This is a genomic window from Streptomyces sp. NBC_00457, from assembly GCF_036014015.1.
Taxonomy (GTDB): domain Bacteria; phylum Actinomycetota; class Actinomycetes; order Streptomycetales; family Streptomycetaceae; genus Streptomyces.
In genome coordinates this window covers 10,416,886-10,473,014 of sequence record NZ_CP107905.1, presented here as the reverse complement: position 1 = coordinate 10,473,014, position 56,129 = coordinate 10,416,886, and the positions used below count along the sequence as shown (strand labels likewise).

Annotated in this window: 51 protein-coding genes and 11 pseudogenes (2 of these 62 only partly in view); 33 read left to right on the top strand and 29 right to left on the bottom strand. The window is 69.0% G+C overall.

Going from position 1 to position 56,129, the window contains the following annotated elements; translation table 11 throughout:
- The 3 genes in view from OG828_RS47830 to OG828_RS47820 are tightly spaced (at most 12 nt apart) and all read right to left on the bottom strand, a layout consistent with a single transcriptional unit that may run on beyond the window.
- On the bottom strand, positions 1–528 hold the 5' portion of the coding sequence (locus tag OG828_RS47830; protein WP_328371382.1) for an acetoacetate decarboxylase family protein. 279 nt of this gene lie to the left of the window's left edge; only the first 528 of its 807 coding nucleotides appear in the window; its start codon is at positions 526–528; its stop codon lies beyond the left edge, outside the window.
- Positions 529–540: 12 nt separating this feature from the next.
- Positions 541–1,755: an NAD(P)/FAD-dependent oxidoreductase gene (locus tag OG828_RS47825; RefSeq protein ID WP_328504746.1), complete on the bottom strand. Its 1,215-nt coding sequence runs from the start codon at positions 1,753–1,755 to the stop codon at positions 541–543.
- Between the two features lie 5 nt (positions 1,756–1,760).
- Complete coding sequence (locus OG828_RS47820) at positions 1,761–1,949, bottom strand: ferredoxin (RefSeq protein ID WP_266447280.1); 189 nt, start codon at positions 1,947–1,949, stop codon at positions 1,761–1,763.
- Positions 1,950–2,317: 368 nt separating this feature from the next.
- Here OG828_RS47820 and OG828_RS47815 point away from each other — a divergent pair, with 368 nt between their 5' ends.
- Together OG828_RS47815 and OG828_RS47810 are read left to right on the top strand one after the other, a co-directional pair.
- Entirely contained in the window at positions 2,318–3,673 is a 1,356-nt protein-coding gene (locus tag OG828_RS47815) for a glutamine synthetase family protein (RefSeq protein ID WP_328504745.1), read from the top strand.
- 21 nt (positions 3,674–3,694) lie between these two features.
- Positions 3,695–4,993 (top strand): cytochrome P450, encoded by a 1,299-nt coding sequence (locus OG828_RS47810; RefSeq protein ID WP_328371374.1) that lies wholly within the window; start codon positions 3,695–3,697, stop codon positions 4,991–4,993.
- A gap of 206 nt (positions 4,994–5,199) precedes the next feature.
- On the opposite strand, the gene OG828_RS47805 is transcribed toward OG828_RS47810, so the two are convergent.
- Positions 5,200–5,547, bottom strand: coding sequence for a transposase (locus OG828_RS47805; RefSeq protein ID WP_328505061.1), 348 nt, complete (start codon positions 5,545–5,547; stop codon positions 5,200–5,202).
- A 125-nt stretch (positions 5,548–5,672) separates the two neighbouring features.
- On the opposite strand from OG828_RS47805, the gene OG828_RS47800 reads away from it, so the two are divergent.
- Positions 5,673–6,452, top strand: coding sequence for a DUF1963 domain-containing protein (locus OG828_RS47800; RefSeq protein WP_328371371.1), 780 nt, complete (start codon positions 5,673–5,675; stop codon positions 6,450–6,452).
- A gap of 936 nt (positions 6,453–7,388) precedes the next feature.
- On the opposite strand, the gene OG828_RS47795 is transcribed toward OG828_RS47800, so the two are convergent.
- Both OG828_RS47795 and OG828_RS47790 read right to left on the bottom strand, forming a co-directional pair.
- Positions 7,389–7,958 (bottom strand): DinB family protein, encoded by a 570-nt coding sequence (locus tag OG828_RS47795; RefSeq protein WP_328504744.1) that lies wholly within the window; start codon positions 7,956–7,958, stop codon positions 7,389–7,391.
- Positions 7,959–8,148: 190 nt separating this feature from the next.
- Positions 8,149–9,174: a 6-phosphofructokinase gene (locus tag OG828_RS47790; protein ID WP_328442237.1), complete on the bottom strand. Its 1,026-nt coding sequence runs from the start codon at positions 9,172–9,174 to the stop codon at positions 8,149–8,151.
- Positions 9,175–9,377: 203 nt separating this feature from the next.
- On the opposite strand from OG828_RS47790, the gene pstS reads away from it, so the two are divergent.
- On the top strand, positions 9,378–10,523 hold the full coding sequence (pstS, locus tag OG828_RS47785; RefSeq protein WP_328504743.1) for a phosphate ABC transporter substrate-binding protein PstS: 1,146 nt from the start codon (positions 9,378–9,380) through the stop codon (positions 10,521–10,523).
- 93 nt (positions 10,524–10,616) lie between these two features.
- Here pstS and OG828_RS47780 read toward each other — a convergent pair whose 3' ends face one another.
- Positions 10,617–11,267 (bottom strand): response regulator transcription factor, encoded by a 651-nt coding sequence (locus tag OG828_RS47780; protein WP_328504742.1) that lies wholly within the window; start codon positions 11,265–11,267, stop codon positions 10,617–10,619.
- Positions 11,264–12,403 carry a sensor histidine kinase gene (locus OG828_RS47775; RefSeq protein ID WP_328504741.1) on the bottom strand — a complete coding sequence of 380 codons (1,140 nt, stop codon included), beginning with the start codon at positions 12,401–12,403 and terminating at the stop codon, positions 11,264–11,266. The genes OG828_RS47780 and OG828_RS47775 overlap by 4 nt, the downstream gene beginning before the upstream one ends.
- A gap of 240 nt (positions 12,404–12,643) precedes the next feature.
- On the opposite strand from OG828_RS47775, the gene OG828_RS47770 reads away from it, so the two are divergent.
- Together OG828_RS47770 and OG828_RS47765 are read left to right on the top strand one after the other, a co-directional pair.
- Positions 12,644–13,273 (top strand): hypothetical protein, encoded by a 630-nt coding sequence (locus OG828_RS47770; protein ID WP_328371360.1) that lies wholly within the window; start codon positions 12,644–12,646, stop codon positions 13,271–13,273.
- A gap of 1,160 nt (positions 13,274–14,433) precedes the next feature.
- Entirely contained in the window at positions 14,434–16,941 is a 2,508-nt protein-coding gene (locus tag OG828_RS47765) for a hypothetical protein (RefSeq protein ID WP_328504740.1), read from the top strand.
- Here the strand turns inward: OG828_RS47765 and OG828_RS47760 are convergent.
- The 3 genes and pseudogenes from OG828_RS47760 to OG828_RS47750 form a co-directional block, all read right to left on the bottom strand.
- Positions 16,925–17,860, bottom strand: a complete 936-nt coding sequence (locus OG828_RS47760) for a hypothetical protein (RefSeq protein ID WP_328504739.1) — start codon at positions 17,858–17,860, stop codon at positions 16,925–16,927. The genes OG828_RS47765 and OG828_RS47760 overlap by 17 nt on opposite strands.
- Before the next feature lie 88 nt (positions 17,861–17,948).
- Positions 17,949–18,413 (bottom strand): AfsR/SARP family transcriptional regulator, encoded by a 465-nt coding sequence (locus OG828_RS47755; protein WP_328504738.1) that lies wholly within the window; start codon positions 18,411–18,413, stop codon positions 17,949–17,951.
- 72 nt (positions 18,414–18,485) lie between these two features.
- Positions 18,486–18,719, bottom strand: a pseudogene (locus OG828_RS47750) (transposase); the annotation flags it as partial.
- A 2-nt stretch (positions 18,720–18,721) separates the two neighbouring features.
- Here OG828_RS47750 and OG828_RS47745 point away from each other — a divergent pair.
- The 3 genes and pseudogenes from OG828_RS47745 to OG828_RS47735 all read left to right on the top strand — a co-directional run.
- A pseudogene (locus OG828_RS47745) lies at positions 18,722–18,838 on the top strand (ATP-binding protein); the annotation flags it as partial.
- Between the two features lie 282 nt (positions 18,839–19,120).
- Positions 19,121–20,038, top strand: coding sequence for a hypothetical protein (locus tag OG828_RS47740; protein ID WP_328504737.1), 918 nt, complete (start codon positions 19,121–19,123; stop codon positions 20,036–20,038).
- A 112-nt stretch (positions 20,039–20,150) separates the two neighbouring features.
- Entirely contained in the window at positions 20,151–20,624 is a 474-nt protein-coding gene (locus OG828_RS47735; RefSeq protein ID WP_328504736.1) for a hypothetical protein, read from the top strand.
- A gap of 254 nt (positions 20,625–20,878) precedes the next feature.
- On the opposite strand, the gene OG828_RS49810 is transcribed toward OG828_RS47735, so the two are convergent.
- Complete coding sequence (locus OG828_RS49810; protein ID WP_443060321.1) at positions 20,879–21,193, bottom strand: WD40 repeat domain-containing protein; 315 nt, start codon at positions 21,191–21,193, stop codon at positions 20,879–20,881.
- A gap of 400 nt (positions 21,194–21,593) precedes the next feature.
- On the opposite strand from OG828_RS49810, the gene OG828_RS47730 reads away from it, so the two are divergent.
- The 7 genes from OG828_RS47730 (at position 21,594) to OG828_RS47700 (ending at position 28,661) form a co-directional block, all read left to right on the top strand.
- Positions 21,594–24,440, top strand: coding sequence for a helix-turn-helix transcriptional regulator (locus OG828_RS47730; RefSeq protein WP_328504735.1), 2,847 nt, complete (start codon positions 21,594–21,596; stop codon positions 24,438–24,440).
- 158 nt (positions 24,441–24,598) lie between these two features.
- Entirely contained in the window at positions 24,599–24,760 is a 162-nt protein-coding gene (locus tag OG828_RS47725) for a DUF6207 family protein (RefSeq protein ID WP_328505060.1), read from the top strand.
- Between the two features lie 4 nt (positions 24,761–24,764).
- Complete coding sequence (locus tag OG828_RS47720; RefSeq protein WP_328504734.1) at positions 24,765–25,325, top strand: RNA polymerase sigma factor; 561 nt, start codon at positions 24,765–24,767, stop codon at positions 25,323–25,325.
- Entirely contained in the window at positions 25,322–26,248 is a 927-nt protein-coding gene (locus OG828_RS47715) for a zf-HC2 domain-containing protein (RefSeq protein ID WP_328504733.1), read from the top strand. Before OG828_RS47720 ends, OG828_RS47715 begins: the two co-directional genes overlap by 4 nt.
- Positions 26,245–26,940, top strand: a complete 696-nt coding sequence (locus tag OG828_RS47710) for a hypothetical protein (protein ID WP_328504732.1) — start codon at positions 26,245–26,247, stop codon at positions 26,938–26,940. Before OG828_RS47715 ends, OG828_RS47710 begins: the two co-directional genes overlap by 4 nt.
- Positions 26,937–27,764, top strand: a complete 828-nt coding sequence (locus OG828_RS47705; protein ID WP_328504731.1) for a hypothetical protein — start codon at positions 26,937–26,939, stop codon at positions 27,762–27,764. The genes OG828_RS47710 and OG828_RS47705 overlap by 4 nt, the downstream gene beginning before the upstream one ends.
- 36 nt (positions 27,765–27,800) lie before the next feature.
- The gene (locus OG828_RS47700) at positions 27,801–28,661 is read left to right on the top strand and encodes an ABC transporter ATP-binding protein (protein WP_328504730.1); all 861 of its coding nucleotides are present in this window, start codon (positions 27,801–27,803) and stop codon (positions 28,659–28,661) included.
- Between the two features lie 461 nt (positions 28,662–29,122).
- On the opposite strand, the gene OG828_RS47695 is transcribed toward OG828_RS47700, so the two are convergent.
- Positions 29,123–29,326, bottom strand: a complete 204-nt coding sequence (locus OG828_RS47695) for a cold-shock protein (protein WP_114041062.1) — start codon at positions 29,324–29,326, stop codon at positions 29,123–29,125.
- Positions 29,327–29,635: 309 nt separating this feature from the next.
- On the opposite strand from OG828_RS47695, the pseudogene OG828_RS47690 reads away from it, so the two are divergent.
- Positions 29,636–29,797 (top strand): annotated as a pseudogene (locus OG828_RS47690) (SDR family NAD(P)-dependent oxidoreductase); the annotation flags it as partial.
- Positions 29,798–29,921: 124 nt separating this feature from the next.
- Here OG828_RS47690 and OG828_RS47685 read toward each other — a convergent pair.
- Genes OG828_RS47685 through OG828_RS47670 form a run of 4 tightly spaced genes read right to left on the bottom strand, consistent with a single transcriptional unit; the run spans position 29,922 to position 32,538 of the window.
- A complete protein-coding gene (locus OG828_RS47685) occupies positions 29,922–30,683 on the bottom strand; it encodes an isocitrate lyase/PEP mutase family protein (protein ID WP_328504729.1) in 762 nt (253 codons plus the stop codon).
- Positions 30,684–30,713: 30 nt separating this feature from the next.
- The gene (locus OG828_RS47680) at positions 30,714–31,202 is read right to left on the bottom strand and encodes an SDR family oxidoreductase (RefSeq protein ID WP_328505059.1); all 489 of its coding nucleotides are present in this window, start codon (positions 31,200–31,202) and stop codon (positions 30,714–30,716) included.
- A gap of 24 nt (positions 31,203–31,226) precedes the next feature.
- On the bottom strand, positions 31,227–31,799 hold the full coding sequence (locus tag OG828_RS47675; protein WP_328504728.1) for an SDR family NAD(P)-dependent oxidoreductase: 573 nt from the start codon (positions 31,797–31,799) through the stop codon (positions 31,227–31,229).
- Between the two features lie 16 nt (positions 31,800–31,815).
- Positions 31,816–32,538, bottom strand: coding sequence for an SDR family NAD(P)-dependent oxidoreductase (locus OG828_RS47670; RefSeq protein ID WP_328504727.1), 723 nt, complete (start codon positions 32,536–32,538; stop codon positions 31,816–31,818).
- A 163-nt stretch (positions 32,539–32,701) separates the two neighbouring features.
- Here OG828_RS47670 and OG828_RS47665 point away from each other — a divergent pair, with 163 nt between their 5' ends.
- The 4 genes and pseudogenes from OG828_RS47665 to OG828_RS47650 form a co-directional block, all read left to right on the top strand.
- Positions 32,702–33,688, top strand: coding sequence for a sigma-70 family RNA polymerase sigma factor (locus tag OG828_RS47665; protein ID WP_328504726.1), 987 nt, complete (start codon positions 32,702–32,704; stop codon positions 33,686–33,688).
- A 22-nt stretch (positions 33,689–33,710) separates the two neighbouring features.
- Positions 33,711–33,926, top strand: coding sequence for a transposase (locus OG828_RS49805; protein WP_443062483.1), 216 nt, complete (start codon positions 33,711–33,713; stop codon positions 33,924–33,926).
- A gap of 267 nt (positions 33,927–34,193) precedes the next feature.
- Positions 34,194–34,430 carry a hypothetical protein gene (locus tag OG828_RS47655; RefSeq protein WP_328442224.1) on the top strand — a complete coding sequence of 79 codons (237 nt, stop codon included), beginning with the start codon at positions 34,194–34,196 and terminating at the stop codon, positions 34,428–34,430.
- Positions 34,431–34,451: 21 nt separating this feature from the next.
- Positions 34,452–35,058, top strand: a pseudogene (locus OG828_RS47650) (IS5 family transposase); the annotation flags it as partial.
- Position 35,059: 1 nt separating this feature from the next.
- On the opposite strand, the gene OG828_RS47645 reads toward OG828_RS47650, so the two are convergent.
- Positions 35,060–35,854 carry a MerR family transcriptional regulator gene (locus OG828_RS47645; protein WP_328504725.1) on the bottom strand — a complete coding sequence of 265 codons (795 nt, stop codon included), beginning with the start codon at positions 35,852–35,854 and terminating at the stop codon, positions 35,060–35,062.
- Positions 35,855–35,932: 78 nt separating this feature from the next.
- On the opposite strand from OG828_RS47645, the gene OG828_RS47640 reads away from it, so the two are divergent.
- On the top strand, positions 35,933–36,295 hold the full coding sequence (locus OG828_RS47640) for a nuclear transport factor 2 family protein (protein WP_328504724.1): 363 nt from the start codon (positions 35,933–35,935) through the stop codon (positions 36,293–36,295).
- A 38-nt stretch (positions 36,296–36,333) separates the two neighbouring features.
- Entirely contained in the window at positions 36,334–37,122 is a 789-nt protein-coding gene (locus OG828_RS47635) for an SDR family oxidoreductase (RefSeq protein WP_328371320.1), read from the top strand.
- 381 nt (positions 37,123–37,503) lie between these two features.
- Here OG828_RS47635 and OG828_RS47630 read toward each other — a convergent pair whose 3' ends face one another.
- Complete coding sequence (locus tag OG828_RS47630) at positions 37,504–38,394, bottom strand: NAD(P)-dependent oxidoreductase (RefSeq protein WP_328505058.1); 891 nt, start codon at positions 38,392–38,394, stop codon at positions 37,504–37,506.
- A 178-nt stretch (positions 38,395–38,572) separates the two neighbouring features.
- Between OG828_RS47630 and OG828_RS47625 the strand changes: the two genes are divergently transcribed.
- Positions 38,573–38,902 (top strand): winged helix-turn-helix transcriptional regulator, encoded by a 330-nt coding sequence (locus tag OG828_RS47625; RefSeq protein WP_328371316.1) that lies wholly within the window; start codon positions 38,573–38,575, stop codon positions 38,900–38,902.
- 116 nt (positions 38,903–39,018) lie between these two features.
- Positions 39,019–39,785, top strand: a pseudogene (locus OG828_RS47620) (transposase).
- A gap of 146 nt (positions 39,786–39,931) precedes the next feature.
- On the opposite strand, the gene OG828_RS47615 reads toward OG828_RS47620, so the two are convergent.
- The 6 genes and pseudogenes from OG828_RS47615 to OG828_RS47590 form a co-directional block, all read right to left on the bottom strand.
- Positions 39,932–40,822: a DUF1963 domain-containing protein gene (locus OG828_RS47615; protein WP_328442221.1), complete on the bottom strand. Its 891-nt coding sequence runs from the start codon at positions 40,820–40,822 to the stop codon at positions 39,932–39,934.
- Positions 40,823–40,927: 105 nt separating this feature from the next.
- Positions 40,928–41,170, bottom strand: a complete 243-nt coding sequence (locus tag OG828_RS47610; RefSeq protein WP_443062482.1) for a fibronectin type III domain-containing protein — start codon at positions 41,168–41,170, stop codon at positions 40,928–40,930.
- Between the two features lie 237 nt (positions 41,171–41,407).
- Positions 41,408–42,088 (bottom strand): GDSL-type esterase/lipase family protein, encoded by a 681-nt coding sequence (locus OG828_RS47605; RefSeq protein ID WP_328504723.1) that lies wholly within the window; start codon positions 42,086–42,088, stop codon positions 41,408–41,410.
- On the bottom strand, positions 42,085–42,423 hold the full coding sequence (locus tag OG828_RS47600; protein ID WP_328504722.1) for a hypothetical protein: 339 nt from the start codon (positions 42,421–42,423) through the stop codon (positions 42,085–42,087). The genes OG828_RS47605 and OG828_RS47600 overlap by 4 nt, the downstream gene beginning before the upstream one ends.
- A pseudogene (locus OG828_RS47595) lies at positions 42,369–43,089 on the bottom strand (NPP1 family protein). The gene OG828_RS47600 and the pseudogene OG828_RS47595 overlap by 55 nt, the downstream one beginning before the upstream one ends.
- A 353-nt stretch (positions 43,090–43,442) precedes the next feature.
- Positions 43,443–44,189, bottom strand: a complete 747-nt coding sequence (locus OG828_RS47590; RefSeq protein WP_328504721.1) for a phosphotransferase family protein — start codon at positions 44,187–44,189, stop codon at positions 43,443–43,445.
- Positions 44,190–44,380: 191 nt separating this feature from the next.
- On the opposite strand from OG828_RS47590, the pseudogene OG828_RS47585 reads away from it, so the two are divergent.
- Together OG828_RS47585 and OG828_RS47580 are read left to right on the top strand one after the other, a co-directional pair.
- Positions 44,381–44,570: pseudogene (locus tag OG828_RS47585) on the top strand (IS5/IS1182 family transposase); the annotation flags it as partial.
- A 97-nt stretch (positions 44,571–44,667) separates the two neighbouring features.
- Positions 44,668–45,666: an RNA polymerase subunit sigma-70 gene (locus tag OG828_RS47580; protein WP_328504720.1), complete on the top strand. Its 999-nt coding sequence runs from the start codon at positions 44,668–44,670 to the stop codon at positions 45,664–45,666.
- Between the two features lie 154 nt (positions 45,667–45,820).
- Here OG828_RS47580 and OG828_RS47575 read toward each other — a convergent pair.
- The 3 genes and pseudogenes from OG828_RS47575 to OG828_RS47570 form a co-directional block, all read right to left on the bottom strand.
- Positions 45,821–45,958: pseudogene (locus OG828_RS47575) on the bottom strand (ATP-binding protein); the annotation flags it as partial.
- Between the two features lie 240 nt (positions 45,959–46,198).
- Positions 46,199–46,429 (bottom strand): annotated as a pseudogene (locus OG828_RS49800) (Mu transposase domain-containing protein); the annotation flags it as partial.
- A 436-nt stretch (positions 46,430–46,865) separates the two neighbouring features.
- Complete coding sequence (locus tag OG828_RS47570; protein ID WP_328371296.1) at positions 46,866–47,033, bottom strand: hypothetical protein; 168 nt, start codon at positions 47,031–47,033, stop codon at positions 46,866–46,868.
- A 597-nt stretch (positions 47,034–47,630) separates the two neighbouring features.
- Between OG828_RS47570 and OG828_RS47560 the strand changes: the two genes are divergently transcribed.
- The 3 genes and pseudogenes from OG828_RS47560 to OG828_RS49795 form a co-directional block, all read left to right on the top strand.
- The gene (locus OG828_RS47560) at positions 47,631–48,869 is read left to right on the top strand and encodes an IS256 family transposase (protein ID WP_328500641.1); all 1,239 of its coding nucleotides are present in this window, start codon (positions 47,631–47,633) and stop codon (positions 48,867–48,869) included.
- Between the two features lie 45 nt (positions 48,870–48,914).
- Positions 48,915–49,499 (top strand): annotated as a pseudogene (locus tag OG828_RS47555) (class I SAM-dependent methyltransferase); the annotation flags it as partial.
- 795 nt (positions 49,500–50,294) lie between these two features.
- Positions 50,295–50,669: pseudogene (locus OG828_RS49795) on the top strand (DUF6069 family protein); the annotation flags it as partial.
- A gap of 294 nt (positions 50,670–50,963) precedes the next feature.
- Here OG828_RS49795 and OG828_RS47550 read toward each other — a convergent pair.
- Positions 50,964–52,679 carry an MFS transporter gene (locus OG828_RS47550; RefSeq protein ID WP_328504719.1) on the bottom strand — a complete coding sequence of 572 codons (1,716 nt, stop codon included), beginning with the start codon at positions 52,677–52,679 and terminating at the stop codon, positions 50,964–50,966.
- A gap of 324 nt (positions 52,680–53,003) precedes the next feature.
- Between OG828_RS47550 and OG828_RS47545 the strand changes: the two genes are divergently transcribed.
- The 3 genes from OG828_RS47545 to OG828_RS47535 form a co-directional block, all read left to right on the top strand.
- Complete coding sequence (locus tag OG828_RS47545) at positions 53,004–53,561, top strand: RBBP9/YdeN family alpha/beta hydrolase (protein WP_328371289.1); 558 nt, start codon at positions 53,004–53,006, stop codon at positions 53,559–53,561.
- Positions 53,562–54,033: 472 nt separating this feature from the next.
- Positions 54,034–55,878: a hypothetical protein gene (locus OG828_RS47540; protein WP_328504718.1), complete on the top strand. Its 1,845-nt coding sequence runs from the start codon at positions 54,034–54,036 to the stop codon at positions 55,876–55,878.
- A 5-nt stretch (positions 55,879–55,883) separates the two neighbouring features.
- Positions 55,884–56,129, top strand: partial view of a hypothetical protein gene (locus OG828_RS47535; RefSeq protein WP_328504717.1) — the start only. Its footprint extends 1,812 nt past the window's final position; 246 of the gene's 2,058 nt are visible here — the first part of the coding sequence; it begins with the start codon at positions 55,884–55,886; the stop codon falls past the right edge of the window.

Sequence of the window (56,129 nt, the reverse complement as noted above, 5' to 3'; positions counted from 1 at the left end):
GTTGGTTTCGGACGGCTCGCGCAGGGTCACCACCGTCTGGGCCAGGCGTCGGTCGGCGGCGGCGAGGGTCGCGCCGAAGCGGGCCCCGGCCTTGATGCGCGGGGCCGGACCGTAGGGGTGCGGACGCGTCTGGTGGATCGAACCGAGCTTCTTCGGGTAGCCCTGGTGCAGCCCGCGGGCGATCGCGAAGTCCTTGTCGACCCAGATATGGACGCAGCGCGAGTACGTCTGCCCCTCGTACGAGCAGCGGACGACCGCGAAGGCCTCCTTGTACTGGGAGCGCACCGGGTCCAGCAGCTCCTCCTTCGTACCGGAGCAGGACTGCCAGTCGGCCCAGATCAGCGCGACCGCGCCCGGGTCCTCCTCGGCGAGTTCCAGCGGAGCGGGCAGCAACTCCCGTACGCGCGCGGGATCGGTGCGGTACTCGATCGTGAGCAGGTCCCCGGAGTAGTGCCAGGGCGGCGAGGGGATCAGGGACGACGAACCGGTCGCCGTCTTGGGGTGGAAGTAACCACGGACGCTGGCCATGACGTTCGTTCCTTACGCGGTGAGGACGGGCTGCTTGAGCAGCTGGGCGCGGTAGCGGGCGGCGCCGGTGGCGACGGCGTGGCCGCCGAGGGCGACGACGCCGACGAGCTGCCCGCCCTCGGTGTGGTAGCCGACGAGCATGTCGCCATCCGGATCGCCGTCCAGGACGCGGATGTCGGCGAGGCCGAGCACGGGGGAACCGAAGGACTGCAACCGGAAGTCGTGCTGGTCGCTCCAGAAGGTGGGCAGCGGCGCGAACGGCGCCAACTCGGCTTGCACACCCGTGAGATGAGCCACCAGCGCCTTGGCCGCGTGCTTCGCCGTGTCGCTGGGGATCGACCAGTGCTCGACCCGGCGCGGTACGCCGTCGTAGCGGGCGTTGGGGAAGCGGGCGACGTCGCCGACCGCGACGACGTACGGCAGTCCGCCGACCCGGAGCTGCTCGTCCGTGAGCACGCCGTCGGTCAGGTCGAGACCGTTGCCGTCGAGCCACTCGGTGTTGGCGACGGAGCCGACCGACTCCACGACCACATCGGCCGGGAGCACCGTCCCGTCGCTCAGTACGACCCCGGTGACGTGCTCCTCGCCCTCGAATCCGCAGACGCCCGCACCGAGAGCGAAGCGCACGCCGCGCTCCTCGTGCCGCTCCAGCAGCGCGCGGGCCGGCAGCTCGCCGAGCGGTCCGACCATGGGCAGCGGCAGCGGGTCGACCACGGTGACGTCCGTGACGCCGAGGCCGACCGCGGTGGCGGCCACCTCGCAGCCGATGAACCCGGCACCGATGACGACGACCCGGGCGCCCGGCCGGGTCAGCTCGGCCCGCAGGGCCTGAGCGTCACCGAGAGTCCGTACGGTGTGACGGCCGACCGCGGGGCCCTCGCAGCGCAGGCGCCGGGGACGCATGCCCGTGGCGACGACCAGTCCGTCGAAGGGCAGTTCCTCGCCGCTGTCGAGCACGACGACCCGCTCGGCGAGGCGGGCGCTCGTGACGCTCGTACCGAGCCGCCACTCCACGTCGGCCGTGCTCGCCTTGGGAGTGAAGGCCAGGGACTCGAAGGGCGCCTTCCCGGCCAGCACTTCCTTGGAAAGAGGCGGCCGGTTGTACGGCATGTGGGGCTCGTCACCGATCACGGTGATCGCGCCGGTCCACCCGGCGCCGCGGAGTTGTTCGGCCGCGCGCAGGCCGCCCATGGAGGCCCCGGCGACGATGATGCGCTGCGTCGTCATGCCGCTCAGTCCTCGATCCGGATGGCCTGCAGCGGACAGACGTCGGCGGCTTCCTCGACCTCGTCGCGCAGCGTGTCGTCCGGGTCGCTGACGTAGGCCAGCCGTCCGTTGTCGTCCAGCTGGAAGACATCGGGGGCCGCGAAGACGCACTGTCCGTGGTCCTGGCACTTGTTCATGTCGACGACGACCTTCATGGCCGGTCCTCCTGGAAGGTGAGTGCGCCGGGGCGGGCGGGAGAGAGGGGGAAGCCGCGGGATGGGAGGGCCCGGCCTGTGGCCGGGCCCCTGGCCAAAGGGGTACGGGAGAACCGAACCCCTGACTCGTTTGGCTTCAAACAACATAGGAAGCCGCCGCGCCCTGGTCAATACCTATCCAGATGGATAAATTCTTTGGTGCACCCCCTTGCGGGAAGGTGGCCACCTCCATACCGTTTGGCTTCAAATGATTGACCGGGGCTTCACGACCGCGGCATCGCCCGGCGCCCCGGCTCCAGTCTTCGCTCCGCCACCCTCCCCCCGGGCCCGAGGCCCGAGAGGTGCCCGAATCCGCCGAGGAGACATCGGTGAGCGCTCACGACACCCCATCCGTCCGCCGGCACCAGGACCGGCTCGCCGCCGAGGGCATCGACGTGGTCCGGGTGACCTATCCCGACCTCATCGGCACCGACCGGGCCCGCGACGTACTGCTCGACCACCTGCCGTCGGCCTGCGAGCACGGCCTGGCCTTCTGCCGCGCCGTCTACCACACCACCCCACGCGGCGACGTCGTCGCGATCCAGGGCGGCATCGAGGCCGGCCTGCCCGACATCTCCGTGCGACCGGATCTGAGCACCCTCGCACGGGTGCCCTGGGAGCCCGGCGTGGCGTGGTGTCTCGGTGACACGACCGACCCCGCGACCGGCGGCCCGTCCGCGGAGTCGCCGCGCGATCTGCTGCGCTCGGTGCTGGCCCGGTGTACGGACGCGGGTCTGAGCCCGATCCTCGGCCCGGAGCTGGAGTACTTCCTCCTCGAAGAGGACGCCACCGCGCCGAACGGCTGGCGGCGCAGCCCCGCCGTCACCGGGTCCGTCTACACCGCCGGCCTGCGCGCCGACCCCGACAACCACCTGCTGCGTACCCTGCGGCAGCTGCGCGACCTCGACATCGGCGTCATCACCGGCAACCACGAGTTCGACGGCGGCCAGTACGAGATCAACCTGACCCACTCCCACGCCCTGGACGCCGCCGACCGCGCGTTCCGCTTCAAGGCCGCTGTCAAGGAACTGGCACGCAAGGAAGGCAAGCTGGCCACCTTCATGGCCAAGCCCTTCAACGACTCCGGCGGCTCCGGCTTCCACCTGCACTTCTCCTGCGTCGACGCCGAAGGCCGCAACGTCTTCGACGCCCCAGCCGGCGCCTTCGGTCTCGCCGACAACGCCCGGCACGCCCTCGCCGGCCTCCTCACGCACGCCCCGGCGCTCGCCGCGCTGCTCAACCCGACCGTCAACTCGTACAAGCGCTTCGGGCCCGACACCCTCGCGCCCTGGCTCATCAACTGGGGCCTGGACAACCGAAGCGCCATGGTCCGCATCCCGCCCGAGCGCGGCTCCGGCGCCCGCCTCGAAGTACGGCTCGGCGACGCCAGCGCCAACCCGTACCTCGCAATCGCGGCTCTCACCGCCGCCGCCCTGCTCGGCGTCCAGGAGGGCAAGGAGCCCCCCGCACCGCTGGAGGGCTACGGCTACGACCTGGAGAAGTCCAAGGTCCTGCCGATGAACTTGACCGCCGCGCTCGACGCCCTCGAAGCCGACGAGGCGCTCGTCGAACTGCTGGGCAAGGACTTCACCGCGTCCTTCCTCGCCTACAAGCGCGACGAGGCCGAACGCTTCCAACGACACGTCACCGACTGGGAGTTCGCCGAGTACTCCTACCACCTCTGAGCGCCCCTCCAGGAGCACACCATGACGAGCACCCTGAAGACCACCGACACACACCACGCCCCCGACGACCCGATGCCGCTGGACGAGGTCGACCTCGCCGACAACGACAAGTTCCTCGACGGCGTCACCCCCTGGCGCATGCTCCACACCCTGCGCCACCAGGACCCGGTCCACTGGCAGCCGGAACCCGAGCCCAACCACGGCTTCTGGGCCGTCACCCGGCACGAGGACATCGCCCGCGTGGGACGCGACCCGCAGACCTTCACCTCCACCAAGTTCGTCAACCTCGAAGAACTCGACGACGACCAGATCAAGAAGCGCGCCTCCATCCTGGAACTGGACGGCGTACGCCACCGCGCGATGCGCAGCCTGCTGCAGCGCCAGTTCGGCCAGGGCGTCATCAACGAGTACGCCGACTTCCTGCGCGGCCTGACCGCCAGGACGCTGGACACGGCCCTCGCCAAGGGCACGTTCGACTTCGTCGCCGACGTCTCCGCCGACTTCCCCATCAACGTCCTCGCCCGCCTCCTCGACGTCCCCCCGGGGGACAACCAGCAGCTCATCGACTGGGGCAACCGGATCATCGGCAACACGGACCCTGACTACGCCGATGTCCTCCTCCACAGCCAGGAGAGCGAGCAGTACAAGGACCTGCCCTTCCGCAGCCCGGCCTCGCTCGAGGTCTTCGAGTACGGACGGGAGTTGGCCCGCCGGCGGCGGGGCGGCACCGGCACCGACCTGATCTCCAGGCTCGTCAACCAGACCCCGCGCGACGGCGTCCCGCTCTCCGCGCAGGACTTCGACAACTACTTCCTGCTGCTGGTCGTGGCCGGCAACGAGACCACCCGCCACACCATCTCGCACTCCGTGCTGGCCCTCATCCAGCACCCCGAACAGTTGGCCAGGCTCCAGGAAGACCCCTCCCTCATCCCCGTCGCCGTCGAGGAGTTCCTGCGCTGGGCCACGCCCGTCTACCACTTCCGCCGCACCGCGACACGAGACGTCGAACTCGGCGGCAAGCAGGTGAAGGAGGGCGACAAGGTCGTCATGTGGTACGCCTCCGGCAACCGCGACGAAGAGGTCTTCGGCAACCCGTACGACTTCGACGTCACCCGCCAGAACAACGACCACCTCACCTTCGGCAAGGGCGGCCCCCACCTGTGCCTGGGCAACCTGCTCGCCCGCACCGAGATCCGCATCATGTTCGAGGAACTGATCCCACGCCTCGCCGGCATCCGCCTCGCCGGCGACGTCCCCCGGGTCCGCTCCAACTTCGTCAACGGCATCAAGAAGCTGCCGGTCGAGGTCACCCTCGCCTGACGGCCCGTACAGAGGGCTGTGGCCACCCCCGGCCGGAACGCTGGGTGGCCACAGCTCTGTGTGTTTGAAGGATCTCGTCCGGGGCCACACCCTCGTCGACCCATCGCATCAAGGCGATCATCGCGGCTGCTGAAGGTGAAGGACCCGCGGGAGGCCGGTTGCCCGGAGCAGTTCAACACGGACGGCTCGCACGACCTGAAAGAAGGTCACGCGCTTCGAGAGCTACCGCGGTTTTCCCTCTCGCGCCCGCTTTCTCGTTCTCCTTCACGAAGAAGGCGGGCGCTTTTTCTCAGGACCTCGATCGTTTGCTGCTGCTCGCGGTTCTCCCGCCGTAGCCGCTTGAGCTCCTCGCGCTCGGCACTGCTCAATTCGCCGGGAGTGTCCTCGCCCTGCTCCGCCTTCGCCTTGCGGCACCAGCTGCGCAGGGACGCGGAGCTGATGCCGAGTTCCCGGGCGACCGCCGTGACCGTCTTGCCCGAGGAGTCGACGAGCACGATCGCGTCCGCTTGAACTCTTCGGTGTACCGCTTCGTGTACTTGCTTCCCACCTGGCACTGCTTCCTCTCGAACCTCAGATCCCAGTCTCCTGGTGTGCACGATCAAGGGGAAGGTTCACCGCCGTCCACCCTGGAGCGGCGACAGCCAAAGAGCTGTCAGTGGCCCGTGGCAAGATCCCAGGCATGACCTTCATCCACGAACGGCTCGTTCACGAGATGGCCAACGAGCACGGCGTCCCCGGCGCTGTCGCACAGGAGCTGATGGAGCGCTCCCGCCCGTGCGTCTATCTGGTCCTGCGCGAGGAATTGCCCCCCGCCCAGCGGGAGGGCGCTCGGCCGGCCGCCCGCACGGGCGGGCTCCCCTCGTTGCCGCACTCAGTGGGCTGGCCCGAGGGGAAGAAGCCTCTCGTGCTGACCATCGACTGCGCGGCCCTGCCCCACGATGCTCTGGACATCGAACTGCCCGCCGACGGGCACTTGTTGTTCTTCACCTCCATCGAGTACGAGCCGGAGTCGTCCGTGGTACTCCATGTCCCCGCCGGAGTTCAGACCACGGAGCGTGCCGCGGCGTATGAACTCGACGGTGAGCAAAGGCAGGTGAAGGTCTATGAACCACGCACGCTGTATCCCGTGACCGGACTGACCCTCCACGAGGACTGGCGAGACGCCCCGGAGACTCGCTCATTTGCGGACAGCGACGGACAAGAGGAAGTACTGGACCGTTTCGAGAACGCCGTCCTGGACAGGGCCTCCAGCGGAGCCCGGCACCGAATCTGCGTTCAGATCGGCGGGTTCTCCGACCCTTGGGACATGGCACCGGACGACGGTGACCTCGTGCTCCTCGCGCAAATAGCTGGGGAGGCGATCGACAACGATGTCCCCACTATGAACCTGATCGTGGGCACCCCGAAGGACATCGCTGCCCAACGGTATTCCGAGCTCCAGTACGAACAGCAGACCTGACTCGGTGTCGGCGAACCTCCACGCCTTCACCTCGCCGACGCTGACCAATCGCGTGTTGCTCATCTGACTCTGGAGCAGGCCACTTCAGCGAGGACGGCGGGGGACACGAAGATGACTGCCAGCTTCTACGTCTCCACCGGAGCACCTGCAGCTTCGTGACACGTGACGTGCGCATGTGAGGTCGCTCCGCAAAGAGCGGCTCGAGACGAGAACCCATGTCCGATACCCCGGACACCGGACAACCTGAAACCCCGGCCATAACTTCGTTTCGTACCGTCGGCCCGCCCCAACCGCCAGCGTTGGGACGAGCTCGGCGAGGGCGACGTCGACAGGGAAGTCCACCTCATCACCTCGTGGGCTCGGGCGAGAGCGAGGACGAGGTCGATCCACGCCCGCTCGGCCTCGGGGGGCGTGCTCGGCCCGGTCTCTCACGTCGAGGAGAGCCGACCGTTCGCGCAGCGTCTCCTCCCAGTCGCCCTTGACGCCACTGCGGGTCCGGCATACGGGACCCGATGACGCCGGCCATACCCGATCCCGGGCCTCCGGTCCGCGCGCCTACCGCTTCCGCACCAGACCGTGAACCAAGCGGCGAAGCCCCCGTCGCACGCGGGACGGACGCGATCGAAGTGGGCGACGGTCCTCCCCACCCACGTGACCCGCGTCGCCAGGGTTTCGCCCCCAGTGAGCGTCAGGCGACAGGACCGGTGCCTTGCGTTCCGCCTGTGCCCGAATCTCAACGTGCGCTTCGTGAGCAGTGATGCGGAACGCCTCCTCATAGGAAGCCAAGGCCGCGCTCATCGCCCCGCCCGTGAGACCCCGACGGCGCATACGCAAGGCCAGCCACGCGAAGAACCCCAGAACTGCGGCAAGGCCGGCGATCAGAGCCAGGAACGGTAAGAACGCATCCACGGCCGCGACTCTACTGGCCCGCCCTCGTCACTGGCCCACCCTTCCGTCGACACACTCCCGCAACAGGTCGGCGTGACCGCAGTGGCGGGCATACTCCTCGATCCGGTGCACCATCAGCTCCCGGACCGATGTGCCGTCCTTCCCCAGACGCTCCCCCAGATCCGGGTGCTCGGCCAGCGCGGCGTCGGTCGCGGCCTGCTCGCGCGCCAGATCGGCGTACGCGGCCTCGACCAGGGCCTGGTCGGCGACGGCTCCGTGGAAGTCCGCGTCGCGCTCGCCGTACAGCTTCGGCAGCGGATCCCCGTCGCTGATCCAGTTGCGCCAGTCCCGTTCCACCTCGGCGAGATGCCGGAGCAGGCCGAGCAGCGACATCGTGGACGGCGGAACCGAACGACGGGCCAGCTGCTCCGCGTCCAGACCCTCGCACTTCATCGCCAGCGTCATGCGATAGCCCGTCAGGAAGTCCAGCAGCGTCGCCAACTCCCCATCCGGACTGGCTCCTTCGCTGTTACGGGGGTCGTCGTCCGGGTCAGCCCACATGTCGGGATAGATGGTTGCCTGGCTCCAGCGCGCGGGTTGGTCATCCATGCGTGCCATCTTCGCCGGTGAGGGTTCGAACTCGCCAGTGCAATTGGGCTTGAAGTGATCTTGGCGGGAATGTTCCACGCCTCCGGTAAACCCGCGCTGACCTGAACAGCAGGGCCGACTCGGTCCGGTCACGCACGCAGTTCCGCACCACGCGGCGCACTGGCAGGTCCCACGGCGATGTGGCGAGCGCCGCGGCCGGTCAGCCGAAGAACACCTCGAACTCGTCGTACAGTGACGAGTCGACCCTCTTGGGTTTCGCTGTGGCGTCGGCGAGGGGGAGGCGGACGATGCTGGTGCTCCGCAGGGCGACCATGACGCCGAAGTCGCCGTCCTTGACCGCGTCGATGGCGTGCAGCCCGAAGCGAGTGGCCAGCCACCGGTCGAAGGCGCTCGGGGTGCCGCCGCGTTGGATGTGGCCCAGGACTGTGGTGCGGGCGTCCTTGCCGGTGCGGTCCGAGATCTCCCGGGTCAGCCATTCGCCGATGCCGGACAGCCGCACATGGCCGTACTCGTCCAGCGTCTGATCCTTGAGGATCATCTGTCCCTCTTTGGGGACTGCCCCTTCGGCGACCACGACGATGGGCGCGTAGTTGATCTTGAATCGGCTCTTCACCTGTTCGCAGACGTCATCGATGTCGAAGGGCCGCTCCGGGATGAGGATCACGTTGGCGCCGCCCGCGATGCCGGCGTGCAGGGCGATCCACCCGGAGTGCCGCCCCATCACCTCCACCACCAGGGTGCGCATGTGCGACTCGGCGGTGGTGTGCAGCCGGTCGATGGCCTCGGTCGCGATACCTACGGCGGTGTCGAAGCCGAAGGTGTAGTCGGTGCCGGACACGTCGTTGTCGATGGTCTTCGGCACGCCGACCAGATGGATGCCCTGTCGGCTCAGCTCGGTGGCAGCACCTAGCGTGTCCTCACCGCCGATCACCACGAGCGCGTCCACGTCGTGCTCGGCGAGGGTGTCCCGCACGCGCCGCAAGCCGTCCTCGCGCTTGAAAGGGTTGGTTCGGGAGGAGCCGAGGATGGTTCCGCCACGGGGGAGGATTCCCCTCACACCGGCGATGTCCAGCGGCATGACATTGCCCTGGAGCAAACCGAGCCAGCCGTCCCGCACGCCGACGAAGTCGAAGGCGTATTCCTGGACGCCTTTGCGGACGACGCTGCGGATCACGGCATTGAGGCCAGGACAGTCGCCGCCACCGGTCAGAACTCCGACCCTCATGGGCTTCCTCCCATCCGCTGATCGCCCCGCCTCACCGCAGACCGCCCCCTTCCAGCCTCCCTCCATTCGATCCGCAGTGGCCACTCGACGTGCGCAAGGGCCGGACTCCTGCGTGATTACCCAAAGAGACTGTCTCACTACGGATGGTTATCATCAGGACTGCGCCGACCCTGGCGGCGGTCCACAGAATGGAGCACCGAAAAGTGAAGCTTCAGCGGAAGAGCGGGCTGCGCATGCCGGCGGTCGGCTCGGCGGTTATCTGTGGCGCTCTGCTCCTGGCGGCCTGCGGCTCGGGCGGCGGTTCCCGGCCCGCTGGCAGTACGCCCCTGGCTGCCTCGCCCGCCGTCACGACGGGTGCCGGCGGGGTCAAGTGCGGCAAGGCGGCCGCTGTGTCGGCTTCCGGCTCGACTGCGCAGGAGTTCGCGATGCAGTTCTGGATCAAGAACTACATGCGCGCCTGCCCCAACACCCGGATCAGCTACGAAGGCAACGGCTCGGGTGCCGGACAGACTGATTTCCTGAAGGGCAGGACCGCCTTCGCGGGTTCCGACTCCGCGCTGAGCGCCACCCAGATCACCGAGTCCAAGAGCGTCTGCTCCGGCGGTCGAGCCGTCCACCTGCCGATGCTCGGCGGCCCGATCGCGATCGCCTACAACCTGCCAGGGGTCAGCAAGCTGGTCCTGGATGCCCCCACTCTCGCCAAGGTCTTCGACGCGCAGATCACGAAGTGGAACGACCCCGCGATCGCGAAGCTCAACCCCGGTGCCAAGCTGCCGTCGACACCGATCCAGGCGTCCCACCGGTCCGATTCCTCCGGCACGACGGACAACTTCACGTCCTACCTGAGCGCCGCCGCACCGAGTGCGTGGTCGTACGGGCACGACAAGGTGTGGATGGCCAAGGGCGGCCAGTCCGCCAAGGGTTCCTCGGGCCTCGCCGAACACGTGAAGAAGACCGTGGGTGCGATCGGCTACGTCGAGCTGTCGTATGCGATCGCCCGCAGCATTCCCACGGTCGCGATCGACACCGGCGCCCCCGCTCCGGTCGCCGCCAGTGTCCTTACGGCCTCCAAGGCGCTCGCCGATGCCGAAATCGCCGGTGCCGACGACGACCTCGTGCTCAAGCTCGACTATGCGACCAAGGCCGCGGGCGCCTACCCGATCGACCTGGTCACGTACGAGATCGTCTGCGACAAGGGCAACAAACCGGCGACGTGGTCCACCACCAAGGCATTCCTCACGTACATCGCCGGCCCCGAGGGCCAGGAGGACCTGAGCTTCCAGGGCTACGCGACGCTCCCGGCCACCATCGTGAACAAGGTCCGCAGCAAGATCAACAGCCTGTCCTAGGGTGATGGAGCCAGGCCGGCAGGGCTTTGCGCCGGACGAGAGTCTCGCCCCAGGAGGCTGGTGGCTCGCGGGGAACTGGTTTCGCGGTGGGCTTCACAGCAGGCCCAGCTCGTGGGCGCGCAGGGCGGCCTGGGTGCGGTCGCGGAGGGCGAGGCGGCTGAGGATGCGGGAGATGTGGTTCTTGACGGTGCCCTCGCTGAGAAACAGCTGCGTGGCGATCTCCCGGTTGGTCCGGCCGCGCGCCACGAGCCGCAGGATGTCGATCTCGCGCGGGCTGAGGGCGACCACCGGGGCCGGGACGGGGGCAGGTGGCGGCAGGGCGGCGGCGAGGCGGCCGGCCACCGAGGAGTCGAGCTGGGTGACTCCGGCGTGTGCCAGGCGGATCGCGTGGGCGAGTTCGTCGGCCGGCAGGTCCTTGAGGAGATAGCCGCTGGCGCCCGCCCGCAGCGCCTGGACCACGTACTCCTCGTCGTCGAACGTCGTGAGCATCACGACCCGGCACTCCGGCGCCCGGCCGCGCAGCACGGCGACGGCCTCGACGCCGTCCAGCTCCGGCATGCGTACGTCCATCAGCACGACGTCGGGCCGTAGTTCCACCGCCTTCTCGATGGCCTCCCGCCCGTTCACCGCCGTGCCGACGACCGTGATGCCGGGCCGGATGGAGAGCAGCGACGCGATGCCGTCGCGGATGAGCTGCTGGTCGTCCACCACCAGCACCCGCACCGTCGTCGGCTCCTCGCTCACCGCTCGCCTCCACCCCGGGGAACGACGACCGTGAGCCGGGTGCCCTGGCCCGGGCTGCTGTCGATGTCCACGCTGCCTGCCACGAGGTGCACCCGTTCCTTCATGCCGGTCAGGCCGAATCCGGCGGTGGCCGTGTCCGGCGTGAAGCCGCAGCCGTCGTCGGCCAACGCCAGCCGCGCGCCGTGTTCGGTCAACCGGACGGCCACCGACACCCGCGAGGCTCCCGCGTGGCGCAGCGCGTTGGTCAGCCCCTCCTGCGCGGCCCGGTACAACGCGGTCAGTTCCGCCGCGCTGTATCCGTCCTCGTCGCCGCTCACCTCGACGGTGACGCACGGTCCCGTACCGCTGTCGCGCGCCCAGCCCTCGAGTGCGGCTGACAGTGACGGGCGTGCGGCCTCGTCGCGCAGCGCGCGCACGGACTGCCGTACGTCGCCCAGCGCGAGCTTGGCCGAGTGCCTGGCCTCGGTCATCGCCCGTCCGGCGGCGTCCGGGTCCAGGGTGCGGAACTCCGAGGCGATCTCCAACTGCACCGAGATGGCCGTGAGATGGTGGCCGAGGCTGTCGTGGATGTCCCGGGCCAGCCGGTTGCGCTCGGTCGCGGCGGACAGTTCCGCGACCCGCGCGGCGTACTCCTGCAGTTCACGCCGGGTCCGCTGTTCGCCGACGGCGACAGCCGCCATCGAGATCGCCAGCACCAGGCCGATGCCGAGCATGAGCAGGTCGGACACGTACTCCATGTCGCGGTACCAGCCGGGGGCGGTCAGCAGATAGCCGGTGAGCAGTCCGGCCACGCACAGCGCCGCCAGCGCGAGCGCGACCGTGCGGCCGAACGCGAAGTAGGCCGTGAACGGCAGCAGCACGAACAGCACTTGGGACAGTTCCGAGGCGTCCAGGGCGACCACGGCGGCCGTCAGGCCGAACCGGGCGAGCAGGAGCGGCACCCTGGCCTCGCTCCACCGGCGCCCCACCGCTTCCACTGCGAACAGGGCCGCGAGCCCCGCCACGAAGCCGGCCGTGCGCCAGGACACCAGCACTGGACCGTTGCCCAGATCCGCCGCCAGGTAGTAGAGACCGCCGGCGAGCACCGCGCCGTACAGCAGCGGCGACACCCACGGGACCGGAACATACGCCGCCATGCACACCCCCCACCCGCCCGATGCTGCCGCCAGGCTAGGCCGGGTCCATGCGCGGGGCGACACGGACGGGAAGGCTCCGGTCAGGTATGGCCGTTCGGCACATGCCGAACGGCACCGGTGCCGCCCGTGCGCTGGTGACTTCCAGCGGCCGCTTTCGCCGCTGTGCACCTCCCTCCGCCGACCCGTCACTCCCTAGCGTTGCGGCCCTGACCTGCCCCTCGACGAACCGGAGTGGTCCACATGTCCTCGCCGATCAGCACTGCACCGGTCTCCACCCGGCTCACCCGCCTCGGCGCCCTCTGCGGGGCGCTGTCCGGCCTGCTCATCGCCCTGCCCTCACTGGTCGAGGCGTTCACCGGGGAAACCGCCGCGACCAGCTTGCTTCTCGCCCTCTCCCCCGCGTTCTCCCTGCCGTTCCTCAGCGCGCTCCACCAGCGGCAGAGCCAGGCGACTGGCCGATTCGGCGAGACCGCCTACGTCGTGAACCTCATCGGCCTCGGCCTGTTCGGCGGGGCCGCGTTCACCTCGAACCTCGTGCTGTTCTACCTCGACGACGCGGTCATCGACGCGGAACTAACAGGCCCCACTATTCCCGCACTCCTCGGCTCGGCCGTTGTCTTCGCCGTGGGATGCGCCCTGTTCGGGGCGGCGACGATCCGCGCCCGCAGGTTCCCCAAGGTGCCGTCATGGGCGTACGCCGTCGCAGTACCGCTGCTCGCGTTTCTGACCGCGCTGCCCGAGTCGGTGTTCACGAGCGCGCTGCACATCGTCGTCGGTGCCACGTTGATATGGCTCTCGACGGCGCTGTGGCAGTCTTCCCCGACGACGGACCGGGCCGGCGTTCCGCGAAGTGATGCTCGCGCTGCCTGACGGCTCCGCGCAGAACCACTTCGAAACCCGCGCGGGCTGATGGATGCCCGCTTCGACCGGCTCAACATGCTCCAAGGTCACGCTGCTGCCCAGCAGCGAGATGTATGCCCAGGCCTACCGGGTGAAGTGGGGGCTGGGCGCGAGGTGGCGGGTCAGGCTCGCCGAGGTCGACGCGAAGCGTGCAGGACTACGGCACCCACGCCAGGCCGGTCATCGCGCTCAGTCCCGTCATCGCATCTCCCCGCAGCCGGGAACACCTCCGACGTTAGACCTGTACCTAAGTGATCGGACTCGGAAATCCTTCGAGGATTGACATCGGGGCCCGATTCCACCTCAGTCCGTTCATGGTCTGGGGTGGCGAAGTGGAGCTGGCAGGCACAGTCGAAGGTTCCTCAGGGTGCCGGTGAACCCGTCATCGGCACCCACCGTTCCTGGGTTGTCCGCGTGGAGGCGGTCGGTTGGCCCAGCTGGGGCTTCTCGCCGGCGTGCAGATTTAAGATCAGCGCCAGAGCCCAGAACACACTGACACCCGATCTCCGCCTCACCTACACGGGGAAGATCCGGGTTACGGGGTTCGGCGCGTGAGGCGCGTCGCGCCGGCTCGTTTGGCGCGGACGAAGGTCAAGGTCAGGTCGATGCCCTCGATCTCACCGAGCCACTGTTCCTCCTCAGCATCCCCGTCGGCATGGCCGTGCGAGTCGGCGCGAAGACCTGGTCGAGGCCGAGCGACACCCCAGCCACCTCGACGTGCACGGCGCATCACCCGCACCGGCGGACTGATCGCCCTGGTCTACGGCATCACCCGCGGCGGTGAGTGAAACACGCAGCCTCGGCGGCTCCACCAGCCCAAACCGCCATACAGGTTGACGCCTTGACCGAGCCTCACGTGAGCCGTCAGCCGACCGCGACGAAGACCGAGAAGCCGGGCCGACCTTGCCGGTGATGCGGATTTGTGGAAGTTGACAAGTCCGCCTGGCCGGCGGCCGGCAGATCTGCGCGGAATCACGAAGACGCCGCCACGCCCGGTGCACCAATCTGGTGCACCGGGCGGAGCCGTCCGTGCCTTCGAGCGCAGGAAACCGGCGAAGGGTGTGCGCATGTTCGAGATGACAAGGCGACACAGACCCTCAACGAGATGGCGTCGGCAATGGCGGTTGCTGATGGTGTTGTTGATCGCCGCCGTGGTGCCGATGTCCGGTCCGCTCGCGGTGGCCTCCTCTGGTGCGCCTGCCTCGGCGGATACCGGGACCTTGCGGATCTCCGCAGTGTTCGACGACGGCTCCGCGCTGCCCGACACCGCCCTCGTGCGGATCAACGACGTCGATGCCGGCGCCACCGATGCGTCGGGAACGGCCACAGTTGCCTGGTCCGCGGGACAGGCGAACGTGAGCGTCATCCTCCCCTCCCTGGCCAAGGGGTCGGCCTCGGCAACGGTGGTCGCGGGCGAGACCACGGATGTGCGGGTAGTCCTGTTCGACGGTGAGGATACGTACGAGCCCAGCACCCTGACGATGGACGAACTGGTCAACGGCGGCCTGGACGCCGCGACGCCATCGGTGACGCTGCGTTTTCGGCGGGAGTCGGATCGTGCCGTCGTCCCGATGGCATCCGTGCAGATGGTCACCCTGGAAACCCCGGCCGACCCCGAGCAGGACCTCACCGCGCTGTTCGGTGTCGCGCGGGACGGCGCCGTCGTCGCCACCGACGTACCCAGGCTGACAGGCGTTCTGGCGTCGCTGTCTTCCAGCGAGGCAACGCTGACCGTTCAGGCCGTGGACGCGGCGGGCCTGTCCTACGCGGAAGAGGTGTCCTTCGCGCCCGGCCTGTTCCGGGTGACGGTCGCGTTGCAGGCCCCGCCGTCCAAGCCCGGCCTGCCGCTGGCCGGAGTACCCGTCGCGGTGCGGTTCGGGACCGTGGACACCACCATGACCACCGATGACGCCGGGCGGCTCGTGCTGGACCACGTACCGACCGGACCTGTCACGGTCGGTGCCAGTGTGTTCGTGGACGGCCTGTGGTTCGGTGGCGCCGCGGAGTTCACGGCGGCGGCGAACGGGGCCCTGACGCTGACGATGCGCGCTCCGGCGGACGTACTGGCGGGCGTGGCACCGTGGAACCTCACCACGGACGGTGCAGCGAGCGCCGACCGGGCGACGTCGTCGGGCGAGCACGATGTGAAACTCCGCCAGGATCACGCCGCAGCGCGGGCGAACACCCTGAATGTGTTTGCCCCACAGGCCGCTAACGTGGACGCCACCAGCGCGGCGGAGAATGTGCCACAGGTCCGCAGCGCCACCGCGACGGTGCCTAAAGGCACCTCGCAGATCATACTCGGTTATCAGGTGCAGAGCGCGGAGTACCCGCAAAACGTGGAAGCGCGGAGTCGCTATAACGACACGTGGGGCGTCAGCCTGCTCGGGCCGGCCGGACAGAATCTATTTTCGATCAGCAGATCGGTGAACTCACAATTGACGACTCCGCCGATCTGGCGGTTCGACCCTTTCGACGGTGGCATTACCGGAGGGATCAACCAGTATATCGATGTGTCCGCGCTGACGGCGGACTCCGCTGCCGTAGTGACCCTCACGGTGACGGCGACCAATATTGGTGCACCCGGCGGGAAAACGAAGGTCTCCGCGGACCTGAGCTCCGCCTCGTCGACGTTGGCCATCAACGGCATCCGAAAGGACCGCGTCCCACAACCGGCGACGGGCCGTTCGGACCGGTTCAGCATCCCACGTCCCGGCGCGGCGAACACCTTCCAGCGGACCTTCGACGTCGACTACAGCAAGGCGGCCAATGTGACCGCCACCCGCGCGAAAGTGGAGCTGCTGGACGCGAGCAACAACGTGCTGCAGACGGTGACGGACGCGGCGGTCGGTGAGCCGGAAGTCACCCAGGTCGATGCCGACACCCTGCGGGTTCGAGCCACGTTCGGGGGCGGAGCGCAATCCAATGTCGTCGGCACTCCACCGCCGGCCGACAGCATCCGGTACCGCGTCACGCTGACCGGACAGCGGACCAACGGCACCGCGGTCACCAGTCCGGCACAACTGTCCGAGGAGTTCCACCCACTGTGGCGAATGCCCGATGGATTCGACCGGTACAGCACCAGGGACCCGGGCGGGGACGACTGGGCGTCCCAACAGACCTACGACTGGTTGGTGAGCAACCGGCAACTGGTGACGCGAATCAATGACATATCCGGAGAACACGGGCGCAACATCGGTCACCAGACACACCTTGAGGGCCGGGACATCGACCTCTTCCACGTCTACCGTTTCCCGAACAACCCACAATTCAACGGAACCGTCAACTTCTACCGGTTGGTCGAGGACACTCAGGCCGCATTGACCGGAAACGCGGAGTCACGCGACCGTGTCGCGGCATGGGTCACGCAGACCCGGGCGCGGTTCAGCGCCTTGATCGCCGACGACGATGTGCAGCGAATCTATTACGCGATCGGTCGGTCGATCACCGGAAAGGGAGCCGCCGCTCCCGCGCTACAGCAGGGCTGGGCCCGGACATTGCTGGAAACGGGCAGTTACACCAATGCCGCCGGGCAGACGGTGAATCTCGGAACCGGTGCCTGGCCCGATGCCGGAAACGCGAAGATGAGATACAACGTAGTCCACGACAACCACTTCCACCTCACGCTGGTCGAGTAAGCCGCCGAGGCAGCGCGCGGGCTTGCGCCGGGGGCCTCTGTGTACTGGTCACGGCCCTGGCGCGCGGAGTGGATCGTTGATTGCCGTTCGGATCGGCGTCGTTGGACGCTGATCCGAACGCGCTGCGCGGAATGGTCCGGCAGCCTACGGGAGGCGCGCGGCGGTCGGCGACGACTTCGAGGCTGCCGTGGCTGGCGCGCAACTCCTCGGCGACGGCGCTGAGGGGCAAGCCAGGCTGGGTGGCGGCCCAGGCGGCGGCGATCGCCAGGGCCAGCGGGAGCCGGGCGCATCGAGTGATGATCTCAGCCACGGCGTCCGGTTCGGCGGCAACCCGGTCTTCGCCGAGGCTGTAGGCCACCTGTGCTCGGGCCTCGGCCCCGGAGGGCAGGCCCAGGGCGATGGGGTGGGCGCCTTCGGCGGCGACCAGGCCCGAGAGCCGGATGCGGCTAGTGACCACGGCCAGGCAGCCGGGAGGGCCGGGCAGCAGCGGGCGGACCTGTTCGGCGTCGCGGGCGTTGTCCAGCACTACCAGCACCCGCCGCCCGGCCAGCAGGCTCCGGTGCAGACCCACCCGCGCCTGAAAGTCCACCGGAATGCCCTGGGCCGGCACGCCCAGCGCTTCAAGGAAGCCCCGCACCGCCTGATCCGGCGTCACCGCCGCCCCGGACGGGTCGAAGCGGCGCAGGTTCACATACAGCTGGCCGTCCGGGAAACGGTCGGCCACCCGGTGGGCCCAGTGCACCGCCAGCGCCGTCTTGCCCACCCCCGCAATCCCCGACACCGCCGTGATGACCACCGCAGCGGGCCGCTGCCCGGCAGCGGCCAGGATCCCGTCCAGCCGGGCCAGCTCCTCCACCCGGCCGGTGAACCCCCGTGCCTCCAACGGCAACTGCGCCGGCACCGCCCCAGCGGGCCCCACCGGCCGACGGCATACAACCGGCCGCGGGCGTGGTGGCATCGCCGCGCAGGATCGCCTGATGCACCTCGGCACCCGGATCCGTACCCAGCTACTCGACCAGCCGCTTCTGCAGGTCGGCGAAGCAGGCCAGGGCCTCCGGGCTGCGCCCGGCAGCGTGCAGTGCCCGCATCAGCGCCACAGTGAGCGGTTCGACGAGCGGATGCTCGGCGACCAGACCGTCCAGCATGCCGATCACCCCGTTCGGTTTGCCCACGCGGAGCTCGGCCTCGGACCACGCCAGCACCGCCTCGATCCGCTGCTGCCCCCAGCTGTGCCGGGTGCGCTCGACCCACGCACCGGCCAGGCCCGCCAGTGGCTCACCGCGCCACAGCCCGAGCGCCTCGCGCAGCATCAACACCCGCTCGGCATCCGTGCGATCCGCCGCGCGGGCCTGGTCAAACAGCCGCCGGAACCGGTGCACATCGACCCGGCCAGACGGTACATCGAGCAGATACCCGCCGCACCCACGCCGCAGCTCAAGCCCTGCAGCAGATCCAGGCTCGTTCGACCCCACGATCGTCCGCTCCCACCAGCACGCCGCCGCGACGGAGCGAAAGGGGCCCCACCGACCAGACGAACCGGACGATCGGGCCAGGTAGGCGCGGAAACCGCGGGAACTGTAGGCCTTGTCCGAGATGACCTGGTCAGGCCTGCAGCGCGGTCGTCCGACGCCGCTGCGCGGGACGTGGATACGTTCCAGGAGGGGCCGGGCACAGATGCTGTCGTGGCGTTGGCCGAGTGTCAGCAGGATCGCGAGGGGACGGCCACGGCCGTCGCAGGCCAGGTGGATTTTGGTGGTCAGTCCGCCTCGGGATCGCCCGGGGCAGCATCGGGCAGCACGACCTGGAGATCGTCATGGCTGTGGCCCAGAACTACGAAGTCCACCGCGAGCCGGTCGGCAAACGCATTACCGCCCGCATCGCCCTGTCCGACGACCCCGTTCTCCTCGGGCCGGCCCACGCCCGGCAGAACGCCTTCCAGCGCCTCGCCCGCTGCTGCGAACGCCGCCCTCCCGTCATCGCGGCGCGACAGCCCCGGGGCCCCGGGGCACGAAGCTCGATCCGTGGCGAGGATGCCACTGCGGCAACTCCGCGGCCGGCGAACGTACGTAGCCGATTGCGTAGTTCTACTGATTTCTTCAGCGTCCGCTTAGGAAAGGGTCTTGATCGAGGGTGAACCGTGCGACCGGAAAGCCACTGAGCACAGGTCAGGATGATGACGTTGCTGGAGTCTGCAGGAGACCGGGTACGGTGGCTGGTCCGCGCCGTCACCCCGACGGGAGGTGGCCGGCCGGCTCGGTATGCCGCCGCTCCGGTCACCGCCTTGCTGGCGGCCGTCGCGCTGCTGACGGCCGGCTGTTCGGGCGACAGAGACGGCACCGACGTATCGGCCGCCACGCCCTCCGCGACCGGCACTGCCACCGCTGCCCCGACCACCCCGTCGGCCACGCCCTCCCCGCCCTACCCGACCAACGCCAAGGGCTGCCACCCCAACGGGGAGTGGACGACGGAGCAGATTATGAGCTGGGTGCGAATAGCGGCCGATGCCCCCGCCGCAGGTGTCGACACGTCCAAGGACCCGGTCAAGATCGTCGAGAGCGTGGCGGGCTACACCGGCCCGCTCTGCGAAACGGTCACCGTTCAGGTGGAGTTCTGGAAGCTCACCTACGGCTCGGCGGGCGCCGGAGGGTACACGCCCGGCGCCACGGAGGCCCCGCCTGACTACTTCTTCGACATGGACTCCGTGAAGCGGACCGAGCTGCGCGTCGACGGACGCAAGGAGCACCTCGTGAAACCGCCGGAGAAGCTCTACGCCGACGACCGCAGCGTCTGCGTGGGCGCCCTGGTCGCGGTGTACGTCGGCAGGCCCCTCAAGAGCAAGGAACTGCCCGAGCAGATCAGCACCGAGTCCGGGGGCCTCAACATCGCCGGCGGGAACGTGAAATTCAGGACCGATCGGGTGGCCGAGTACCAGCTGTCGCCTCCAGCGGCGCCGCACGTCTGCAGCCCCGAGGGCAAGCCCACCGCCGATCCGTACGACGTGCCCGACACCACGGGTGTGCCCGACCCGCTGTACCCGACGCCGACGTTCAGCTTCGACGTGAACGACGTCCTGCGCTCCCCGAGTTACGGAGATTGAGCATGTGGGGACCGGCGACCGACGGGGCCGTGGATGCACGAAACAGCTGGTGGGGGCGGATTGATCGACCATCGGGACGATCCGGACAGGTATCTGATAGAGGGAGGCTGCTATGAGTAAGCGGGAATTGGGGCCGTATCCAGGTCTGAGATATGCGCACATGGTGTCCAAGGACGTCCACAGCAGCCATGTCGTCCGCCAGTTTGCTCTCTATCCGATCGACATCGAGCGGCCGGAGAAGGGCCGGCGGGTGGAGGCGCTGGAATGCGGGAGCTGCCAGAAGCCGCTGAAGTTCAAGGTGCTCAGTGTCGCGGCGACCAGGAGCCGCCGGTGGGCGTGGCTGGTGCTGGGCCTGGCCGGGGTAGCGGCGGCGCTCGGGTTCGGGGTGGCGATCTTCGCAGTCGGCGGGCAAGTGGTCGAGGAGGGGGCCTCCAACCCGGTGGGGCCGCTGGCGCTGGGCTTCCTCGCCGGGTTCCTTTCCGGGACCGTCGGCCTGAGCTACTGGCGGTACGAGGACGGGGTGCGCGGGCCCGGCTCGCCGCTGATCTCGTTCGGTGCGCACGTTCTCCGGTGGCCGCCCAGCTAGCGCGACCCCCTGGCGAGATACCTGATGTGCGAACCAGACACCACCGCAGGACCAGGCCCTCGTTAAGCTCAGGTCATACAGTTGCGAACCCCTCAAAGCCAAGCTGACCTGCAGCGATACCCTCGAAGATCAACTTATCCAGGAAACTCGGGCCAGGCCTGTCGGTTCGCCGAGAGGTGACGCCACCGGATGCAAGCCCGCGGCGTCGAGTCCGCAGCAGGCCGGACAGGAAGCGGAGGACCTGACTGTCGAGATCAGTTTCGGTGGGTACAACCACGCGAAGTTCCGCGCGGACAGGTTGATCTTGGTCGACAGCCGTCGATCGTGCGCACCAGCCGGCCGTCGCGCGGGTTCCAGATGTGTATCGCGCCGTCCCGGCCCGCCGAGGCCAGCAGGCCGCGCCCCGAGCTCCGCACCGTGCACAGTCCGTACACCCAGCCGCGGCGACCGGTGAGGGAGGCCATCCGCGCGCCTCGGTTCTCCAGATCCCAGAGCCGGACGACCCCGTCCCGGCCGCCGGACGCCAGCAGGGGCCTGCAGTCGACGTCGACCTCGCACAGCGTACGGATCCAGCTGCGCGAGTCCGTGAGGACCGCCGTATCCTCGCGCGTGGCCCGGGTCCGCGAGGCGGATCACCTTGCGGTGCCCGGAGTACGCCACGAGTCTCCGGCCGCCGACCGTGACCTCGCAGGCCGCCTCGAACGACGGCCGCACCTGGTACCGGCCGTCCGATTGCCGGTCCGCCCACGTAGATCGGTCACGCAGTTTCCGCATCCGGTCGGCCCACCCGTCCCACCCGGACGAGGGTTGCCCGTCCCGCGCTGATCGCCGCCCACCCGCTCGGGCCGGCGGCTCGCCGTCGACGCGTAGCCGTCGACACGGTGTGAGATCGAGGACACGAAGCCACAGGTTGTCAGTGGCATACGACAGGATGTGCGGGGGCACCAACTGTCGCGGGGGCGTGAGGGTATGACGACGGAACGGACACCGCTGGTCGGCAGAGAGGCGGAACTCGCGCGGCTCGACCGGCTGCTGGCGGAACTGGTGGGGGACGTGCCCGGCCGCCCGGCGGTGCTGGACGTCGGCGGTGAGGCGGGCATCGGCAAGAGCCGGCTGGTCCACGAGCTGTGCCTGGCCGCGACGCGGCGCGGGGCGGCGGTGCTGCGCGGCAGGGCGACGGAGTACGAACGTCACATCCCGTTCCAGCCGTTCACCGACGCCTTCTCCGACCTCGCCCCGGAGGCCGTCGAATCCTTCCCGGAGGCTGCCGAGGTCGCCCCGGTGCTGAGCGGCGCTCCCCGCAGCACGGACCGCTTCCACCTGCACCGGGCCACCGCCGCCCTGTTGACCCACGCCGCGGCGTCTGGGCTGGTCGTGGTCCTGGACGACATGCACTGGGCGGACGCCGCGTCGCTGGAACTCCTCGACCATCTCGTACGGCACCCCGTGCGCGCCCGCGTCCTGCTGGTCCTCGCCCGCCGCGACCGGCAGAGCCCCGCGCCGCTTGCGGCGACCCTCAGGCGCGGCACGGAGACCGGCGCGGTACGGCGGACGGTCCTCGGCCCGCTCGGCGAGCGGGACTGCGTCGAACTGCTCACCCCTGACCTGGCCCCCGACCAGGCCGTACGGCTCTTCACCGCGAGCGAGGGCAACCCGCTGTACCTGCTGACCCTGCTCCAGGCGCACCGCGAGGGCGCGTCGGTGAGCCGACTGTCCACGACCGGCCTCGGGGCGCTGCTGCTCGACGAGCTGACCCCACTGACGCCGTCGCAAGGCCGGCTCGTCCAAGTGGTTGCAGCTCTGGGCGACCACGCCACGTCCGCGCTGCTCGGCCCGGTGACCGGCCACGAGCCGGGGCAACTGGCCGACGATCTCGCCGTACTGACCCGGCGCGACCTGCTGCGCACCGGCACGCATGGGCGGATCGCGCTGCGTCACCCCGTGCTGCGCAGCCTCGTCCGCGACGGCACCGACCCCTGGCAGCGCACGGAGATCCACCGGCTCGTGGGCGCCGAACTCGCCCGGATCGGCGCCCCGTTGGCCGAGCGGGCGCACCACGCCGAGCAGTCGCTGTCCGACTGGGACACTCGGGCGGCGGCGGTGCTGGACGAGGCCGCCGAGCAGGCCGCGCAGACGGCGCCCGCGAGCAGCGCGCACTGGCTTGAGGTGGTGCTGCGGCATCTTCCGCACACGCCGGAACACGCGGCCAGACGGCGCGAGTTGATGCTGCGGCGGGCCCGGGCGCTGGGCGTCGGCGGTCGGCTCCGGGAGAGCCGGGACCTGTTGCACCAGGTGATCGCCCTGCCCGACCCGGGCGACGGGACGGGGTCGCGGGCGTCTGCTGTCGTGCTGTGCGCCGTCATGGAGCGCCACCTGGGGCGTTACTCGGAGGCGGTCGCCCTGCTCCGCCGCGAGTTGCACCGCACTGATCCCGCGCCGTCGCTCGCCGACCAGGTGGCGCTGGGCTTGGAGCTGGGCTCCTCGGCCCCGCACGACACCTCGTACCCGGCGGTGCGCTCCGAGGTGGCACACACCCTGGAGGTGGCCCGCTCGCTCGGGGACGAGACGGGGGTGGCGGGTGCGCTGAGCGTCGCGGCGCTGGGGGAGGCGTACGAGGGGGAGACGGCCGCGGCGGACGACTTCACCCGCCGGGCGGCCGCCCTCGTGGACTCGCTGCCGGACGGCGATCTGACCGGCCTGTGCGAGCCGTTGGTACGGCTGGCCTGGGCGGAGGCGTTCCTGGAGCGCTTCGCCGACGCCGAGCGGCACGCCAATCGCGGCCTGGCCATTGCTCGCCGCACCGGGCAGATCTACCTCCTGCCCCACCTTCTCCTGTGCAAGACACACGTGCGCACCCAGACCTGCCGGCTCGCGTCGGCGGTGGAACTGTCCGAGGAGGCCGAGGACATCGCCCGCGGCATCGGCAGTGACGAACTGCTCGCCTTCGTCCTCGCCACCAGGGCCCACGCCCTGGTCGACGCCTGCCCACCCGGCGATCCGCGGCCACTGGCCACCGCCGAGGAGGCGGTGGCCGCGGCGGGTCTGGGCGTCAACTGGTGGGCGTCCATCGCTTGGTGTGTACTCGGCTACGCGGCGCTGACTGCCGGCGACCCGGCTCGTGCCCGGGAGGCGGTCCTGCGTGCCGGCGGCCCCGGCCTGCGGCGAATGCAGCCCTCCATGCGTCCGCTGTTCGTGGAGGTCCTGGTGACCGCCGCCGTCACCATGGGTGACCTGGACGCGGCGAAGGAATGGGCCGAGCGGGCCCGCGAGGAGGCCGAGCGGCTCGATCTGCCCGTGCAGCGCGCCTCTGCCATGCGCAGCGCCGCGCAGATACGCCTCGGTCTCGGTGACGACAAGGCGGCGGCGGACCTGTTCGTGGCGGCGGCCGACGAGAGCGCCCGCAGCGCAGCGGTGTTCTGGGAGGCGTTCTCCCTGCTCTTCGGCGCCTCCCTGTCGGCGGCGGACCCGGGCGGCTCGCGGCGCGGGCAGGCGGCCTGGCACCGGGGGCGGCGGCTCGCCGTGGCCGGGGGCTCCGCGATGCTGACCGGTCTTGCCGAGGCGGTCGGCCCGGCGGTGGCCGCCGCCGCTGACAGGCCCGAGCGTGGCCTCGCCGAACTGACCTCCCGCGAACGGGAGATCGCCGACCTCGTCGCCGACGGCCTCACCAGCCCGGCGATCGCCGAACGACTCTGCCTGAGCCGCCGCACGGTCGAGACCCACATCTCCCGGGTCTACCGCAAGACGGGAGTCTCATCGCGGGCAGCTCTGGCGGGCCTGATGGCGGGACGCACGCCGAGGCCTTCCTTGGGAGGATGAGCCACGCACGGTTCGAGGGGCGGCCACACGCACGGAACTCCCCATAGGCCGCCGGGCGTAGTGGCGTACATAGACCCGATCAACCAGACGCACGTGAGCGAGCCGGCCTGCTCGCGATCGCGGCCGCCGACGATGCCACCGTGCTCGCCTTCCCGTAGCTGCTCGCCGACCGCTGGGCGACGGCCACGGCGCAGACGACGCGGGACGCTGGTCAGCCGGGCGTACGACTGCGCTGCCGACCCAGGCGCGGACGCGGCGAGCGGAGGTGCGGTGAACCATTCGCCCCTTCGCTCGCTACCTACCTTCAGGCGAGGAGGTGAGCGGATGGTGCGGCCCGGGCCGGGCAGTGACGAGGCGCTGTTGCGTGCGGTAGCCGTTGGTGACGTGAGCGCGCTGACCCACCTCTACGAGCGGCACGCCGGCGCGCTGTTCGGCTACCTGTACCGGCTGGCCGGCGACCGGATGACCGCCGAGGAGATCCTCCAGGACACGATGCTCGCGGTGTGGCGTTCAGCCGCCGCCTTCGAGGGCCGCTCGAAGGCGACCACGTGGATATTCGGGGTCGCCCGCCGCCAGGCGCACAACCGGTTACGCATCCGGTCCGGCCCGGAGACCATCGGCGTCCCCCCGCTCGATCGGCCCGACCAGGGCGCCGGCCCTGACGAGTTGGCGATCGCGGCGGCGGGTGGCACACCGGTGGCCGCGGCCATCGACCGGCTGCCCGACCACCACCGCGACGTGATCGCCCTGGTGTTCGTGGCCGGCCTGCCGCTCGCCGACGTCGCCGAGATTCTGGCGATCCCTGTCGGCACGGTGAAGAGCCGGCTGCATCACGCCCGGGCCGCCGTCGCCGCCGCGCTCACCGCCCAGGAGGTGCCCGAATGAACGAGATGCTGCCCGCGTACGCCGCCGGCTCGCTGCGCGGCGCGGACCGCGACCGGGTCCGCGCACACCTTGCAGGCTGCGCGCGCTGCCGCGCCGACCTCGCCGCCTGGCGGCTGATCGCGGATACCGCGACGCCGGGCGACGGGGCACCGGAGCCCGCGCGGATGGTGCGGGCCGTGCTGACCCGCAGCGCGATCGAGGGGCCGGCCGACCCACCCGACGGCGGTAGCTGGACGAGACGCCTGCGGTACGCCGCCGCGCTGGTCGTGGCCGAGGCCCGGCTGATCCGGCTGGCCGTGCCCGTCGCCTCGGCGCTGGTGCTGGCGCTCGGCGTGGTCATCGTCCTGGTCCAGACGGCGGCCGTTGAGCGGCCCTCGACCGGTGCCGACGTGGTGCTCGCGCTGGTCGCCCCCATCGTGGCCGCGGCGGGCGTCGCCGGCACGTACCGATCACGACGCGACCCTGCCGCCGAGTTGGTCGCCGCCACCCCGACGGCCGGCCCGCTGTTGCTGCTCGTGCGCCTCGCGCTGGTGTTCGGCTACGACCTGGTGCTCGCGGTGGCGGCCTCGGCCGCGCTGACCTCCGCCGAGGCGGGCGGGGCGGCGAGCCTGAAGGCGCTGATCGCCGCCTGGCTCGGGCCGATGGCGCTGCTGTCTTCCGTCAGCCTGCTGGTCGCCGTCCGGTTCGGGCCGGACGTCGCGCTCGGCGCGGCCATCGGGCTGTGGGCGGTGCGGGTGCTGGCGGGCAGCGTGTTCGCCCGTGACGGCTGGGCGGCGGGGTTCATCGTGGACGTCTGGTCCACGAACGCGGCCGTCCTCGCCGTGAGCGCCGTGTGCGGGATCGCCGCGGTGGTGATGGCCGGGCGTCCTGGTCCCTACGGCGGTGAACCGCACGGCGGTTGGCGCGCTACCCATCCGATGTGAGATCACTTTCGCTTTGGCAATATGAGGCGCGCCGGGCCGGATGGGCGGCCCTGCTCGGTCCGCCGATCGCCGTCGTGCTGGGCGTCTCGGCCGCGCTCGCCAACCCCCGGCCGGGTGACACGACGACGGCCCGCATCCTGCTCGGCGCCCTGGAGATGGCGGTGCCGCTCGCCGCCGGTGTCGGCTGCGCCTCGCTCGTCGGGCGGGATCCGGCCGTGGAACTGCAGCTTGCCGCGCCCACGCCGTACCGGGTCACGCTGTTGCGGCGCATGGCGATCACGCTGGGCTGGGCCGCGGTGGTCGCCGGGCTGACGGCGACCGTGCTGATCGCGACCGGCTGGTGGGCGCGCTGGCCGGCCAATCACGGGCCGTTCGCCGGGCAGCTCACCTGGGCGGCGCCGACGGCCGGCCTGGGGGCCGTGGGCTTCGCAGCGGGTGCCGTATTCCGCAGCCCGGCGGCGGCCGGTGCGGTGGTCACCACGCTGTGGGCGTTGCAGCAGTTCTTCGCCGGCCTGGTGCAGCAGCACCTGCCGGGGCGGCTGCTCTATCTGTTCGCCACGACTCGCGGCGCGGTGCCCGGCGACTGGACTGGGAACCGGCTGGCGCTGCTGGGCGCGGCGGCCACGCTCATCGCGCTGGCACTGGTCGTGCTGGCCCGCTCGGAACGGCTCATCGGCGAGGAGGAAGAATGACCGGCCAGACCGCGCGCACGCTCGGCGCGAGCCTGAGGTACGAGTTCCGCATGCAGGTCCGCAAACGGTCGGTGTGGATCGTGCCCGCCTTGACCGTCGTGCTGTTCGTGCTGATCGGCGGCAGCCTGCTGCGCGACCTGTTCGGACCCGACCAGCGGCCGGCCGAGGCCAGGACCGCCGTCGTCGGCCTGGCGGTCCAGCTGCACGCGCTGCTGTCGATCGGGTACGGCTGCCTGCTCGCCGATCGGCTCATCCGCGACGACCGGCTGCGGGTGGCGCCGATCCTGGACGCCGCTCCCGCCCGGCCGGGCGCCCGGCTCGTCGGCAAGTACCTCGGTGCGGGCGCCGCGACGGCCGTGCCGATCCTGGCGGTGTACTTCGGCTTCGCCGCGGCGTACGCGGTGTACGCCGGCGCCCCGCATGCGCTCGGCTGGGCGCTGGCCGCATGCGCCGTGGTGATCGTGCCGGGCCTGCTGTTCGTGGCCGCCTTCGCGCTGGCGGTACCCCTGATCATGCCGGCGCCGCTGTTCCGCGTGATCTTCGTCGGCTACTGGCTCTGGGGCAACGTAGTCCCGCCGGACATGATGCCGACGCCCGCGCGGACCCTCGTCCACCCGCTCGGCGGCTACCCGCTCGACGCGCTGCTCGACTTCCACGGCATCGACGGCGACGACATCTGGGCCGGCCCGATGCCCGGCGCCACGCTGAACTTCCTGCGGCCGGACCCGACGCCGACGACCGCCTGGCTGTCCATCGCGGTGCTGCTGCTGCTCGCGGCCGCCGCGCTCGCCGGGGGGCACGCGGTGCGCGCCCGCCGAGCTTGACACCACCCCAACGAACGACGAACACAAGGAAACGCGATGCGGATCGAGATCTCCGGCCTGACGAAGACCTACCGTGGCGGGGTGGCCGCCCTCGACGGCCTGGACCTGGTCGTGCCCACCGGCATGTTCGGGCTGCTCGGCGCGAACGGCGCCGGCAAGACCACGCTGATGCGCATCCTCGCCGGCCTGGTACAGCCGACATCCGGCCGGGTCACCGTGGGCGGCCACGACCTGAGCACGGGCGCGGGGCGCACCGCCGTGCAGCGCGGCCTCGGCTACCTGCCGCAGGACCTCGGCGTCTATCCCGACCTGACGGCACGCCAGTTCCTGGACTACGTCGCGCTGCTCAAGGGCATGGACGACCGCACGGAACGCCGCCGACGCGTCGGGGAGCTGCTCGAAGTGGTCGCCCTGACCGGGGACGCCGACCGGCGGCTGCGCGGCTTCTCCGGCGGGATGCGGCAACGGGTCGGCATCGCCCAGGCGCTGCTCGCCGACCCACAGTTGCTGATCGTGGACGAGCCGACCGCAGGACTCGACCCGGAGGAGCGGATCCGCTTCCGCACCCTGCTGTCCCAGTTCGCCGGCCGGCGCACCGTGCTGCTGAGCACGCACATCGTCGATGACATCGCGCAGGCCTGCCGCGAGGTGGCGGTACTCGCCAAGGGCCGGCTCATCTTCCGCGGCACGGTCGACGAGCTGACCCACCGCGCGCGGGGCCGGGTGTGGTGGGTCGTCACCGACGGGCCACCGCCGGCCGAAGGGATGGTCGTGTCCGCGCTGCCACACGAGGGCGGCATGCGGTACCGGGTCGTGGCGCCCGCGGCGCCGGGTCCCCGGGCGCAGCCGGTGGAGCCCGCCCTCGAAGACGGGTACCTCGCGCTGACCACACGGTGACACGGTGAACCGCACCCGCCGGGCGGGGCCCGGCTTGACGGGCCGCCCCAACGGCCCACCGCGCCCCTACGACCGTCAATCGTGGACGACGTCCGCAGTCCTGGCCCGCGTTCCAGCGTGGACGACGGACAGCCCTGAACCGTGTCCATAATGTGGGCTCCAGCGTCCAGCCCGGCGCCTCGGGCACAGCCTCGATGAACGCGCCAGTGCGAGCGGGGCGGGCCGAGCGAAGGGCGGCACACAGACCTCCAGCGGGGACCTTCAGGCTAGGGCGCCTGCCCCACGGGTCTGCGTATGCGCCTTACGTTGCGATCGTTACGGTCGGGGAGTCTATCGAATGACTACTGCGGGCTCGACTATGCACGACGCCCCGCCGACCGGACCGTACAGGTCTGGAGGCGGGGCGAGACGGCCAAGCCTCCGGCCGGTGGGTCACCGGCCGGGGGCTTCTTCGTGCGTCGTCAGGCGGGAGTGATGTTCTCCGCCTGCGGGCCCTTCTGGCCCTGGGTGACGTCGAAGTTCACCTTCTGGCCTTCCTGGAGCTCACGGAAGCCCTGGGCGGCGATGTTCGAGTAGTGGGCGAAGACGTCGGGGCCGCCGCCCTCCTGCTCGATGAAGCCGAAGCCCTTTTCCGAGTTGAACCACTTCACAGTGCCTGTAGCCATGTGCCTGTCTCCTTCGAGAGGACTCGTATCGGGCCCCGCACCGTGCGGGACCCGGAGGTGATCGCCCTGGTCCGGAGAGGCGTTGAACAGCAAAAACGCCCGTGACTGCGAATCACGGGCGAACGGGACTTCGGAACCACGACTGCTGATCATGACGTTACACCGGCTGGTGACGCTCGGCCAGAGAATCACAGAGTTGATCTCGCAGCTGTTACGGCAGCAGGGCCTCAGACGGCTGTCCGCCGCTAAGGGATGTCCGGCGGGCCACATGGCTGCCCCATCGAACAGGCCCCAGGTGGGCGTCACCTCCGGCGCGTCCGCCCCTTTGCCGCCTATGCGCGGTCGAAACTGGCGCAGATGCTCTTCGGCTTCGAACTTGACCGGCGCCTGCGGGTCGTCGGCAGCACGGCACTGAGCGTGGTGTCCCACCCCGGCGGTGCGCTGGTTGCCCTGACCCCGCACGCCCGTCCGTGTCCTGGTTGAGAGTGACATGCTCGGTGGTCAGGGAAGTGATCCGGGACGGCGCCGCGCACCACGACGAATGGTGCGCGGCGTGAGCGCTGCGGGGACGACCACACGCCGGTCGGGCTCGTCGTCAGGTCAGCAGTTCCTGACGCACCGCGGCCTTCAGGTCGGCCAGCGCTTGGCGGTAGAACCGGGGGCCGTAGGAGACTCGGGCTACGCCCAGCGCACTGAGCTTGGCCAGGTCGAGCACGTCCGGCCTGGTGTTGGCGTTGATCGGCCCGGGCAATTCGGCGACCAGGGTGGCGAGGTCCCGCTCGTCGCCGACACCGATCGGGTAGACGCAGTCAGCCCCCGCCTCCAGGTAGCGGCGGCCTCGGCGGACCGCTTCCGCGACCCGCTCCTCCTCGGCCACCCCGGCTCCCGGCAGGAAGGCGTCGACGCGCGCGTTGACCACGATGGGTACCCCGGCGTCGTCCGCGGCGGCGCGGAAGGCCGAGAGCCGCTCGGCATGCGCACCGGCGTCGACGAGTCCGCCCGCGAGGTGATCGGTGTCCTCCAGGTTGCAGCCGACCACGCCGATCTCCAGCAACCGGTCCACCAGTTCCCGGGGCCGCAGTCCGTATCCCGCCTCGGCATCCATGGTGACCGGGACCTCCACCGCGCGGGCGATCCGGCCGGCTGCGGCGAACATCTCCTGCCAGGGCGCGCCCTCGCCGTCGGAGTAACCGAGCATCTCCGCGATCGCGGCGCTCGTGGTTGCCACCACGGGGAACCCGGCCTCAGCCATGATCTGGGCGGTGGCCGCGTCCCACGCGTTCGGCAGAACGAGCATCTCATCGGCGTGATGCAGTTCGCGGAGCCGAACGGCATACGCCTTCAAGTCAGCGGTCATGTGTCTCCTTCAAGTCGTGCGGACGCACTGTCAATCGGTGATCAAGCCGCCGGTGAGGTTGGTGATGGCCCCGGTCATCGCGCTGGAGCGGTCCGAGGCGACGAAGGCGGCGACGTTGGCGATCTCGGCGACAGTGGGCAACTGTTTGCGCAGGGTCAGGTCGGCCATGCGGCCGCGGAAGGCGTCGCGGCTGATGCCGTAGGCGGCGGCGTGCAAGCCGTACACCTCGGTCAGCTGCGGCGTTTCCGGCATCCCGGCCGCGTTCAAGCAGACGACTCGGACGCCGTGCGGTCCGAGTTCGGCGGCCAGCCCACGGGACAGAGCTTCGATCGCCGCCCATGCCGGTGCCATGCCTCCCATGAGTGGGACGGCCGTCCGTGACGGGCTCGCCGTGAGCGTCACGATCACGCCTGCCCCCTGCTCGGTCATCCGACGTGCGGCGGCTCTGGCGGTCAGGAAGTTGGCGCTGGAGTAGGTGGCGATGGGCAAGTCGAAGGCGTCGGGCGGTAGATCGACGATCCTGGTGCCGTCAACTACCCGTCGCTAAAGCGACGGGCTTGCACAACGGGCATCACTGGCGGTGATGCTGCGTTTGCGTCCAGCCCCACCCCGGCGCGTGCGCTCCGGTGATGGGGCAGGGGCCGTTGACTGGGCCCCGGGTCGCCACAACTCCCACGCGCGGGCGCGGATGTTGCGGGAGCCGTTCCGGTCTGCGTGATCAACGAATACGCAGTTCCGGCATGCGAACCAGGCCTGCGAGACCCGGTTCGACCTGTCGATGTTCCCGGGCATGAACGCCCGCGGTTCCTCGCAAGAATCACGCTGGATGCCCGTCTGGGGCAGGCTGATGGCGTTGAACGAGATGTCGAGCGAGCCGGCGGTCCGGACCACCGCGTCGGCGTGCGCTTCGACGGCGCCCTCATCCAGCGCATCCACCGCGGCAACCTCGGCGACGCCACCCGCAGCGCGGATCTCATCGGCGGTCACCTCCAGCGCGGCGCTGGTGCGTCCGGTGAGGAAGACCCGTGCTCCCTCCGCGGCGAAGGCCTGGGCGACCGCGCTGCCGACGGCACCGCCGGCTCCGTAGACGATCGCGTTCTTCTTTTCGAGCAGCACTATTAACCTCCGGTTGTCAGGTGGCCGGCACTGCGTCGAGCAGTGCCGCGTTCTGGCGCTCGAGTGCCTTGACCGCACCAGTGCGCCAACTCTCCGCCAGCGCCGCCGACATGGGGTCGGGGAAGATTTCGTCCTCACCGTTCTCCACGCCATCGACGATGGCTCGCGCGACGGCCTGCGGAGAGGTCTTCGGGATGTCCCAGTCGCGGATCATGTCGGTGTCCACGGGGCCGGGCAGGGCCGCGTGCACAGTCACGCCCTGCCGCTTCAACAGGGCGCGCAGCGACTGTGACAGGGAGAACGCCGCCGCTTTGGAGATCGCGTACGCCGGAGTGATCGGCACCGTGGCGAGTGCCGAGAGCGACAGCACGTTGACGATGGCTCCCCGAGAACGGGTCAGCAATGGCAGGAAGGCCTGGGTGACGCCATAGGTGCCGAAGAGGTTGACGGCGAGGTGTTGTTCGAGTATGGAAGGATCGCTGAGGTCGTCGGGGAGAGCCACGCCGGCGTTGTTGATGAGGACGTCGAGCGAGCGCACGCTCTCGGCGGCTGCCCGCACCTGCGCCGCGCTCGTCACGTCCAAGGTCACGGGAGTGACCCGCTCGTCCGGATGAGCCACAGGCCGGCGCGTGGCGGCGTAGACCCGCTTCGCGCCTCGCCGCAGGGCTTCCTCGACCAGAGCCTGCCCGATACCGCGGTTGGCGCCGGTAACCAAAACGGTCCTGTCTGCGATTGTCATGCCGTTCTCCCGATGGATGCGGACCGTCCACTGCGGCGGCTGCCGCTGCGGACACGTTCACTACGAGAGACACAGCGCCCGCCCGAAATTGGGCGCATCGAGAGCGACCAGTTCCGCTGCCCGCCGGTGTCAGTACGACGGAGGATCCAGACGGAGGTGGCAGATGGAACTGCTCCAGCGGGCGCGTGCCGGTGACCGGGACGCGTTCAGTGCCCTGATCGAGCCGCACCGGAGCGAACTGCGGGTGCACTGCTATCGCATGCTCGGTTCGTTGCAGGACGCCGAGGACGCGTTGCAGGAGACGCTCCTGGCAGCGTGGCTGGGCGTCGACGGCTTCGAGGGGCGTTCGTCCCTGCGCACCTGGCTTTATCGCATCGCCACGAACCGGTGCCTCAACCTGCTGCGCTCGGCCGGGCGGCAGCCGGTGACCGCTCCGGTATCGGTATCGCTGCCGGAGCCGAGCCGCCTGGGTGAGGTGCTCTGGTTGCAGCCGTATCCCGACGGCCTGTTGGAGGAGTTCTCCGATCAGGCGCCGGGACCCGAGGCCCAGTACGAGTCCCGCGAGGCGATCTCGCTCGCCTTCGTCACCGCGGTCCAACTCCTGCCGCCGAACCAACGCGCCGTGCTCCTGCTGCGCGACGTGCTCGGGTACCGCGCCCGCGAGACCGGCGAGCTGCTCGGACTCACCGAGGACGCCGTCACCAGCGCCCTCAAACGCGCCCGCGCGACGATGAACGCGACGCGCTCCCCCGTCCCGCCACCGCCCTCACCCGGCGGACCGGAGGAACGTGCGCTGCTCGACCGCTTCGTCACGGCCGTCACCCAACTCGACGTCGACGCGCTCATCGCGCTCATGACCGACGACATCTGGGTACGGATGCCGCCTCTTCCGCTCGAATACCGTGGACGCGACGACGTGCACCGCTTCTTCAGCGTCATCCGCACCCTCCTGGGGCGGATCGATCTGATGGTGCCCGTCCGGGCGAACGGCCAGCCCGCGTGGGGCGAGTACGTGCGCGACCAGACCACCGACGGCCTCCATCTCGCCGGCGTCATCGTGATCGGGCTCGCCGGCGACAGGCTCTGCGAGTTCACCCGGTTCGACACGGCGGTGGCACCGTACTTCGGCCTGCCTCGGACACTCGACTAGGGAGCGTATCGAGTCGTGGGATGTGATCTGGCGGTTCAAGACCGGCGGGCAGTGGCGGGAGATCCTGCAGCAGGAGTTCGGCGCCTGGTCGACCGTCCACAACCGCTTCCGGCAGTGGCGTGACACGGGCGTCTTCGAGGCCCTTCGCCGGAATGGCAGATCAGGCGCGCCCAGATTGCGGGACCGTGACCCGCTGGAGCCGAACCACTCGTGCCAGACCTGCCGCAGCGTGTTGTAGGACCGGACGTGCAGGGCGGGCCCGTAGATCTCGCGTACGTACTGATGGATCAGGCGGGTACGGGTGGGCACGCCGGAGGCAGTGCTGCGAACGTGCGGTGGCTGGGCGGTTAGGCCGTGTCTGACAAATGATCTCTGCGAAGCTTCGGTGTCCGAGCCCGAAGGAGGGGTCATGGGGATTGAGCTGGAACTGCACTCTGGGCGACCAGCACGAAAGAGGTCGTCCCGGGACACCTTGCTGCGGGGTTCTTACGAGCACGGTCAAGCGTTGTCGAGGGTGCTGAGCACCCTCGACCGGCATGGCTCGGGCAAACTCGGCTGGGTGGATCCGTACGGTGACACGCTGTTCAACGAACAGGAAGCTCAAGTCGCCTGCCAGGAAGCCGTCGCCCTGGCACAGGGGTGTACGGACGACCAGCAGAAGGCGGCTCTGCTGGACCTTGCCGAGCTCCTTGAAGTGTGTGCGTCGACGCCAGGCAGCTACTTGTGGTTCATGGGTGACTAGCCATACCTGATCATTGCTCTTGTGGTTGGCCAGGGTGAGTTGACGGATGTGGCGTGGGAGCGGACAGGCCCGCTGCTGCCTCGCCTTGATGGTCGTGGGCGGCCCTGGCGGGACCACCGCCAGGTGGTGAACGGCGTGCTCTGGCGGTTGCGGACCGGGGCACCCTGGCGTGACCTGCCCGCGCGTTATGGCCCCTGGCAGACCGTCTACGAACGCTTCGCCCGCTGGGAGATGGACGGAACCTGGGCGAAGCTGCTGCAGCACGTGCAGGTCAAGGATGATGCGGTGGGCGCGGTGGAGTGGACTGTGTCGGTGGACTCCACCATCAACCGTGCTCACCAGCACGCCGCGGGCGCCCGCAGAAAGGGGCACCGGCTCAGGACGAACACATCCGACGCCTGGCCAGGCGCTCGGCAGGTCCCGAGGCGATTGACCACCAAAGTCCACCTCGCGGCCGACGGCCGCGGCCTGCCCTTGGCCATCGTCGTTACGTCGGGCCATGTCAATGACTCAACGGTGATCGACACGGTGCTGGACGCGGTGCGAGTGCCCCGCCTGTCCGCAGGCCGCCCCCGTCGCAGGCCCGAGAGTCATCGCCGATAAGGCGTATTCGTCTCGCACTGACCGCTTCAGGTGACACGAAAGACCGGCCAGCCGATCTCGGTGCGCCACGCAGCGGGATCGCTTGTGTCACGGAGGCCGACAACGTAGACCTCCCGCACCGGCCCGGCCACCGACATCGCGTTCTCCACCACCCAGGTCCCGAGTTCGCCGTACGTGACCTCGATGCCGTCGTGCTCGCCGATGTGGGTGGTGACGGCCAGTTCCGCGGCCGGCAGAATCTTGGGGTGCACGCGTCCGGTGCGAGGTGGCGCAGCGGTCGGCAGGTAGACGACCGCGTGACCGCGCTCCTGCTCGAAAAGGGCGTTGTCGTAGCTGCCGCCCGGCGGTCCGGTCACGGCGGCGCCGACGGCCGCCTCCAATTCGGCCATCGCGCCTGCGTACCAGGTCGCGACGTCGCGATGCCCGACTACGGCCTCCACCGCCGCGACCGTCCGGGCGGGCTCCGCACGCAGCTCGACGTCGATCGGCGCGGGGTCAGGCCGGAGCAGGCGGCGCAGCGACACGACCGCGGCCCGGGTGCGGTCGAGCGCGTCCTCGAGGCGTTGCAGGTGGTCCGCGACCAGGGCCGCCCGGACACCGGGGTCGGGGGTCCGCAGGATCCGCTGCACATCGCTCAGGGGGACGTCGAGCTCGCGGAGCCGGTGGATGACCTGCGCGGTCGGGATTTGGTCGACGCCGTAGTAGCGGTAACCGGTGGTCTCGTCCACCACGGCGGGTTCCAGCAACGCCGCCTCGTGATACCGACGCAGTGTCCGCACGCTCAAGTGGGTCAGCCGCGAGAACTCCCCGATGGTCAACATCCCCTCATTCTGAACGCTCCCCCTGGGGGAGAGTCCACGGCTTGACCCTCCCGCGCCGTGAGGTCACACGGTGGGCTCATGACACAGCACACCGATCTCCCGTCCGATCTGCTCCCGACCACCGTGCGCGAGTTCTTCGCCGCCCACGTCGACCGCGACGCCGACACCGCCACGTCGTTCCTCGCCGAGGATGCGGTGGTCGTCGACCAGGGCGAGACCTTCCGCGGCCGAGAGGAGGCCCACGCGTTCCTGCGGGACGCCGGGTCCGAGTTCGAGTACACGACCGAGCAGATCGGCGCTCGCCGCGTCGATGACACCCACTGGGTGGTAACCGTGCGGCTCGAAGGCACCTTCCCGGGTGGCGTCGCCGAGCTCGACTACCGGTTCGCGCTGCGCGATGACCTCGTCGCCGAACTCGTCATCGCCAACCACCCAGCCTGACCGAACCCGCGCCACCTCGATCTTCAGTGGAGAGAAAAATGTCTAGTTCAGATCGCGATCGTCTCGACGGCCGCCGGGCGCTGGTCACGGGCGGTTCGAAGGGCTCGGGCAAGGCCGTTGCAGAGAGACTGCGAGAGATGGGTGCCGACGTGTACGTGACGGCGCGAACGATGCCCGACGGGTACGAGCACCCTGACCGATTCATCGAAGCGGACCTGTTGACAATAGAAGGCACCAACGCCGTGGCCGCTCGAATCGCAGAGGCAGGCGGCACACTCGACATCCTGGTGCACGTCGTCGGAGGAGCGTCGACGCCGTCTGGTGGATTCGCGGTCATCACCGATGACCAGTGGCTCACCGAGCTGAACCTCAACCTCCTGGGAGCGGTACGGCTGGATCGAGCTCTTCTCCCGGCAATGATCGCGTCCGGGTCGGGCGTGGTACTGCACTTCACCTCGATCCAGCGCGAACTGCCCCAATACGACGCGTCCTTGGCCTACGCAGCAGCGAAGGCCGCGCTGCGCACATACAGCAAGGGACTTGCCAATGAGCTCGCGCCGCGCGGCGTACGGGTCAACGCAGTCAGTCCCGGCGGAATCGAGACCGAAGCCTACGAAAGATTCGTGGACCGGATCGCCGAGGGCAACGGACTCACACGTGAAGCAGCCAAGCAGACCATCTACGACTCCCTCGGAGGAGTACCCCTGGGACGATTCGCGAACACCGAGGAAATCGCGGACCTGGTCGGGTTCCTGGTCTCGGACCGCGCATCGGCAATCGTAGGCGCCGAGTACGTGATCGACGGCGGCACCGTCCCGACCGTCTGAGCCAGGCACCGGCTCCGAGTAGCCACCCGCGAACAGCTCGATCCGACGGCGGAACCCCCTCCTTCACAAGGAGAACTCTCACACGCTGCTCGGCAGCACCGAGAAGCGCGTCGACGACGCCGTCGACGCGCTTCTGGCACTCGCCTGGTCGTCGAGATCGCATCACGCGGCTCCAGCCCGGCTGCGTGTCACCAGTCTGCGTGTGCGCGCTCAGGTTGACCCACCAGATGGCGGGCCGCATCGGCCACGTGACATTTATCGATGACCCGTGAGCTGGGGCAAGGAGCACCCAGTTGACTACCGCAGGGAGAACACATGACCACACACATCACAGACCGGTCATCCGCCCAACCGGTCGGACCGCCCGTGTACGGTCCCGGGTTATGCGGTCCGCGCCGGGTTCTTGAGTATCTCTGTCAGGGCGGAGATGCTGTGGTCGCCGTAGCCGGCCTCGACGGCTCGCTTCAGCAAGTCATGGAAGGGCTTGTGCCACTCCATGTCGAGGTTCGCTTCCTTGCCGAGTTCCTCGTCATGCGCGGCTCCAGACAGGAACAGACTTACCGAGGACGCGGGCTTGCTGTAGTCGCCGCGGTCAATCTCCTCTGCGAAGACCGGCAGTACCGAGTTGATCATCTCGAACCACTTGGTGCTGAACCGCACCATGGAGGCCACCTCAAGGCCACGCGCCTGCACCGCTGCCGCGCCCTGGAAGAAGCCGACGAGCGCAGGCAGCAGGGTGCCACCCACCGCCATCTCGTACAGGGCAGCGAGATCGGCGTCGGTACCGAGGTAGACGGTGTCACCGCCCAACACCCGCAGCGTCGACGCGAACTCGTCGAAGACGGTGTTGTCGCCGCCGTAATACAGGAGGGTGTCCTTAGCTCCGACGGCGGACGGCACGTTCTTGATCGCCCCGCCGAGGTAACGCGCGCCGTGCCCGAGCGCCCATTCGGCCATCTGACGGGCACCGGCTGGCGAACCGCTGTTCAGGCTCACAAGGGCCCGCCTCTTGAGCGTGGCAGTGGCCGGTTCCAGGGCCTCGATGGTGCTCTCGTATGTGGTCAGGCAGGCGATGATCAGCGGACTCGCCGCGACTGCCTCATCCATCGTGTGCGCGTGAACAGCGCCCTTGGACACGAGCGGCACGGCCTTCGACGCTGTCCTGTTCCAGACGGTGGTCCGGTGTCCGGCGTCAATGAATGCCTCAGCCAATGCGCTGCCCATCGAGCCCAGCCCGACGACGGTCACGGGAGTGCGATGGTGCCCGGTCATACGTTTGCTCCTGCCTGATGCCGATGCATCTGAAGCGTGAAACGGGTCGAATAACTGGCATCGCACGGAGTTGCTGCCCTCTCGGTGCGGCGCCTGATCCATGCTGCGGCGGCACCAACTTTTCTACAAGTACCTACAATTCTGTCTGGTACCCACAGTTTTGTTAGGGGAAGTGCTGGTGCGGAAGCAGAGTTACACCTGCGGCCTGGACGCGGCCATCGACGTCATGGGAGGGAAATGGAAGGGACTGATCCTGTTCTGGCTCGGCGAGGGGCCGCTGCGCTTCGGCGAGTTGCGCCGAACGGTGGTCGGCATCAGTGAGCGGATGCTGATCCTGCAACTGCGGGAGCTGGAGGCCAGTGGCCTGGTGCACCGCGAGGTCCATCACCAGGTGCCACCGAAGGTGGAGTACTCACTGACCGAGTTCGGTCACTCGCTCCTTACCGCTCTCACCCCACTCGGCCAGTGGGGCGAGGACCACATAGAGCGTCTCGAAGCCCTCCGGTGAGCCGGGCACATGGGAAGGCAGTCGAGATCACCGCGGCGACGCCTCGGCCTCTTGACCTACTGCCCGGCCCTCACAAGGCACCCCATAACTGATCTTGATGTGCGACGTTCCCGATCGTGGCAGGTGTGATCACAGCATCGGAGACGTCATGGATAGCCCCGTTCACAGGACTTAGCGCACGGCTCTTCACTCGTCTGGTGGCTGCAGTGCGCCGCGAGAAGGCGGCTGCGCCTATGTGGGGGCGGCCGTGGAAACTTCCTCTGGAAGACCGAGTGCTCCTCGTGACCACCTATTGGCGCACCAACCTGACACTGCGCCAACTGGCCCGCTGTTCGGCATTTCGAGGTCCGCGACAGACCGTGTCATCGACCACCTCGGGCCGATGCTCGCGCTCCAGCCACGCAAGCGGTTCCGCAAGGACACCGTCCTCATCGTGGACGGCACCCTGGTGCCCACGCGTGATCACTCGGTGGCCGAGCAGCCGAAGAACTACCGGTACTCCACCAACCACCAGGTCGTCATCGATGCCGACACCCGGCTCGTCGTCGCCATCGGCCGGCCGGTCGCGGGTAACCGCAACGACTGCAAGGCGCGGGCGGAATCCGGCGCGAAGGACACCGTCGGCGCGACCACGACGATCGCCGACGGCGGCTATCCAGGCACCGACCTAGTGATGCCGCACCGCCGCCGCAAGGGCGAGGAACTGCCCGCTTGGAAGCAAGCGCACAACACGTCCCACAAACAGGTCCGAGCACGCGTTGAGCACGTCTTCGCCCGCATGAAGTGCTGGAAGATCCTGCGAGGTTGCCGACTCAAAGGCGATGGTGTCCACCACGCCATGCTCGGCATCGCCCGCCTGCACAACCTCAACCTCGCCGGATAGACGGCAGATGCCCACGGACGCCATCGCACCCTGACCACGTCGGAGATCAGTTACGGGACAACCCTCAGCGACACCCGCGAGCAGACCCGGAGCGATTCACTTATCGAATTGTCTCGTGCCGTGCCGCGCAGGCTGCGCCCGGCGCCTCATTCGGTGAACTCCTGATAAGAACGCACCCGGTCGAAGCGGGCCGCCGCCAGGTCCTCCCGGCGGATCATCAGCCGGGCATTGGTGTATTTCTCGTCCTGCACGCTGAACTGAGCCAGAGGCAGCCACTCGCGATACACCTGCTGCTTACGCTCCTCCCTGGCCTTGCTGGAACTGTCCTCCCCGGGTGGTGCCAACTCCTCGGCGATCTCGTCTTCGCAGTCCCATTGCTCCCCCCACGCGTGGCCGCCGACCTGGACGCCTTCCCAGTACGGACCAACCGGCAGAAAACGCAGCGTCAGGTCCATCAGGACAGCGGCATGCGGGTGGTCCGCCGGCAGTCCCGGCTTCTCTATGCCGTAATCGGGGTCGAACCCCGGAATGTCGATCCGCAGTGCTGCCCGCAGTTCGACACGCTCGTGCACCGGGACCGGCCTTTTCTCCGCATGAGCGTATTCGGGAACGGCACGCTGCTCGGCCAGGCCCAGGTCGGGAACGTGAACCACTCGAACGAATCCGAGAGCTTCCTCCTCCCCGGTGCAGTGCTTACTGCGCGGATCCTGGGAATACAGGTAGAACAGTTGCAGGAGACCGGTGGCCGGCAGCGTGAACGGCAGTGCCTCCCGTAACCCCTCCCAGGGCAAGGCCGCCAAGTCGATGGTGACAGCCAACGGGAAGGGCTCGGCCTCGACGTCGTGGTCGTTGCCGTCGGCGCGCGGCCACGCCACACCGTCGGGAAGCACCGGCAGTCCACCCACCCATCCGGCGACCGGTCCGGGTCCGGGCCCCAGACGTAGGCAAGGGCGTCCATCCGCCAGGTACGCGTCGACATCCGCAGACGAGACGCCCTGCTCGATCGCCGCCATCCGGAAGGCTCCGTAGAGATCCATGGCGGAAACAGTACGGGGGCAACTCCCGCCCCTGACACGGCCATAGAGAATAAGGATCACCCTCACCGGTCCCGATGCTGTCGTGTGTGCGGGGAGTCAGGGCGTCTAAGGAATCACCGTGCCGGCGATACGTGGTTTGCCTTCGTCGGCCGCGTTCCAGGTTTCCATGAACACGAGATAGCGGTGGCCCGGAGTCAGCCCGGTGGCATGGGCCGACGATGCCGTGGGCGGGTAGCCGAGGACTCTCGACCAGACCGACGGGGTGTCCAGGTCGTAGATCCAGAGCGCGTAGCGGGTGATGGAATCCGCGTACGGCCCCGGAGGCGGGGTCCATCTCACGTCGATCACTCCGGCGAGGGCGGTCGCGTGGATGGTCGCCGGTGGCTGTGCCGTGGTGGGTGGGCCATGCCTTGGACGGGTGCCGACCAGGACGACTTGAGGTCGTCGCCGGCTGAAGCCCGTACTCTCACCTCGTATGTGTGGCCCTCGTAGGGCTCGTTGGTGAACTGCCAGGACAGATCCCAGCGGTTGGCCTGCGCGGCGGGGATGGCTTCCTGCCAGGCGGCGTCCGCGTCGAGGGTGATGTCACGCCACTGGATCGGCGTAGCTGGGCGCGCCGAAGACCTTGGGCCAGGTCACGGTCACACCCTGCTGGGTCCCGTCGAACTGCAGCGAGGTGGGGGTGGCGATCTGCCGGGTGGGCAGGGTGTCCGGCACCGAGGGCGCCGCGGACCCGATCCCGAACTCGTCGTGCAGTGTGGTGCCCAAGGCTCGGGCGATGCGGTACTCGCCCAGCGCGTTGGGGTGCAGCCCGTCGTACGTGGTCGCGTTCGGGTCGCAGCCGTAGGCGCCGTCGACGTCGGCGAGCGCGACCGGTGAGGCGTCGGTGTCCCACTCGGGGATCGCCTTGGCCAGGGCCGCGTTGTAGTCCGTGGTGCGGTGGGGGACGTTGGCCAGCACGATCCGCACGTTGGGGTTGGCCGCGCGGGCGTTGGCGATGAAGTCCTCCATGGTGTCGACCAGTTCGACACCGACGAAGAGCCATCCGATGTCGTTGAAGCCAAACTCGACCAGCAGCGTGTCGGGCAGTTGGTTCTTGGACTTGAGGTCGTTCATCACCGACGTGACGGTGCGGACGTTCTGGCCCAGCTGCCGGCCCCACATCGCGTAGTGCACCGACCCGCCGTTGACGAAGCCCGATGCGGTGTCGCGGGCGGAGGCTCCCGTGAACTTTGCCGGTGCCGGCTCCTGCAGGGTGTGGCTCACGCTGTCCGCCAGCTGAGGAGGCTCGGGTGGACGGGGTCGTCCGGCTTCATGGTGTCGGTCAGCGGACCGACGAACGTCGCGGGCACCTTCTGCCCCTGGACCCACTCCCAGAGCCGGTAGCGCCAGGTGTGGTCGCCCTCGTAGCCATTGCTGATCGAGTCACCGACGATCATCACGTTGCCGAGCGGTCCACCGGGCGCCGGGTCGTCGGGCGCAGGGTCCTCGGGCGCCGGATTCGGGTCGCCCGGAGAGCCCTCGTCACGGCCGTAGTCGAACTCGATCAGGACCTTCTTGATGTCGGTGCAGACGGGGCGCTGGTGCCGTTGGTCGAGCACTGCTGGGTCCACTCGGCGGGAACGGCCCTTTCGAGGTTGCCCGCGAAGGAGGAGTCCTTAATCCCGATCGAGGCGCTGCCGAAGTCGTGGGTGAACGGCGTGTCGCGCAGTCCGCTCGGGAAGCCGAGGTAGGAGACCAGGGGCGAGCGCCGCCAGGTGTCGTAGTGGTTCTCAGGCGGCTCGTCGCCCTCGGTGGCGAAGCGGAAGGCGTGGGTGAGGCCGCCGTCCTTGTGGTGCACGATCTTGGGGTGGGTGCCCTCCCAGCGGACGTCCTCGGCCTTTTTCGGCGTGGTATGCGCCGTGCGCCGACGCGGCCACGTACTTGGCCTGGCCGTCCTGGACCCAGACCGCGATGTGTTCCCAGTCGTGGCGGTGGCCGCCGACGTCGGCCACCTGCGGGACCGCGACGTCCTTCTCGAAGTAGTAGTCGTAGAGATGGACGCACCAGCCGGAGTTGCACCGCTGGCGGGAGTAGGCGTTGGTGTTGTCCAGGTCCGACGTGTCGCGGCAGTCTTCCGAGGGGCCGGTGTAATTGTGGTCGAGGGCCGGCTGCCACTTCAGGTCCGCCTTGGTGGCGTTCTGCGGGAGCGCGTGCGGTGGCTGGGCGGTGGCCGCGGGTGAGGTCGGGACGAGGACGGCGAGCGTCAGCAGGGACGCCGTGATCACGGATGCGATCAGGGCATTCGGTCTGAGCACAAGAGAACGTGACCGGAGCTTTCCGGCCACGCTGAATAATCTTGCAAGACTGGGCTGCCTGTCGGTTCGGGAATTTCGCGACAGTTTTCCCAGCAGTCCCGCCTGCACGTCAAGTGAACCCTTGGCCCAAGCTCCGGTAGCGGTGGGAGCCCTCCGCTCAGGCGACGGAGTCCTCCGCGGGTCCGTGTCGAGGCGGCGGTCGCTCGGCGGTCTCCCAGGCCGGTGCCGTGCTCCTGGTCGGGAGTAAGGGCAGGCGATGGGCCGCAGGAGATGGCCTGCTCGATGCGTCAGAACGCATGCGTGGCAGTCAGGCCCGCGCAGCCTCACATCCGGGATCTCAGCACGTCGACCTCACAGCCCGGCGCGAAGGGGTCGAAGCCGTGCTCGATCAGCCAGCGAACCCCCAGCAGGCTGCGCAACGACCACCACGCGTGGATCACCTCGAGGTCGATGTCGGTGCCATAGCCGGCGATGACGTCGCCGAGGTGCTCCTCATGTCCGAGCGTGAAGGTGGCGAGGTCGTACAGGGCATCACCCTGACCCGCCTCGGACCAGTCGATGATGCCGGTGACCTCGTCGCCGTCCACGAAGACGTGCGCGATCTGCAGGTCGCCGTGCGTGAACGCCGGTGTCCACGGCCGGAGCGCGGCCTCGGCGACCTGGCGGTTGCGGGTGACCAGGTCGGCGGGCAGGACGCCGTTCGTCACGAGCCACTCGCACTCGTCGTCGAGTTCGGCCGCCAGCGCGACGATGCTCCGCCCTGCCCGGCCGGGCCGGGGCGGCAGGGGCGCTTCGTGCAGCCTCCGGATGGCGGCGCCCGCCGCGGCCCACGCCGCCGACGACCCGGTCGACGGCCCGCCGAGGCGCCCAAGCGTCGTCCCCGGGAGTGCGGCGATCGCGAGCACGGGCGGCTTGCGCCACAGGACCTTCGGGGTCGGGACCGGCGCGAGGGACATCGCCTCGACCTCGACGTCGATGCGCGCCTGATCGGCGTCCACCTTCAGGAACACGTCACCGACGCGCAGAGTCGCGCGCTCGGAATGGGCGACGACGACTTCGACCTCATCCATGGGTGACCAGTATCCCGGGGGTGATCGCCTACGTCGCTGGGTTTATCGCATGCCATGACGTCGCTGACCGCGTCCCGCTACACGGTGAGTTGGACAGCCGCTGCCGCCGGCGCAAGTACTCACGGATCTCGCGGGAGGAGTGCGCCCGATGGCGTGATCATCCGGTGCCGTTGACATGCCGTCCGGATACGAAGCTGTCCCGCCGGCAGAAGGCCGTGAACAAGGCCCACGCCTGGATCCGCGGCCGCGGCGAACGCGCCGTCGCCGCCCTTGAGGCCTGGAATCCTGACCAAGTTGCGCGGCAGCCCCTCCCGGACGGCCGAGGAGGTGCGGGCCATCATCGTTCTCCACCCCGTCGAAAGCCCGACCTGCCAAGGATGAGAAGCGCTCAGCCATGCCGACCGACCCCAGTGATGAGTTTTCGCGTCCGCACCCGTCACACCTACGACGGGACACAACGAGGCGGAAGGATGACGTGATGAGTGCGGACACGCGGCTGGAGGGGTGGGACGTGAGCGGGTTGGGCGAGGTCGATGAGCCGGCGTTCTCGGAGCTGGCGGAGCGGCACCGGCGGGAGCTGCATGTGCACTGCTACCGGATGCTCGGGTCGTTCGATGACGCCGAGGACACCGTGCAGGAGACGTTCCTGCGTGCCTGGCGGCGGCGGGAGACCTTCGAGGGGCGGTCGACGTTCCGGGCCTGGCTGTACCGGATCGCCACCAACGCCTGCCTGGACCTGCTCGCCAAGTCCCGCCCGAAGCCTGCGACCGGCGGCGAGGTGCTGTGGCTGCAGCCCTACCCGGACCGGCTGCTCGACGAGCTGCCCGCGGGCGACGCGGACGAGCCGGAGGCCGTCGCCGTCGCGCGGGAGACGATCGAGCTGGCGTACCTGGTCGCGGTCCAGCACCTCGCGCCACGCCCGAGGGCCGTGCTGATCCTGCGGGACGTGCTCGGCTGGCCGGCGAAGGACGTCGCGGAAGCCCTCGGGGACTCCGTCAACTCCGTGAACAGCGCGCTGCAGCGGGCCCGCGCCGGCATGCGGGAGCACCTGCCCGCCGACCGGCAGGACTGGACCGGCGGTGAACAGGACGCCGGGACGCGCGAGCTGGTTCGCCGCTTCACCGACGCCAGCGTGGCCACGGACATCCCGGCACTCGCCGCGATGCTCCGGGACGACGTCCGCTGCTCGATGCCGCCCACGCCGGGCCTGTACGTCGGCCGCGACACGGTCGTGAACAACTGGGTCGAGGACGGCTTCGAGGGCATGAAGGGCCTGCGCGCCATCCTGACCTCCGTGAACCGGCAGCCCGCCGCCGCCTTCTACCTCTGGCAGAAGCAGGAGGGCGCCTACCTGCCGCTGACGATCGACGTCCTGCGCGTCACCGGCGGTTCGATCAGCGAGATCGTCACGTTCCACGACGACCAGTTCCCGCGGCTCGGGCTGCCCGAGCGCCTGCCGGCGGACGGCACTGAGTAGTCCCGGTGCGGACACTCGCTCTGCGCGGTGGCGCGCGTGGCTTCGACCGTGAATGCTGACGTCGTTCGGCCGTGAAAGTTGACGGCGGTTCGTGGCCTCGGGCCGGCTGGATGTTGGTGAATTCTGACGGCAGTCCGGATGGTGTGGGGATGGCTTAGCGGGCGAGTTCGCGGCTGTGAGCGAGGCGGTAGGACTCGGTGCCGGTCTCGAGGATGTTGCCGCCGAAGGTGAGCCGGTCGACGATGGCGGCGCAGAGTTTGGGGTCGGTGAAGATCTTGCCCCAGCCGGCGAAGGGAGCGCGGGTGCCGACGGCGCCGCCGTGGGCGTTGCAGGCGGGTGTCCACCAGGCTTCGTGGATCGGGGTGAACTGGCCCGCGGCCCGGGCCTGTTCGAGGACCGTGGCGCCGGGCAGCGCGCCCGGTTTGCGCAGCAGCGCTTCGAGATAGTGATCGAGCTTGAGCCGTGATCCGCTCTTGGTCAGCTGCCGTTCGTGGTGGGCGATCTCGGTGCGGCCGTCGAACACCACGAGCTCGGAGGCGTGCAGCGGGACCCGGACCTGGCGGCCGATGAACCGGGTCGGGACCGAGTAATGGTTGGTGCGGAAGGTGATCTGGGAGAACCGGTCGACCCGTGGGGTGAACCAGCGGCCGGTCTCGAACGTCTCGACGGGCAACGGCTTCAACGACGGCCGTTCGACGGCGAACAGCTCGCCGATCGTGCGGGGACGGGTCCCGATCCGCCGGCCTCGTCGGCAAGAGCCCACTCGTCGATCAGCATGTTCAAGTGCGCCAGCGAGTCGATCTCGGGGACGAGAACGAAGGGGCTGCGCCGAAACCAGCCGATCTGGCCCTCGACGCCGCCTTTCTCGTGGGCGCCCTCGATTCCCGGCGTTCAGTAGAACGGCTCGATGCCATATTCTCCGAACCTACTGCCGAGCCTTACTCGTGGCCACGATGTCGATGGCGACTCGGAGCTGTGTCTCCGCATGCCCCAGTAGTGCGCGGGTGATTGCAATCGCCTGGATGACGCTCATGCCGCGCTCGGCCAGGAGGGCCTGGACAGCCTCCATTCCATCGCTCTCAAGGACGGGCCGGGACTCCTCGACAAGGGCGGCCCAGCGTGCGGCTTCCTCTGGACGTAGTCCAATCACGTGGTCAAACACGACTGCTTCCTTCCCGTGTTGAGCCGATGGGTTGTACTCACGTCTCGTCGGAGCTGATTGCTGCGTTCAGGCCCTTCACGGCGTCCTCGTACTGGTGGCGGTCGAAATGGAACGGACCGAATCCGGAGTAATCGCGTGTCTTGCGGTGGGGCTGTTCGAAGGAGTCCCAGGTCACGTGGTCAGGAGTCGCGGTGATGCCGGTCATCAGCGACCGGCATCCCCACTCGCCGCGTTCGCAGCCGAGCACAGCGGCGGTGCTCCTTCACTGAGCACATTCACCTTGCCACCGCAACCCCGCGAGTGACACTACTTCTCACGAACAACTTCCCAGCTAACCAGCCGGTGACATCCACAGACGGACAACTGACAACCCACAAACACCGTCAGAGCCATCCTTGCGAAAACCATTGGTGCCCGGCTTGCTCCGCTGATGGACTGACGTCCTACCGTGAGTCTGCCGCGTGACGGAGGTAGTGGTTGTGACAGGCTATGGCGTGCTTGCCGAGGTGTATGAATGGCTCATCTCGGATGCAAAGTTGCCTCCAGCCGAGTTCGCTGCGTCGTTCGACGACGTCCTCAATCTCCTGCCGTCGAACGCTCACGTCCTCGACTGCTCGTGCGGAACCGGACAGTTGGCGGTTGGCCTCGCCGGTCGTGGCATGCAGGTTGGTTGCGTCCAGGGAGATGGTGTACGGGTTCGACCTGATCCGGGGGTTTGCTCCGGCATCGGGATTGTGCCCGCATAGATGAACGGCCACCGGCTGATCTTCGAAGTGTCGAAGCCTCGAAGGAGATCAGCACGATGACCGCACCAGACAGTCTGCCCCTGCACGCCCTCGCCGAAGACAACCTCGCCGCGGCGAGTCCCGATCTGCTGCGCGCGATGGTCAAGACATTCGCCGACGCACTCATGTCCGCCGAAGCCGATGCCCTCTGCAACGCCGAATACGGGCAGGTCAGCGACGAACGCGTCAACCACCGCAACGGCTACCGCCCGCGCGAGTGGGACACCAGGGCCGGGACCGTCGAACTCGCCATTCCCAAACTGCGTCAGGGCAGTTACTTCCCGCACTGGCTCCTCGAACGCCGCCGACGGGCCGAGCAGGCTCTGATCAGCGTGGTCGCCACCGCCTACCTGCTCGGCGTCTCCACGCGCCGGGTCGAGAAGCTCGCCGAGTCCCTCGGCGTCACTCAACTGTCGAAGTCCCAGGTCAGCGCGATGGCCAAGCACCTGGACGACCAGGTTGCCGCGTTCCGCAACCGGCCCCTGGACCAAGGGCCTTACGCGTTCGTCTGGGTCGACGCGCTGACCCAGAAGGTCCGCGAGGGCGGCCGGATCATCAACGTCCACGCGCTGATCGCGGTCGGCGTCAACTCCGACGGCCACCGCGAGATCCTCGGCATCGACGTCGCCTCCAGCGAGGACGGTGCCGGCTGGCTGGCCTTCCTGCGATCCCTGGTCGCGCGCGGTCTGTCCGGCGTCCAACTGGTCGTCTCCGACGCCCATGCCGGCCTGGTCAACGCGATCGGCGCCACCCTGCCCGGCGCGAGCTGGCAGCGATGTCGTACGCACTACGCCCGCGCGCTGCTGAGCCAGGTCCCTAAGTCGGCCCAGCCGTGGGTGGCCACGCTGCTGCGGACCGTCTTCGAACAGCCCGACAGCGACGCAGTCCAGGCCCAGATGCGGCACGTCCTGGACGCTCTGGAGGCCAAGTTCCCCAAGGCCGCAGCCCACTTGGACACCGCCCAGCACGAACTCCTGGCGTTCACCGCGTTCCCGCGCGAGATCTGGCGGCAGATCTGGTCGAACAACCCGCAAGAACGCCTGAACAAGGAAATCCGGCGTCGCACCGACGTGGTCGGCATCTTCCCCGACCGCACTGCGCTGATCCGCCTGGTCGGCGCGGTCCTGGCCGAGCAGAACGACGAATGGACCGAAGCCCGCCGCTACATGGGGCGCGAACTCCTCGCCAAGGCCCGCCTCCACCCGATCGAGTCACAAACCGACGACACCGTCGTCCCGACCGAACTCACCGCCTAGCCTCAAAACGAGATCACCGAGTGGCCGTCAATACACCACTTCGGCGGACGTGACCTGCAGGTTGTCGCAACTGACGCCAGCGAGGCGATGGTTCGTCGGACTGGAGAGTTGTCTGAGGAGTTCGGGGCATCCGTCCGGGCCGTACGGGCGAACTGGGAAGAGTTGCCCGACCATTTCCAGGACAACACGTTCGACATGGTGTTCTGCGTTGGCAACTCGCTTCACCATGCCGCGGGCGCGACAGGCAGGGGTGCTGCTCTGGAGTCGATGTCACGGCTTCTGCGCCCCGGCGGGCGCTTGGTACTCACATCCCGCACTTGGGAACTCGTGAGGGCGAGAGGTTCCCGGCTGGAGATCAGTGACCGACTCGTCCGCCGGAACGGTCGCGATGCCGTCGTGGTCTACCGCTGGGAGATTGCGCCGCATTGGGAGGAGGAGCACCACATCGAGATTGCGATCGCGCAAGTTGATGCGACCGGGTTGGTTCTTGTCCGCTCGGAACTGCTGTCCTGCTGGCCCTACCGGTACGAGGAACTCGAAGTCGAGCTGCACCGGGTCGGACTCCAAACGGAACTGAGCACGTTCGATCTTGAGGCCGAGAACTACATGGTGGTCGCGAGCAAGGTATAAACACCGGACTCTCAGTCCCTGGCCGGACCGCGCGGTTGCTCGCAGGACGCTGCGCCCTCTCATCGGTGCGGGTTCAAGTGGTCAACGCAACGCCTCGGACGAGGAGTGCTCGTCGATCAGACGGCGGTAGATCCGGGGGGACGGTGTGGCGCTGTTGCAGCGTGAACGGATCCAGCTTCGACGGCCGCGCCGAAGCGGTTGTCGTGCGTGGCTGCGGCCAAGCCGAGGTCAGGGCCTTGTTGACCGTGCTCCAGGTGACGCCGTACATGCACTGCAACGCCCGGTTCGACATGCCATCGCGGGAGTCGCGCCGCAGCGTGGCGTACAACTCGGACTTCGACTGGCCAGGCGGCCCCGATGGTGACGTCAGAATTCGCGAACATCTTTCTGGGCCATCACCTGGTGCCGTCAGCTTTCACGAACAACTGACGTCACCAACTACCGACAGAACCACGCGCGTGTCGCGGTGGTCGCGGCGCAGTGGTACGACGCGTTCCGCGTCGTCACCCGCGGGCGGGTGCAACTGGCGCTGCGCGACGGCGAGCTGGGGCCGGTCTCGGACGCGACGCCGGGTTCTGGCTCCCCGGGACCGGCGTCCGCGCCCTGCGAAGCCCCGGCCGTCGCATGGCGAGGGTGCGCGTCGTCACCCTCAGGGCCAAGACTGTCACATGCCAGTCAACCCCCGTATGCCCGTTGCCGAATGGGGGAGGAACGACGCGAGCGGCATGATGACACCGGGGTCGTCGCGGGCCGGCATCCGGCCGGAGCAGCCACACTCACCAACTCCGCGGGCTCGCCGGCACCGGCTTCATCGGCACGCTCGCGGCGGTGGTGGCCACCACCTTCACAGCGGCGCTTGCCCAGGCCGTTGGCGTGTCGGCTTCGAGGCCCCCGACGGTGGCGAGCGTTCCCGCTGTCCGGGTTCGCCGTGGTGACCGGCTTCTTCTCGGTCATGGGCATCGTCATTGCCGTCGCTCTTCTTCGTTGGAGCGCCCGCCCGCCGAGCGATTCGCGTGGACAGCGATGTCGCTGCCCGCGATCTCGCTGGTCCCGCCCCTACCCTCCGGGGCAAACAGCGCCGCCACCACCTCCCTCCTCGGGCTGCACCTCGTCCCTGCGACGGTGATGATCCCCACCCTGGCGCGGAGCCTCCGCACCCGGGCCGATTGACGATGTGAAGCGGTCCACCGCCGAGCACCTGGCCTGGCTGATGGCAGAACGACAGATGGTGGATGGTGGACACCGATTGATCTCGGGAGGGCTACGACTTCGCCGGAGCGCCCGTCGTTGACCAGCGCCGAAGCGGCCTTCGACTGATCATGTGCTCCACCAAGGATGCACGTGACCATGACGAAGGCCGTAAGGGTGAGTCTGCTCGCCTTGAGCAGGGGTCGTCGGGGGGAAGGACCTCACGAGACGGTGGACGTGATCAGCAAGCGCGGCGTCGAGTTCCGCCAGGCGCCGCTACGGATTCGTACGCGTGAGCTCGGGCTCCTTCTCCACGGGGGCCGACGGCATGCCCCCTTCCCCGGGCTCGGAACCACTCTCCGCCGCTGCGCCCGCAGTTCGGCCCTTGCCCGGAAGCAGGAGGGCCACGGTCACGGCGCCCACGCCCAGGATCGCCGCGCCTACCAGGCTGGTGTGAGCTACCGCGTCCGCGAAGGACGAGCCGACCGCGTCTGCCATCTGGTGGGCGCCGTTGGCGAGTTGGTCGGCCTGCTCCTGGAGTTGTGCTGCCTGCTGCGGGTCGGTCGCCCGCGCGGCCTGCTCGGCGAGCTGTCGTGCCTGGTCGCCGATTCCCTGGGCGACCCCGTACCCGGCGGCGACCGAGTCCTGTGCCTGGCTCAGCGCGTCGGCCGGGAGCTTGCTGCCCGCGGTCGCGTCCGACAGGCCCGACGAGTACGAGGTCGACAGCAGCGAACCGAGGATGGCGATGCCGATCGCCCCGCCCAGTTCCTGCGAGGTGTCGTTGACCGCGCTGCCCACCCCCAGCTCCTCCTCCGGGAACGTGCCCATGATCGCGTCCGTGCAGGGGGCGAGCGCCAGGCCCATCGCGAGCCCGAGCGTGATGAGGGGCGCCACGAAATCGCCGTACGACGACGACTTGTCGATCTGGGTGAGCAGCGCGAGTGCCGCGGTGCCGCCGACCATGCCTGCGACGATCACCGCCCTCCTGCCGAAGCGCGGGGTGAGGTAGCCGGTCAGTACGGAGCCTGCGAAGACCGCGGCGGCGAGCGGCAGCATGCGCATGCCGGTCTCCAACGCGTCGTAGGCCAGGACGAACTGGAGGTGCTGGGTCACGAAGTAGAAAGCGCCGAAGACCACGAGGAGGAACAGCACGACGGCGATGTTGGCACCCGTGAACGCGCGGTTCGCGAAATGACGCAGGTTGAGGAGGGGGTGCGGGTGGTGCAGCTCCCAGAGGACGAACGCCACGAGCCCCACGACCGCGACGACCGTGCCCGTGACCGCCTTGGCGCCCCAGCCGTGCGGGGCTTCGATGAGCGTGAAGACCAGCGCGGCGATCCACACCACCGACAGCAGTCCGCCGACGTAGTCGATCCGTGGCGCCTGCGTGGCCTTGGACGGCGGTACGAGGACGAAGGCGCCGACGATGGCGAGGGCGATCACGGGAACGTTGATCAGGAAGGTGGACTGCCAGCTGAACCTCTCCAGCAGCATGCCCGCGAACAGCGGTCCGGCGGCGATGGCGATCCCGGCGGTGCCCGCCCACAAGGTGATCGCCTTGGTCCGCTCGGCGCGCGGAAAGGTCGCGGCGACGAGGGAGAGCGTGGCGGGCATGATGAGCGCCGCGCCGACACCCATCACGGCACGGGCCGCGATGACCCCCGCCGCGCTGTCGACGAGTGAACCCCCTATGGCTCCGCCGCCGAACAGGACGAGCCCCAGAACGAGCGCGCCGCGTCGGCTGTACTTGTCGCCCACCGCGGCGAACAGCAGCATCAGGGCGGCGTACGGGACGGTGTAGCCGTCGATGACCCACTGCAGGTCCGTGCTGGACAAGCCGAGGTCCTGAGTCATCGAGGGAGCCGCGACCGTGAGGGCGGTGTTGGCCATCACGATCATCAGCAGGCTCAGACAGAGCACGAGCAGCGCCCACCAGCGCCGGGCGTAGGGCCCGTTCATTCTCTCGACCGGTTCGTTCATGAACACACGCATGGAGGGCGGTCCTTTCGTGAAGGGGATCCGTGCAGTCCCCCGAGGGCAGGGGTGGGTGCACGGAACGAAGGGGAGGCAGCGAGCTTCCGTTCGACAGACTTTATCAGTCGACAAAGTCGAAAGATCTAGTCAGGGATCACAAGACTGGTGTGAGGTGGGTCGCACGGCGGCGGTGGTTGCGTCCCTGTGCCGGCAGGTTGTCTGCCCTCGGGCGGGTTCCGTCCTGCAGAAGGACTCGGCCGGTGACCGATGAGTCTGCGGCGCACTCGCGGTCTACCTGCGAAGAGGCAACCGCCCCGGGACAACGACACTGGAAACGACGCCATGAGGGAGACCGAGGGTCCTGTGCAGCGAAACGTCATCATCTTCCATGGAACGGGCGCGAACCCGGAGGTCTGCTGGTATCCGTGGCTGGGCCGACGACTGGCCGAGCGCGGGTACGCCGTCGAGATACCGCATTACCCCGACCTGAACCAAGAGCCCATTGCCACGTTCCTGCCAAAGGTGCTGGCCAACCATGTCTTCGACGAGCGCACGGTGTTGGTCGGTCACTCGGGAGGCGCCGCGCTGCTGCTCGCGGTCCTTGAGCACATCGACGTGACGGTGTCCCAGGGCGTCCTCGTAGCCGGGTATTCCACACAGCCCAACGCCCGAGACGAACCCGTCCTGCAGACCAGCTATGACTGGGCGGCGATCAAGGCCCATGTTCGCGACCTGTACTTCATCAATTCCCGCCACGACCCGTACGGCTGCGACGACAGGCAGGGGCGCGCATTGTTCGAGCGGCTGGGAGGCACGCAGATCGTCCGCGATGACGGGCACTTCGGCGACTACGACCAGCCGTATGAGACCTTCGAGTTGCTCGACAGACTCATCGGCTGATCGTGACGGCCTCCAACAACGCCGCCGACGCCCGCCCGGCGATCGGCGGTGAGCGGCGCAGTGGACCCTTCCCCGGTACTCGGGACCCCTCCCGACCCCTGTGCGGCATGGTGGCGTGTCGTATCCCGGTGGTGAAGGGTGAGTTGATGGCGGAGGAGAGCGGGAGATCACGGACGGCGGGGAGTCGTTGTTCCTGGAGATCCTCGCCATTCCGGCTCTCCGCGACGACCCCCTCCCCCGGTGCCTCGTCTCCGAGTCGATCAGGCCCGACTGATGACCCCCGAGCAGTTCAAGGATGTCGTCGCGGTCCTGGAGAACCCCCTGTTGGGCGAGGCGTCGCGGGCGACGCTGACGCTGCGTCGGACGTACCTGGAGCACCGATTCGGCGGCGGCATCGGGATCGGTGACGCCCGCGGCGGGGTGGCCGCGGGGAGACACGAAAACGAACTGGCCGCTGACAGGGGTGGAGAAGATGCTCAGTGCCGACGAGATCGCCCGCCTGGCCGAGCGGGCCGGTCTCCGGCGCGACGACGGCTCCCGCGGGTGGCGCGCGCGGCGCGCCTGGCGGCGGCTGGTGAGCGCGTGCGCGGCCGGGGATGCGGCGGCCCAGGTGGCCGTACAGACAATGGAGTTGACGGACACGGACGTGTTGGGGCTGCTGGCGGCGGCACCGGCCGAGCCCGCCGCCCGCGCCGCCTACCTCGTCCTGATCGGCCAGGGTGCGCAGCACCAGGCCCTCGATCCCGACGGCTCCCTGCTGACCCTGGCCTACCGGGCGGCTGTTCCCGAGGTGCGTGAGCGGCTGCGGGCGTACCTGGCCGCCGAAGGCGGCACCGAGGTGATCCGGGTGGTGGTCACCGGCGAACAGCGCGACCGGCTCGCCGAGATGTCGTACGACGAGCTCGACCACCTCGGCCACCACCTGGCCGAGCGCCGAAGCTGGGACGAGCTGCGCCGCCTCGTCCTCGACCTTCCCCTGGCCAAGGCCTCCGCGGCAGCCCGGCTGCTGCCCGCCGGGGAGCGCGGAGCGGGGGCGGCGGAGGTTCTCTCGGATCCGTCCGTGCCGTCGCCGGGACAGCTCCGGGCCTTGGCCGAACGCTTGCCGCGGCGGCGCTTGATCCGGCATGACTTCGTCGGCTCGTACCAGGGCGCGTCGTTCTCGCCGGACGCCTCTGAACTGGCCTTGCAATACTCCCGGCCCACACCGTGGTCCACGGATGTCCACGCTGAGATCCTCCGGATAGGGACTGGAAAAGTCACGCGCCATTTCACCCGGCACATAGTGACTGGACCGGTGGGCGGCAATTCGATCCTGCACCTCGGAGACGAGATCCTCGTCAGGGAGAAGACAAGCAAGCATCTTCGACAGATCATCCGGATCTTCCCCGAGCGCGAGACCGTCGGCCCGCCGGCCCCCGTATCCGTCATGCGAAGGTCGAGCGGCGGCGCGGTCATGCTCTGTCCCGAAGGGTTCGCCTTCGCCGACCGCCATGCCCAGGATCTGAGGTATCTGACGATGCCGCAGTTCGGCGAGAACGGAGCGTACGGCCGGCTCAGCCACGAGGGCGTCTTCGGGGGTCTCACCACACTGCCCACAGCCCGGCTCGTCGCGTTCTGCACGAGGGAGCATGCCTTCGTGGCAGACGAGGACGGCGACCTGCTGCGCGCGATGACGATGCCCCGGGAATCCGTCCGGTTCGACCCCGCGCTCTCCTTCTTTTCCCCCGACTCACTGGCGGTGCACCACAAAGCTGCGAGGCCCGAGCATCCGGTGACCCACGTCTGGGAGTTCAGGCCGGACGGCACCCTGCGTGACACCGCCAGGCATTGGGGCCCGATCCGGAATGGGTTCCTCCCGCACGGGTGGCGCAGCAGTCTCGTCCTCGACGACGCCTTCGCCGAACGCATCCATGCCGTCGACGGATCCTGGGTCGACAACGGCGCGCACTGGCTGCAGCTCGACGCCAAAACCGCCTCCGGGCGAGCACGGCGCGCTCTCATCGCCTTGTCACCGGGACAGGACATGTACGTCACGGAGGTCAGCCGCGGCAGGCAGGCCGTCGAAGTGCACAGCCCCCACCTCTCCTCCGCTCGCGAACTCCTGGAGCGGCCCCTGCTGCACGCCACTCCCTCGGACCTCCATCTGATCCGGGAATTGCGGAGCAAGATCGGCGCCCCCGACGTACGGGCGGCTCTCGGCCTGCTCTCGGCCTGTCTCACCGACCGCTTCGGCGGCGACATCGCCCTTGGCGCCACGGGCTCGAGCCCCTTCGGCGGCCCGCACGACATCGCCCTCGGCGAGGACGGGAATCGGTGAGCCCGATGCGCACACGCACCGCCGCGCGGCTGCTGAGGCTGCCCCTGCGCCATGGCCCCCTGCGGAGGCGAGCCCTCGACACCGTGTGGCAGGCCTGGCTCGGCGCACCTGATCCGGCGCTGTGGACCCTGCTGGAGAGGCGCGGATGCGCGGCGAGCGGAGCCGAGCCCTCGGCGCACGCCCTCAGCCGGCTCGCGCTCGGCGACGAGGACGTGGCACTCGGCCCGGAACTGCTGGTCAAGACCGCCACC

Excerpts from the sequence above, each read along its gene's own strand:
- OG828_RS47630 (WP_328505058.1), bottom strand. The coding sequence starts at position 38,394 with ATGACCGGGCACCATCGCACTCCCGTGACCGTCGTCGGGCTGGGCTCG.
- OG828_RS47635 (WP_328371320.1), top strand. The coding sequence starts at position 36,334 with ATGTCTAGTTCAGATCGCGATCGTCTCGACGGCCGCCGGGCGCTGGTC.
- OG828_RS47640 (WP_328504724.1), top strand. The coding sequence starts at position 35,933 with ATGACACAGCACACCGATCTCCCGTCCGATCTGCTCCCGACCACCGTG.
- OG828_RS47810 (WP_328371374.1), top strand. The coding sequence starts at position 3,695 with ATGACGAGCACCCTGAAGACCACCGACACACACCACGCCCCCGACGAC.
- OG828_RS47795 (WP_328504744.1), bottom strand. The coding sequence starts at position 7,958 with ATGGCACGCATGGATGACCAACCCGCGCGCTGGAGCCAGGCAACCATC.
- OG828_RS47560 (WP_328500641.1), top strand. The coding sequence starts at position 47,631 with ATGACCGCACCAGACAGTCTGCCCCTGCACGCCCTCGCCGAAGACAAC.
- OG828_RS47765 (WP_328504740.1), top strand. The coding sequence starts at position 14,434 with ATGGTGTTGTTGATCGCCGCCGTGGTGCCGATGTCCGGTCCGCTCGCG.
- OG828_RS47670 (WP_328504727.1), bottom strand. The coding sequence starts at position 32,538 with ATGACAATCGCAGACAGGACCGTTTTGGTTACCGGCGCCAACCGCGGT.
- OG828_RS47540 (WP_328504718.1), top strand. The coding sequence starts at position 54,034 with ATGCTCAGTGCCGACGAGATCGCCCGCCTGGCCGAGCGGGCCGGTCTC.
- OG828_RS47730 (WP_328504735.1), top strand. The coding sequence starts at position 21,594 with ATGACGACGGAACGGACACCGCTGGTCGGCAGAGAGGCGGAACTCGCG.
- OG828_RS47550 (WP_328504719.1), bottom strand. The coding sequence starts at position 52,679 with ATGCGTGTGTTCATGAACGAACCGGTCGAGAGAATGAACGGGCCCTAC.
- OG828_RS47720 (WP_328504734.1), top strand. The coding sequence starts at position 24,765 with ATGGTGCGGCCCGGGCCGGGCAGTGACGAGGCGCTGTTGCGTGCGGTA.
- OG828_RS47695 (WP_114041062.1), bottom strand. The coding sequence starts at position 29,326 with ATGGCTACAGGCACTGTGAAGTGGTTCAACTCGGAAAAGGGCTTCGGC.
- OG828_RS47700 (WP_328504730.1), top strand. The coding sequence starts at position 27,801 with ATGCGGATCGAGATCTCCGGCCTGACGAAGACCTACCGTGGCGGGGTG.
- OG828_RS47685 (WP_328504729.1), bottom strand. The coding sequence starts at position 30,683 with ATGACCGCTGACTTGAAGGCGTATGCCGTTCGGCTCCGCGAACTGCAT.
- OG828_RS47615 (WP_328442221.1), bottom strand. The coding sequence starts at position 40,822 with ATGGATCTCTACGGAGCCTTCCGGATGGCGGCGATCGAGCAGGGCGTC.
- OG828_RS47775 (WP_328504741.1), bottom strand. The coding sequence starts at position 12,403 with ATGGCGGCGTATGTTCCGGTCCCGTGGGTGTCGCCGCTGCTGTACGGC.
- OG828_RS47665 (WP_328504726.1), top strand. The coding sequence starts at position 32,702 with ATGGAACTGCTCCAGCGGGCGCGTGCCGGTGACCGGGACGCGTTCAGT.
- OG828_RS47580 (WP_328504720.1), top strand. The coding sequence starts at position 44,668 with ATGAGTGCGGACACGCGGCTGGAGGGGTGGGACGTGAGCGGGTTGGGC.
- OG828_RS47545 (WP_328371289.1), top strand. The coding sequence starts at position 53,004 with ATGAGGGAGACCGAGGGTCCTGTGCAGCGAAACGTCATCATCTTCCAT.
- OG828_RS47825 (WP_328504746.1), bottom strand. The coding sequence starts at position 1,755 with ATGACGACGCAGCGCATCATCGTCGCCGGGGCCTCCATGGGCGGCCTG.
- OG828_RS47790 (WP_328442237.1), bottom strand. The coding sequence starts at position 9,174 with ATGAGGGTCGGAGTTCTGACCGGTGGCGGCGACTGTCCTGGCCTCAAT.
- OG828_RS47735 (WP_328504736.1), top strand. The coding sequence starts at position 20,151 with ATGAGTAAGCGGGAATTGGGGCCGTATCCAGGTCTGAGATATGCGCAC.
- OG828_RS47570 (WP_328371296.1), bottom strand. The coding sequence starts at position 47,033 with ATGACCGGCATCACCGCGACTCCTGACCACGTGACCTGGGACTCCTTC.
- OG828_RS47770 (WP_328371360.1), top strand. The coding sequence starts at position 12,644 with ATGTCCTCGCCGATCAGCACTGCACCGGTCTCCACCCGGCTCACCCGC.
- OG828_RS47645 (WP_328504725.1), bottom strand. The coding sequence starts at position 35,854 with ATGTTGACCATCGGGGAGTTCTCGCGGCTGACCCACTTGAGCGTGCGG.
- OG828_RS47800 (WP_328371371.1), top strand. The coding sequence starts at position 5,673 with ATGACCTTCATCCACGAACGGCTCGTTCACGAGATGGCCAACGAGCAC.
- OG828_RS47715 (WP_328504733.1), top strand. The coding sequence starts at position 25,322 with ATGAACGAGATGCTGCCCGCGTACGCCGCCGGCTCGCTGCGCGGCGCG.
- OG828_RS47590 (WP_328504721.1), bottom strand. The coding sequence starts at position 44,189 with ATGGATGAGGTCGAAGTCGTCGTCGCCCATTCCGAGCGCGCGACTCTG.
- OG828_RS47705 (WP_328504731.1), top strand. The coding sequence starts at position 26,937 with ATGACCGGCCAGACCGCGCGCACGCTCGGCGCGAGCCTGAGGTACGAG.
- OG828_RS47820 (WP_266447280.1), bottom strand. The coding sequence starts at position 1,949 with ATGAAGGTCGTCGTCGACATGAACAAGTGCCAGGACCACGGACAGTGC.